Genomic DNA, 56,030 nt, shown 5'->3' with positions numbered 1-56,030 from the left:
AGGTCGGCAGCCGAGTCGTGGTCGATGCCGCGCTTGGCGAACCCTTCGAACGTCGCCTGGTAGCCGGCTGTGATCGCCACGTCCGCGCCCGCCTCGAAGTACGCGAGATGCGCCTCGATGATCGCCTCCGGCCGCTCGGCGAGCAGCCGTGCCGACCACAGTGCGTCGCCGAGGTCGTACCCGGCCGACTCGAGCTGGTTCGACATGCCGCCGTCGAGCACGACCGGGCCGGCGGTAAGAGCCTCGGCGAGGGTGGGGGAAGTGCTGCTGGTCATGCGACGACGCTAGTCGAAGAGCGACCGCACACCCCGCGGCGTCCGTCCGCCCTTCGAGTACGCCGCCCAGCTCACTCGGCGACGAAGTCGGCCATCATGGCCATGTCCTCGTGTTCGAGGTTGTGGCAGTGCAGCATGTACCGCCCGGGGTAGTCGGTGAAGCGTGTGACGATCTCCACGGACTCGGCGGGGCGCAGGTCCACGGTGTCCTTCCAGCCCGCGTCGTAGGGGCCTGGCGATTCGTTCATACGGGCCGTCACCTGGAAGTGGTTGAGGTGAAGGTGGACGGGGTGGTGGAAGTCGGTGACGAACCTCCACACCTCGGTGGTGCCGAGCCGAACTTTCGCCAGCGGCCTGCCGGGCTTGTACGCATGGCCGTTGATGGACCAGCCGTCGGATCCGGGCCGCTTCTGGAAGTGGAAGGTGCGGGTGGCCACGGCGTTCTCCGGACGCGGTGCGGGGAGCGTGGAGAGCCGGGCCGGTATGCGTGAGTCGTCGGCCGGCGGCCGGGCGGTGGAGACGTCGAACCGCATGACGGCCGCCGTGGGGCCGCTGCCCAACTGGTTGACCAGCCGCACCCGGGTTCCCGGCCGGTAGCGGGAGAAGTCGACGACCACGTCGAAACGTTCGCCCGGGGCGATGTCCAGCGCGTCGTGCGCGAGCGGCTTCTCCAGGAGGCCGCCGTCGCTGCCGATCTGTACGAGGCCGTCGCCGCCGGGCGGTTGGGGGTCGAGAGCCAGCCGGTAGCGGCGGGCGTTCGAGGCGTTGAGCAGGCGCAGACGGTAGCGCAGTCGCTCGGTCTCCAGCACCGGCCAGGGCGCCCCGTTGACCAGGATGACGTCGCCGAGGACACCGTCCATGTAACGGCTGTGTACGCCGGGTTCGTGTTGTGCGGTGTCGCGGGCCGGGTAGTTGAAGGAGCCGTCGGCGGCGAAGGACCGGTCGGCGATCATCAGCGGGATGTCGCGTTCGCCGCGGGGCAGCGGCAGCGCCTCCTCCTCGTCGTCGTGGACCAGGTGGAACCCGGCCAGGCCGTGCCAGACGTTCGCTCCGGTGAAGCCCATGCGATGGTCGTGGTACCAGAGGGTGGCGGCCCGCTGTTCCATGGGATAGGTGTACGTGCGCTGCTCGGTGGCGGTGTCCTGCGCATCCGTTCCCCCGGACATGCCCGGCATCCCCGCCATGCCACCGTCGGCGGCGGCCGTGTGCCCGTGAGGCAGGATCAGCGCGGTCGGGTAGCCGTCGCTGCCGTACGGGGTGTGGCCGCCGTGCAGGTGGACCACGGTCGGGTGCGGCAGTTCGTTGCGGTGCCGCACCACCGTCCGTCGTCCGGAGCGGGAGACGATGGTCGGCCCCGGAAAGGTACCGCCATAGGTCCAGGCGGTGGTCTCCAGGCCCGGGAGGATGCGCAGGCGTGCCGTCCGCTGGGTGATCTCGTACACGTCCGTGGTACCGCTCGTGCGTACCGGCGCGAGCACGGACGGTATGGGCAGCGGTATCTCGTACGGTCGTGGCAGCGCCACCCGGCTGTGCAGCAGCAGCCCTGGCTGACCGGCCGTCAGCGACCCGCCGAGCACCGCGAATCCACCGACGGTGAGGGCACCGCCGCCCACCGCCGCCGAGCTGAGAAGGAGCCGGCGCCTGCTGATGCCCCTGGTCATGCGGACTCCTTGCGGGCGCCCTCGGTGCGGGAGGCGCGGTTCGCGCCCGGTGCGGGCCGCCAGGCCCAGACCAGCATCAGCAGGGTGGAGGTGACGATCAGCACCCCCAGCGGGACGTGAACGGCGAGCGTCCGGGTGTACCCCAGGGTCATCTGCACCACCTCCACGACCAAGAGCGCAGTGGAGACGAGGGCCGGCCAGCCTGGTCCGCGGCCGGGCCGCCACAGCAGCACCGCGGCCACGATCTGCACCAAGGCGACGGTCGTGGTGATCCCGGCGTTGAGGTTGTGCAGGTCGAGAGCTTTGTAGTGGCCCGACAGGAAGCTCCCGGCTAAGACCGCCTGCCCGAGGGCCAGGGCGGCTTCGATGGTCACCATGATCCGGAAGAGGACCAAGGGCCATCGCCGTACCTGAGGGTGCTCGCTGTTCGCGAGTGCGGGCGGCGATTCGGCAGGGGGCGGTGAAGAGGCTATCGGGTGAGACATGCGGGAGATAGTGTCATGTGGAACCATCTCATCGGAACCCGTTCCAACTAAACCAATCTTGTTCTGCCTTATCGTGGATGCTGATGAACGTGCCCGACATCAACCCCAGTTCTTTCGGCACCAGCCGAGCCCGTATCGGCCCGCTGCTCCGCCGTGCCCAGCGGCGCGCCGCGCAGACGTTCTCCGAGGCGCTGCGCCCCCTGAACGTGGAAGGCCGTCACTACGGCGTACTGCTCAACCTCGTCAGGCACGGACCGCTCAGCCAGCGCCGCCTCATCGACCTCACCGGCAGCGACAAGTCCGCGATGGTGCGCACGGTCGACGACCTGGAGGCCCGCGGCCTGGCCGTGCGCCGCCCCTCGCCCACCGACCGACGCGCCTACGCCGTCGAAATCACCGAGGAGGGCAGGGTGCTGTTCGCCGAGGCTTCCCTGATCGCGGACGAGGTGGCCGAGCGGCTTCTCGAGCGCATCGACGAGGACGACCAGGAACTGTTGTGCACGCTTCTGGAACGCTTCGTCGCCCCGTCGGACAAGTGACGCTTGCCAGCATCAAGTTGGCGACTGACCCGGAGCGGGACGTTTCTTCGCTGTAACGGGGCGGGCGGCGTCGGGAACTTCGTGAGGGATCGACGTGATCGCCAGGAAGTTCCCGACCGGTTCGCACGACTCAAGGCATCACGGGGTCGACGCCCAGGGGCGGTTGTCCCTTCGTCCAGATGGGCCGGACCGTCATTCGGTTGAAGCGCCAGCCGTCGGGAGTGCGGCGGAGGTCGGCTTCGAAACGGCCGCCCACGATGAACAAGGGGTCGGCGCCGCTGCCGCGCTCCTGGAGTGTGGCGTCGCGATGAACATGGGTCATCAGGGCGTTCCATGAGGCGGTGGCCCGCTGCGCATCGGAGTCCGCATCGGTGAGGATCCCGGAAGCGATGTGCTGAGTGCGGTCGAAGCGCCCGAGTGCCTCCTCGGTCGCACGGCTGACCTCGGGCCCCTGGAAGGTCCCCAAGGGTGTCACCTCGAGTGCGTCGTCGGTGAAGAAGTCGCCGCCCCAGCCCGCTGCGAACTTCCGCTCGTCCATGACGTGGAAGAACCGGTCGACAAGCATGCTGATCTCTGCGTGATCCGTCTGAGTGGTCATGATCAGAGCCTCTGACCTCAAGCACGCTCGAGGTCAAGTCCCCATGGTCGCCGCCCCGTGAAACGAAAGCCCTTTTCGAACCGCGGGAGGTCGTCACCCTCGTTTTTCCTGGTGTCCGGCGCGGTGAGGATCGCATAGCTTCGGCCACATGGCTGACGAGGAGTTCAATCTTGCACGGCTCGCCGCGATCTACGACCCCCTCGACCCTGATCGCGGCGATCTCGACGCGTATCTGCGGATGACCGATGAGTTCGGGGCGCGCCAGGTGCTTGATATCGGCTGCGGAACAGGCGTGTTCGCATTGCTGCTGGCCGATCGCGGGATCGAGGTCGTCGGCGTCGACCCCGCCGGGGCGTCCATCGATGTGGCCCGGGGCAAGCCGGGCAGTGAGCGGGTGCGTTGGATCTGCGGTGATGTGACAGCGCTTCCGCCGCTGCGGGTCGACCTCGCGACCATGACGGCGAATGTCGCCCAGGCCATCGTCGATCCGCGGATGTGGCGGCAGACCCTGCGGGGAGCCTTCGAGGCGCTACGGCCCGGCGGGCACCTGGTGTTCGAGACCCGGAATCCGGCGCGACGTGCTTGGGAGGAGTGGAACCGGGAGGCTTCGCACAGCGTGACGGAGATCCCGGGGGTCGGCGCGGTCGAAAGCTGGGTCGAGGTGATCGAGGTGCGCGGACCGCTGGTCACGTTCCGCTGGACCTACGTGTTCGCCGCGGACGGGCAGGTGCTGACGTCGGATTCGACGCTGCGTTTCCGTCAACGAGACGAGGTGCACGACGAGTTGACCACACAAGGGTACGTGGTGGAAGACGTGCGTGATGCGCCCGACCGTCAGGGCCGGGAGTTCGTCTTCGTCGCGCGGCGTCCCGGGAGCAGCCAGGACTGAGGGGCGAGGGAAGGGATCAGGCGCGGAAGGCAGGCGGTAGGCGCCCGGGGAGACGCCGATGATGGCGTGCAGGTGTTGTCGCAGGGTGACGTCCGTACCGAAGCCGACCCGTTCGGCGATCCCGGTCACCGGCAGATCCGTACTCTCGAGCTCTGGTGCGCGGCGCGCTCGTGGCGCAAGATCTGATGTCGGAGGGTCGCGCGCGTTGACCGCGCGCCCCGCCGACGGGATGAGCGCCGGCGCATCCCCGCCCGTGAGCCCCTGGGGCGTCCCGACCGGAACCGGGGCGCCCCAGGCCCGGCCTCCTCCCGGCGGGAGGTGCCGCGCCGGGACGTCGGCCACACTTCGGCGAGCACCGAAACGATCCACGCCTAGCGTTCCCGCATGACCGAAACGCAGTACGGAACCGGAACCCCGCACGCCGGCACGACCGAGCAGGAAACCCTGGCGGCGGGCGTCGTCGCCATGGTGGAACACGTCCTGGCTCTCGCGGCCACCTGGACCGTGTGGGACGGCAAGCCCATCCACACCGACGACCGCGTGTACACCCCGCACAAGGCGATCCGCCGGGTCGGCGATCATATGGTGGACCATCTAGCCGAGTTGGAGGCACGGCTGGTGGGGGAGGAGCCGTTGCCCGACCACTGGAACGCGTCGGCCAGTACCACACAGGCCGATCTCGCGCCGTTCACCCAGGAGGACCTCGACGAGGCGCGCAGCCGGTTGACCCGGCTGGCGCGGATCTGGGCCGCCCGGTTCCGCTCGCTCGACGACGAGCAGCTCGACCACTCGCCGGGCGACGGCTGGAGCTTCCGCCGACTGGCCGAACACGTCCAGGGTTCGACGTACTACGCCGATGCCGTGGGAGACCTGTCTTGACCGGCCCCGACGCTCACGGAGATGTCCGATGACCCCCTTCGCCGCCCTCCACCACACCGACGTTCCCCTTCTCCTTCCCAACGCCTGGGACCACGCTTCCGCGGTCGCTCTCGCCGAGGAGGGGTTCGCGGCGATCGGCACCACGAGCCTTGGCGTCGCCGCCGCCGCCGGGCTGCCCGACGGGACGGCGGCGACCCGCGAGGTGACCCTGCGCCTCGCCCGTCTGCTCGGCGCCGAGCCCTTCCTGCTGTCCGTCGATGCCGAGGGCGGCTTCAGCGAAGACCCCGAGCAAGTGGCCGAGTTGGCGCGTGAGCTGCGCTCCGCCGGAGTCGTCGGGATCAACCTGGAGGACGGGCTCGGCCCCGCCACGCTGCACGCCGCGAAGATCGCCGCCGTGAAGTCCGCCGTACCGGACCTCTTCGTCAACGCCCGCACCGACACCCACTGGCTCGGCGACGGCGACCCCGCGGACACCCTGCAACGCCTGGACACCTACCAACAGGCGGGTGCGGACGGGGTGTTCGTGCCGGGTCTCGCCGATCCGGTACGCATCGCCGACCTCGTACAGCACCTGGACGTCCCGCTCAACATCCTGTACTCACCGACCGGCCCCACCGTCTCCCAACTCGCCGACCTCGGCGTACGCCGTGTCAGCCTCGGCTCGCTGCTCTACCGGCGGGCGCTGGGAGCGGCCCTGGAGACGATGGCCGACATCGCGGCCGGCCGCACCCCGACGGGCGCGGCACCGTCGTACGACGACGTTCAGGAGCTGAGCTGAGCGGAAGGCCCCCGCAGTGTCTCCCTGAGCCGTGCCGCGAACTCCCGCGGATGCTCGAGGGCTCCGACGTGCCCGCCCGGGAACTCGGCGAAGCGGCTCCCGGTCGACTGGGCCGTGAGGGAAGCGGTGCGGTGGAGGAGCCCGCCGCGCGATCCCACGCCCGCGGCGAGGGTGAGGGGTGACGACTTCAGGGCCGGCAGGTCGGGCATGTGGGAGCTGAACGGGCACAGGACGCGGGTGAGGAAGACAGCCATGGGCGTGGCCAACTCCTCTTCGACGGGCGGAGGGTGCCCCTCCACGGGTGCGGGATCCACCTCGGCGAGCCCGGCGGCGAGCCGGGCTCCGGCCGCCTGGGGGCCCGCCTTTCGATAGGTGTCGTACACGTCGGTGAACATCGCGCGCTGCCGGGCCGCGTCCGGCAGCACCTCCACGACCGGAGGCTCGTGCGCGACCACGTGCCGCAGTCGCTCGGGGTGACGGGCCAGCAGGTCGAGCGCGGCGATACCGCCCGAGCTGGCCCCGAAGACATACGCCGACTCGCCGTCCGGGAGCACCTCGTCGAGCACGCGTCGCGCACCCTCGCTCCATGCCTCCACCCGCTGCTTTCCGACGGGCAGACCGAGCCGTCCGTGGGCTAGGCCGAGCGGGTCGTAGGTGACGACGGTGAAGTGGTCGGTGAGATGTTCCGTCATCGCGTCGAGGCCCATGGGGTGCCCGGCGCCACCGGGGATGACGAGCAGCACGGGACCATCGCCGCGTACGTCGTAGTGGAGGCTGGTCATCGATCCTTCTTCTCCTCGCGGGGCCAGTGTTCCAGTGCCGTGTGCAGGGCGTCGACGGCCTTGTCCCAGGAGGCCTGCACCTGTCGGGACGCGTTGAAGCCTCCGGAGGCCTCGAGGGAGCAGTAGCCGTGGAAGGTGCTGCGCAGCAGGCGTACGGCGTCGGTGAGGTCGGGCTCGTCGAGGCCGTAGGCGCGCAGCATGCCGTAGGTGATCTCGGCGGTGCGGCGCATCGCCCGGGTGTCGGTCACGAGGGAGTGGTCGAGCCGGATCTGGGTGGCCGCGTACCGTCCCGGGTGCCTCAGCGCGTACGCCCGGTAGGCGCCGGCGAAGGCAGCCAGCGCGTCCTTGCCCGCGCGACCGGCGACCGCCGCCGCGATGTGGTCGATCATCTCCTCGCCTGCCAGCAGGGCGAGCCGGGTGCGCAGGTCCTGCACGCTCCTGATGTGCGAGTACAAGCTGGCGTCCTTCACGCCGAAGTGGCGGGCCAGGGCGGACACGGTGACGTTGTCGAAGCCGGCCTCGTCCGCGAGGTCGGCTGCCGCCGCGACGATCCTCTCGACGGTGAGCCCCGCACGCGCCATCGGCGCCTCCTTGCCTAGGGGTCCTAGGTAAAACTCTAGCCTGCCTAAGCAATGCGGGGAAAGGGGTCTACGCGGAACCAACGGACTCGGTCGCCAACGGTCGGCCCGGCGGCGTGCCGGCGGTAGCGGCCGCCGCACTCGTCGGCGACCGGCCGTTCGGACTGCTCGGGCCCTGCCTGTGGTGTACCGGCCGGGTGCGACGCATCCGGCCGAGGTGTCACACGTGCGGATACCCCTACCGGCGAACAGCCGTCGCACGCCACGGGTGCGTATGTGACGTCGGGTGGGATGCCCTGGATCGGTCAGTGGTGACGGCGGTCGCGCAGGGCGTCCTGGGAGTCGACGTACTTGAGCATGAGGCGGGCGAATTCGAGGCGGTCACGCCCGGTCCAGTCGGCGGTGACGGACTCGAAGGCCGAACGCTGGTGGCGGACGAAGCGGGCCATCAACTCGGCGCCCTGGGGGCTGAGATGGAGGACGGTACGACGGCCGTCGCGCTGGGAGGCGGCGCGGACCAGACAGCCGACCGCGATGCAGTCGGAGACCATGCGGCTGGCGACCGACGGGTCCACACCCAGATGCTGGGCGACCGCGCCGACGGTGACCTCGTCGGCGCCCGCACGCTCGGCGTCCTGGACGATCCTGAGCACCAGCGTGCGGGTGAGGTCCTTCTGCGAGAGGGGATTCTCGACCTCGAGAAGTGAGGAGCGCCGCAGCCTCCCGAAGGCCGGACCCACGGCGTTCAGCAGGTCTTCCTCGGTCATCGGCTCACGCTTCGTCATGCCCGCATCGTATCGACATGGATGGCCCGGCGAATATATGTGTTGACTCTCAAATGCGTGCACGCAAGCATGTACATGTTGTCGGGCAATGATCCGAGCACTGATCCACGTGTCAACCACACCGAACGGAGTCCTTCCATGACCACTCTCGTCACCGGCGCCCGAGGCAAGGTCGGCCAGGCCGTCATCGGCCGCTTACACACCGCCGGCCACACCGTCCGCGCCGCCAGTGCCAACCCCGCCGAGCTGACCGTTCCGGCGGGCGTCGAGGCCCTCGAGCTCGTCCTCGACCGGCTGGAGACCTTCGACGCCGTACTCCATGGCGTCCGCCAGGTCTTCCTCTATCCCCAGCCCGCCGGGATCCATGAGTTCGTCAAGGCCGCCGAGGCCGCGGGCGTCGAGCACGTCGTCCTGCTCTCCTCGTCCTCCGTCCTCGGGCCCGACCCCGCCAACGACCCGCTCGCAAGCCACAACCTCCAGGTGGAGCGCGCCCTCGCCGACTCGGACCTCCCCTCCACATTCCTGCGCGCGGGAGCCTTCGCCGGTAACGCGCTCGGCTGGGCCCGGGCCATCGCCGACTCACTGCCGGTCCAGCTCGCCTACCCGGACGCGAGCGTCGCGCCCATCCATCCCGAGGACATCGCCGACATCGCCGTCGAGGCCCTGACCGGCACCTCGCTCACCGGCCGGTCGATCGCCCTGACCGGTGCCGAACCGCTCACCTTCCGCGAGCAGCTCGCCGTCCTCGCCGACACGATCGGCCGGGAGATCCCGGTCGAGCGGATCACCCGGGCCGAGGCCGAGCGGCAGTTGGGCCGCCACATGCCCGCGCCGCTGGTCACCTCACTGCTCGACTTCTGGGAGGCCGCCGAGCGCGGCCCCGCCACCGTCCACGACACCACCTGGACCCTCCTCGGGCGTCCCGCCCGCACCTTCCGGCAGTGGGCCGCCGAGAACGCCACCGCCTTCGCCCGGCACTGAGGTCGTCCGACGTCTTCCCGAAGCAGACAGTTCAGGAGAACCCTCATGAAGCCCATCGGCTATTGACTCAACCGCACCGACAAGGCGTTCACCACCGCGATGAACGGCCTGCTGGCGGAATGCGGCCTCACCCGCCTCGCCTGGCAGGTTCTCAACGTAGTCCAGGGCACCCCGGAGGTCACCGACACCGAGGTGCTGACCGTCCTGGCCGCCAACGCAGATGCTGCCGACCTGGCCGCCGCCGTCGAAACCCTCCTGCGTCACGGCTGGTTGACCCGTCCGGCACCCGGCCGCCTCGCGCTGACCGACGCCGGTCGGGAGCGCCTCACCGGGGCCGTGGAACGGGTCGACGCCTTCCGAGAGTTGTCGCTGACCGGCATCACCCACGAGGAGTACCGGATCACCGTCGCGGTCCTGGAGCGGATGACCCACAATGTGCAGCGCGGGCCGGGCGACGGCCGGGCAGAACGCGGCTGATCGGGTCGTTGCACTGAAGTGCTCGCCGCGCTCCACCTCGGGTGGACGCCGGAGTTGCCCGGGAAATGGGCAGCGGCCACCCTCGGCTGACAGACTTTCCGACCATGGCGAACAGCGGACTGTGGGTCGGCATCCTCACTGCGCTGACTGCACTCGGAGCCAGCTACATCACCTCGCGGGCGACCCTCCGCGCAGCGCGAGCCCAAGCCGAAACCACCACAAGGGCAGAGGCCCTGCGCGAGGAGCGTGAGCGGCGCCGATCGGCATATCGGGAGATGATGAGCTGCGTGCACGCATTCAACGCGGTCACGTGGCAGATTGATGACGTTGATGCGGCGCGTGACCGTGAGAGCAAGGGCCGGCTCCTGAATCAGATGTACGAGCGCATCGGCCCGGCCATCGGGGACATGAACAGGGCGATGCACGAGGTCCGGCTCGATGGTCCTGCCGCTGTGTCCGACGCGGCGGATCACGTGCGGAACTTGGCCCGGCGCGTACAGCAGCGGCTCAACGCGCTGCTCGGTGACGACAGTTCTGAGCGCCGGGACGCGTACGACGCTGCCTACCGGGATTTCCGGGAAGCGTACGTCACGTTCATCGGCTTGGCGCGAGGGGCGCTGGAGGTCAAGGGCAAATAGCAGGCTGCTCCTCGTCCTCTGCGCGATCCGACGCGCGCAGGCCAACAGCCCCGTTCGTCCGCTGCTGGTACTGCCGGTCCACGAGGCGCGAGACAAGCCAAAAGGCGCAGCGCCCGAGTCGTGGGCCCGCTGTCGTACGTTGGTACGTCTTGAACGCGCGTCAGCCTCGGGTCGGGGGCACATGTCGCAGAAGTGTGACGGGGGAGTCAGCGGTGGACGAGCAGCAAGCACCAAGGCGCAACCGGGACTTCGGGATGTTCTGGGCTGCCCAGACCCTCTCGTTCCTCGGGGACACCTTCGCCCTGATCGCGCTGCCCCTGCTGGTGCTGCAGGCGACCGGGTCCGTCGCGCGGATGGGTCTGTTGACGGCGGTCGGTGGCGCGGCGTCGGTGCTGGCCGGGGTCTTCGCCGGAGTGGTGGTGGACCGCGTGGACCGCAGGAAGCTGCTCATCACCTGCGATCTGGTGCGGATGGTCCTCTACGGAATCGTCCCGCTGCTATGGCTCGCCGGGCCCCGGATCTGGCTGCTGTACGTGGTGCTTCCGCTGTGCGAGGCGGTCGGCATGGTGTTCGCCGTCGCGTACGTGACCGTCGTACGCGGTCTGGTCGACGGTGACCGGATCACCGAGGCCAACGGCCGGCTGAACGCGACCGCGGCGGCGGCTGGAGTGGTCGGCCCGCTCGGCGCGGGCGTCGTGGCGGCCTGGGCGGGCCCGGCGGCGGCCATCGCGGTGGACGCGGCGAGCTTCGGCGTGTCGGCGGTGTGTCTGAGCCTTGTACGGTTCCGGCGGGGCACGCCTCCCGAACCGGCCGCGGACCGGCAGGGGCTGTGGCGTGACCTGCGCGTCGGGGCGGCCTTCCTGCGGCGCCATCCGGTGCTGCGCGTCCTGACCTTGCTGCTTGGCCTGTTCAGCTTCCTTGAGCTGGGCCTGATGGACCTTCTCATCTACCACCTCAAGCATGATCTCGGGCAGGGCGACAGCACGGTCGGTACCGTTCTCGCGGTCGGCGCGCTCGGCACGATCACCGGAGCCCTGCTGGTGGCCCGGGTGCGTCGCGGGCTCGGCTTCGGACCCACCTGGATCGGCGCGGTGACCGTCTCCGGCTGTGCGCTGGCCGGCATCTGCCTGGCCGGTGACGTACCGTCCGTCGCCCTGCTGACCGCAGCATTCCTGGGCGTCAACAGCATCGCGGGAACGTGCTCCATGTCCCTGCGCCAGGAGGTGACCCCCGAGCATCTGCTCGGCCGGGTCACCTCTGCGTTCTGGACCATCCACAACGCGGCGGCCCCCATCGGCGCGGCCGTGATCACCTGGGCGGCTCAGCACCACGGCACGGCGGTGGTGGGCGCGGTGTCCGGCGTGGCCTGCGTCGGTATCGCGGGCCTGGCCCTGTTCACGCCGGTACGGACGCGCCGTCCGGAGGCTGCTCCCGAGGCCGCTTGAGTGACTGTATGTCGGTCAACCCGTCTTCGAGAAGACGAACGAGAACTCCGCGGGCTCGGCCCGCAGGAAGTACCGCGGCAGGGGCCCCGGCCCGCACGACTGCGAGCCGATGCCGTGCTGGCCGTGGTCGAGGTTGACCCACACCGTGTCGCCGGGCGTGAGGTCGGTGAGGTGTGTGGCGGCGTCCAGTTGCTCGTTCGTCCAGCGTCGTGCGCCGAACCAGAACTCCGGGTCCCCCTCGATCCTGAGGCCGCCGATCTCCGCCCAGCGGACGTCGGCGCGGGCGCCGTTCTCCTGGGGGCGGACGTACGGCGTCTGCAGTGCGTCGACAGTCGACTCCCAACGACCCAGGCGGGACGCCGACTTGGTGTCCGGGTAGGCCTCACCCGGGCCGCCGCCGAACCACCTCACACGGTCCGCCGAGCCGGGCAGGCCCAAGCGGATGCCGAGCCGTGGCAGCGGCACCGCCCAGTCACCCTCGGGCGTGACGGACACGGTCAGCTTCAGCCGGCTGCCGTCGGAGGTCCACCGGTACACCGTGGCCAGGCCCGCCCCCTGGGCGGCGGGCGCCACCCGGGTCCGTACGGTCAGTGCGTCGTCGCCCGCCTCGACCGCGTCCAGGCGGTGCCGCATGCGGTGCAGGCCCAGCTTGCGCCACCGCAGGCCGTAGCGGACGTCGGACTGCCACTCAGCGCCCAGGTCGTTGTCGGTCGGCGCCCGCCACACGTCCAGGCGCGGCTCGCTCACCTCGACTCCGCCGATGGTCGTGAGCGCGCCCGTACGGGCGTCGAAGGTGGCCGGGCCGAGGGTGATCCGGCCGTCGCCGGTCACGGGGGCCTGGCTCGGCGCGACCCGGACGGGAGGCCGCGCGGAGACGGGGAACTGGCCCCACGCCACCGGATGCCCCTGGGAGCCCCACGCCGTGTCGGCCGCCAGCAGCGCCCGTACCGTCCACCACGTCTCACCGGCCGGTGTGTCCGGGGGTGGCTGCGGCAGCTTCACGACGGCCGAATCTCCGGGCGCGAGCGCGGGCACCGGCAGCGGGCCCGACTCGATCGTCTCGCCGTCGACTTGGCAGGACCATTCGAAGGCGAGCGCCGACAGGTCCGCGAAGTCGTACATGTTGCGGACCCGCACGGCGCCGTCCGAACTGTGGCTTTCGATACGGACCGGCTCGATCACCTTCTTGTACTCGACCAGACCGGGAGACGGTGTCCGGTCGGGGAACAGCAGTCCGTCGCAGACGAAGTTCCCGTCGTGCAGCTCTTCGCCGAAGTCGCCTCCGTATGCGTAGCCGTGGCGTTCGTCCTCGATGCCGTGGTCGATCCACTCCCAGATGAAGCCGCCCTGGATCCGGTCGTACGTCTCGAAGAGACGCTGGTAGTCGGCGATACCCCCGGGGCCGTTGCCCATGGCGTGGCCGTACTCACAGAGAATGAAGGGGAGTTGACGGCGCTTGTGAGTGCCGCCGTCCAGGCCTCGGCCGATCCGCTCGACCTCGCCGTGGAACGCGTACATCCGTGAATACACGTCCGTGTCACGGCAGTTGATGTCCCCCTCGTAGTGCACCAGCCGCGAGGTGTCCCGGCTGTGGATCCACTCGGCCATCGCCGTCAGGCCCCGCCCGGTACCGGCCTCGTTACCGAGGGACCACAGGACGATCGAGGGGTGGTTCTTGTCCCGTTCGACCATACGGGCGGCGCGGTCCAGGAGCGCCGGGGTCCAGCGGTCGTCGTCGACCGGGTTGTCACGCCAGGCCTGTTCTTCGAAGCCGTGGGTCTCCAGGTCGCACTCGTCGATCACCCACAGGCCCAACTCGTCGCACAGGTCGAGGAAGGCCGGGTGCGGCGGGTAGTGCGAGGTGCGCACGGCGTTGATGTTGTGCTGCTTCATCAGCAGCACGTCCTCGCGCATGGTCGCCGGGTCGAGGGCGCGGCCCTTCTCGGGGTGCCACTCGTGGCGGTTGACGCCCTTGAAGAGGATCGGCGTCCCGTTGACCTTGATCAGACCGTCCTCGAGGGCGACGGTACGGAAGCCGATCCTGAGCGGCACGCGTTCACCCTCGGTGGCCAGCACGCCGTCATACAGCGTCGGGGTCTCCGCGGTCCACGGTTCGACGGGTACGGTCACGGCCTCCCCGGTGGCGACATCGACGCCGAGCGCGGGTACGCTCACCCGGCCCGCCACGTCCGAGTCGACCTTCAGCGTGCCCTCGCCCCTGACGTGGTCGTAGGAGGCGTGCACGAAGAAGTCGAGGACGCCGCTCGCGGGGCGGTGCAGCAAGGTGACGTCCCGGAAGATGCCCGGCAGCCACCACTGGTCCTGGTCCTCCAGGTAGGAGCCCGCCGACCACTGGTGGACCCGGACCGCGAGCACGTTGCCGGCCGGCTTGAGCAGCTGCCCGACCGCGAACTCGTGCGGCAGCCGCGAGCCCTTGAACTCGCCGAGGTCCGTGCCGTTCAGCCAGACACGGGCACAGGACTCGACGCCGTCGAAGCGGAGGACCGCTCCGCCGTCCGACGGCCAGTTCTCCGGCAGGTCGAAGACGCGCAGATGGTCACCCGTCGGGTTCTCGGTCGGCACCCGCGGCGGGTCGACCGGGAAGGGGTAGAGAACGTTGGTGTAGATGGGGGAGCCATGGCCCTGGAGGACCCAGTGGCCGGGGACCGAGAGCTCCGCCCAGTTCCCCGCGTCGAACCCCGGCTCGGCGAACGAGTCGTCCTCGGCGTCGGCTGTCGCGGACAGCCTGAAGCGCCACCTGCCGTTCAGCGAGAGGGATGCCGCGTCCGAGGACGCGTACCAGGCGCGCGGAGGCAGGACCCCGCTACCCGGTGCGACATCTTCGACGTAGTCGGTGGCGGTGCGGATGGACATCGGCATCGGTCTCCCGGACGAGATCGGCGTGTCGGTGGCGGGTGCCCTCGTGCTCTTGGCCAGGGACCATCCTGCACGCAGTCCGCATGGGTGCGCCCGACCTTGCGCGCACCGTTTCCCGGGCCGGTGTGCCACGGTCGGCCACGGACGGGGCTGACGGTCACCACGCCCGCCGTCACAACGACACCGCGACGATACGAAAACAGTCGAGTCGCACCTCATCCGCGACTGCTTTCGTATATTCATGGCCAGGACGGCGCGAAATCGGTAGCGTCCCCCTCATGGCGCAGACTCCGCACTCCTCCGTACTCCCGCAGACCGAACTCACCCGGCACCGTCGCCTGCGCGAGCAGGGCAGTCTTCGCCGGGCCGATCTCGACGCCATCCTCGACGCGGGATTCGTCTGCCACCTCGGAGTGATCGTCGAAGGGCGGCCCCTGGTGGTGCCCACCGTGTACGGAAGGGACGAGCGGGTGCTGTACCTGCACGGCTCGGTGGCCAGCCGGAGCATGGCCGGCGATGTCCCCGTCTGCGTCACCGTCACGCACGTCGACGGGCTCGTCCTCGCGCGCTCGGTGTTCGAGCACGGCGTGAACTACCGCAGCGCGGTCATCCACGGCACCGCCCGCAAGATCACTGAACCGGACCAGAAGCTGGAGGGGCTGCGCCGGCTCACCGAGCACGCGACACCGGGACAGTGGTCGTACGCCCGGCAGCCGAACCGGAAGGAACTCGCCGCCACCACCCTGCTCGCCCTGTCCCTCGAGGAGGCCTCGGTCAAGATCCGTACGGGCGCCCCCGACGACGGCGACGGATCCGACGCCGACCTGGGCGTCTGGGCCGGGACACTGCCGCTCAACGCCACCTGGGGCGCCCCTGAGCCCGACCCGCTGCTGCCGCCGGACATCCCCGTACCAGCACACATCGCGCGGCGCGAAGGGACCCGGCACGGCTGACGCACGAGCGGGGGCATACCGTGAGGAGCCGAACGCCTGAGCCGGGAGGAGACACGGGATGGCCAGCCGGACCGAACTGGTCGAGGATCTGATGGAGCGATTCCCCCACGTACCGCGGGAAGCCGTCTTCAAAGAGGACCTGCTGCGCGGAGGCGTGGCCTTCGACGCTTCCGCGCTCAGCGACAACGAGGACGGCGAGGTCAAGCCGAAGTCGTACTTCATCTTCTCCTTCGACCACGGGACCCTGCCCGAACTCGGCGAGGCGGCGCTGCGGCGCCCGCCCGAGGAGATCATCCTCACAGGCGGCCCGTACGACCTGCGGCGGACCGTCGTCTCGGTCCGCGTCAACCCGGCCTCGCCCTACCGGGTGGCCGCCGACGACGAGGGACTGCTCGGGCTCTACCTCGACGGCCGACGGATCGCGGACGTCGGCGTCCCGCCCATGCCCGAGTACTACCGGCACACCCTCTCCAACGGGAAGTCCGTGATGGAGGTGGCCCCGACCATCCAGTGGGGCTATCTGATCTACCTCACCGTCTTCCGCGTATGCCAGTACTTCGGCGCCAAGGAGGAGTGCCAGTACTGCGACATCAACCACAACTGGCGCCAGCACAAGGCGGCCGGGCGGCCCTACACCGGTGTGAAGGACGTCGAGGAGGTCCTCGAAGCACTGGAGATCATCGACCGGTACGACACCCAGAAGGCCTCCACCGCCTACACGCTCACCGGCGGCGCGATCACGTCCAAGGTCGCGGGCCGCGACGAGGCGGACTTCTACGGGCAGTACGCCAAGGCCATCGAGGAGCGCTTCCCCGGACGGTGGATCGGCAAGGTGGTCGCGCAGGCCCTGCCGAAGGACGACGTACAGCGGTTCAAGGACTACGGGGTGCAGATCTACCACCCCAACTTCGAGGTGTGGGACCGGCGCCTGTTCGAGCTGTACTGCCCCGGCAAGGAGCGGTACGTCGGCCGCGACGAGTGGCACCGGCGCATCCTGGACTCGACCGACGTCTTCGGCGCGCGCAACGTGATCCCCAACTTCGTGGCGGGCGTGGAGATGGCCGAACCCTTCGGCTTCACCACCGTCGACGAGGCGATCGCCTCGACCACCGAGGGCCTGCGCTTCTTCATGTCGCACGGCATCACGCCCCGCTTCACCACCTGGTGCCCGGAGCCGACGACCCCGCTCGGCAAGGCCAACCCGCAGGGCGCACCGCTGGAGTACCACATCCGCCTGCTGGAGGCCTACCGCGCCACCATGGACGAGTTCGGGCTCTCCTCGCCTCCCGGCTACGGCCCGCCCGGTCCCGGCCGTGCGGTGTTCTCCGTCAGTTCGTTCATGGACAGCCTCCCGGCGCAGGAGGAGGCCGGGGCGTCGGCGCAGGCATAGCAAGGCGGCCGAGGAAAAGAATTACGCGTGGATCACGTCGGCCGAGCCGTGGGAACGGAGGGGGCGGTCGGCCACGCCGCAGAGCCGTCCGCGAAACGCTCAGGGCCCCGTACAGCATCCGCAGTACAGGCGCATGCTGTACGGGAGCCCCGGCTGCCGCGCGGGCCGGACAACCGGAATCCGGGTTGGGCCGACACCCCCGTGGCCGGCTCACCGTTCCGCGGTCACCGTCAGAGCGGCTTGGGCGTGGTGTAGCCGACGACGTACCGGGACACCGCGGACTGCTTGGTGTTCTTGTAGTTGAGTTTCTCGCTGGAGTTGCCCTCGACGGAGAAGTACGCCTTGTACTTGGTGCTGTACGCGGTCAGGACACCGACGTGATCGATGACACCGTCGCCGTCCCAGTCGTAGCTGACGACATCGCCCTTCTTCGGTACATAGCGGCCGGCGGCCACGTCGGCGCGGGAGTGCCAGGTGCGGTTGGTGCTCCCGTAGCTGCGGAAGGACCCCGCGGAGGCGTTGATCCCCGTGACCTTCGCGCCGCCCCAGTACCAGGTGTACTTCGCGAAGTCGGAGCACCAGGCACGGGACTTCCACTTCACGGACGTCCAGGTCTTGGTGCCGTTGACATACAGGTAGCCCTTGCTCGTACCGCAGGTCGCACCATTGGTGCCGGTGCGTGGGGCGTTTGTGCCGTCGAAGCGGCGATTGCGCGGGTCGGTCCAGAAACCGGTGTAGAAGTTGCAGTTGTTCTTGGCATTGACGCCGTTGGCCGCGCCCTCGTACTTGCGCTTCATCACCTCGGCGTTGGTGCTGGTGTACTGGCTGAGGGCCTGACTGGCTATCTTGTCGCCGACCGCATTGGCCTGGATCGCCGTTGCGGGTGATGCCGAGGCCCCCAGGACAAGGGCGGTGCCGAGGGATGCCGTCGCCAGGGCATGACGCGTACGCATGCGTGCTCCTTGAAATCGGGATGATGTCCTGCTTCTCAGCAGGCGAGTCCTCGTCCGCCGGCTCGGCAGCACGGGCGGGCCCGGTTCGAGGCCGTGCCCTGACCAGCAGGTCTCCGGCCCGTCCCGGAAAACCCAGGCAAGATCGCTCGCCTCCTCCCCGTCACCGAACCTGTCCGACGAGATGGCCACCACCCTGCTCGACCGGCCGTGTCCGAACCTTGAACGAACTTTGAAATACCTGCTCAGAGCCGGTGGCATGGGCCCTAAGATCCCGCCTCGGGGGTGGTTCGCGTGGAGGTCGAATTACGTGTGCTGGGAGAGGTCGAGGTCCGGGTCGACGGCCATCGGCTGGACCTCGGACCCGCACGGCAGCAGCGCGTTCTCGCGGCGCTGCTGCTGGAAGCCGACCAAGTGGTCACGGTGGACGAACTGGTGGACCGGGTCTGGGGAGACCGGTCACCGCAGCGTGCCCGGTCGACGCTGTACAGCTATCTCTCCAGGCTGCGCCACGTGCTGGGCACCCAGGTCCAGGAGGTGCGGATCGCGCGGCGGTCGGGAGGATACGTACTGACCGTCGCCGCCACGGCCGTCGACCTGTACCGCTTCCGGGGCCTCGCCGCCACGGCCCGGACCGCCGCACACGCAGGGGACGAGGACGGGGCAGCGCGCCTCTTCGAGGACGCCCTCGCGATCTGGCAGGGCGACGTGTGTCCCGGCATGGACACCCCGTGGTTCCACTCCCAACGCGAGGCGGCCCGCGTCGAACACCTCGCGACCGTTCTGGACTGGGGCGATCTCCAATTACGTCGTGGGTGCCACGCCGAGTTGGTGGGTGTGCTGGCCGCGCTGACCGAGAGCCACTCGCTGGACGAACGGCTCGTCGGCCAGCTGATGCTGGCCCTTTACCGCGTCGGACGCCCCGCGGACGCCCTCAACCACTACGAGGACCTGCGTCGTCGCCTCGCCGAGGAACTCGGCATCGACCCGGCACCGCCGCTGCGGAAGCTGCACCAGCAGATCCTGATCTCGGATCCGCGGCTCGCGCCACCCGCACGGAGCACCACGCCCGACCCGGTGCAGGCACCGCCGACACACCCCCGGCAACTGCCGGCTCTGCCACCCCTGTTGATGGGACGGGAGGAGGAACTGGCTCACCTGGACAAACTGTTGGCCCCGCAGGGCGAGCCGTACAGCGGCACCGTACCGATTGCCGCGATCTGCGGCACCGGCGGCGTAGGCAAGACGTCGCTGGCGCTGCGCTGGGCTCACAGCCGGCAAGAGCGCTTTCCCGACGGTCAGCTGTTCGCCGCTCTGCAGGGCTTCACCCCCTCCGGTGAACCGGCGGACCCGTACGCGGTCATGCGGGGATTCCTGGAAGCCCTCGGCGCCGACACCGGGAGCCTTCCCGCCACCCCGCAGGCCCAGGCCGCGCTGTACCGAAGCCTCACGGCAGGCCGACGACTGCTCGTCGTGCTCGACAACGCCCGTGACACCGAGCAGGTGGCGCCTCTGCTACCGGGCAGCGCCGACTGTACGGTCCTGATCACGAGCCGCCACCAACTCCCCGGCCTCGCCGCCTCCCACGGCGCCGTCCAGCTCACCCTGGAAACACTCGGCCTCGCCGAGGCGCGCAACCTGCTCGTCCGCCGCCTCGGTGCTGACCGGCTTGCCGCGGAACCTGCGGCGGCGACGGAACTCCTCCACCACTGCGCCGGGCTCCCGATCGCCATCAGCGTCCTCGCCGCCCGTCTCACGACGAACCCGATACTCACCCTGACCGCCCTGGCGGCCGAACTGCGAGAAGCGACGACCCCGCTGGACGCCCTGGAGACGGGCGAGGAGAGCAGCGGCATACGGGTCGTCTTCGCCTCGTCCTACCGCGCACTCGACGCCGATTCCGCCCGCGTGTTCCGACAACTCGCCCAGGCTCCTGGGGCCGACATCAGCCTGGCCGCCGCCGCCAGCCTTACCGCTCTGCCGCTGCCCCGCCTCCGTACCCGGCTGCACCGGCTCCAGGCCCACCACCTCGTTCAGGAGCGCGTACCCGGCCGCTTCACCTGCCACGACCTGCTGCGTGCCTACGCCTTGGAGGTGACGGAAACCGACGCCCCCGCCGACGAAGCGGACGCGGCACTCACCCGTGTTCTCGACCACTACGCGCACACGGCGTACGCAGCCGACCGGCTTCTGCTGCCCTACCGCGACCCGCTCCCGTCGGCATCACCCGCGGACGGCACGCGCCTTGAGGAACTCGCCGACGCAGACCGGGCCATGACGTGGTTCGCGAACGAGCACACTGTGCTGATGGCCGCCGTCAGCCACGCGGTACGCACCGGACACGATGTTCAGGCATGGCGGACGGCATGGGCGATCACCACCTTCCTCGCCCGCCGGTCGTGGTGGGCCGATGTCACCGCCGCGCACAGCACCGCGTTCGCCGCCGCGGTTCGTCTCGGGGACCCGACGGCCCAGGCCGAGTCCCATCGCGCGCTGGCCTGGGCCTGTACGGAGACCGGCCGCTTCGCGGAAGCCCACCAGGAACTGGCCCGGGCGCTGGCCCTCTCCGAGGCGAACGGCAATGTCCCCTCCGCCGCCTACACCCACCTGGCTCTGGGCTGGTTGTACGAGCGCGAGGGCGACAGTCGGGCCGCCCTGCGGCACGATCAGCAGGCCGTGGACCTGTTCACGTCGGCCGGACACCTCCCGGGGCTGGCCGGCGCGTTGAACGCGGTGGCCTGGGACCACGCCCACCTCGGGGACTATGCCGCGTCGGTACACCGCGGCGAGGAGGCGCTGGCCATCCAGCGGGAACTGGGCGACGTACGAGGCCAGGCCAGCACCTGGGACACCCTCGGCTACGCCTACCATCAGCTCGGCGAATACGCGAAGGCCGTCGACTGCTACCAGCACGGCCTGGACCTCAATCGTGCGCTGCACCACCGCTACAACGAAGCGTTGGCGCTGGCCCACCTGGGCGAGACCTACCGTGCCTTGGGAGCCGTCGAATCGGCCAGGGGAGCCTTGCGCGAGGCCCTCGACATCCACCTCGAAATCCGCGTGGTCCATTCCGAAGTGGACCGGATCCGCACATTCCTGCGAGAACTCGGTGATCCACCGGTTCTGGACGGTCCAGACAGTGCGGCCCGGAACTCCAGCGGTGGCGATGAACCGTCACCTGGGCAGTGAGGTGCCGACGGCGACCCCTCCGCCGCAGTGGCGCGTCACGTCGCGGCGCGCCTCGATTTCGCGGTCGGTCCGTGCACGAGGGTGCGCGGCGGAGGGAGCAGGTAATTCGGTGGCATCCGAGCGCGTGCCACTCTAGAGTGAAGACTGCTTCTTGCGGCGGTCATTGGCTGCCACTGTCGGCTGAGTGAGGAACGGGAGGTGTGACTGATGGCTGTCTCTGTGATGGGCGCTGCCCGCAACCAGAAGATCATCCACTCCACCTCCGTGGCCTCCGGCTGACCTCTCTCACAGCGCAGACTTGCGCGATGCCGGGGCCGCCCCTTTGAAGGGTTCCCCCTTGAATCTCTCTTCTCTTTCGGCTTCGGCGCACCCTCTCACCCCGTACGGCTGGGACGAGGGCTGGGAGTCGGAGTTCGCCCCTTACGACGCCGAAGGACTGATCGCCGGGCGGGTCGTCCGGGTCGACCGCGGCCAGTGCGACGTGGTCACCCCCGACGGGGTGCTGCGCGCCGACACCGCCTTCGTCACACCGCACGACCCCATGCGGGTCGTGTGCACCGGCGACTGGGTCGCCGTCGAACCCGGGGGAAGCCCCCGCTACGTACGGACGTATCTGCCGCGCCGTACCGCCTTCGTGCGCTCCACCTCCTCCAAGCGGTCCGAGGGGCAGATCCTCGCGGCCAACGTCGACCACGCCGTCGTCGCCGTGTCGCTCGCCGTGGAGCTGGACCTCGGCCGCGTCGAACGGTTCCTCGCGCTGGCCTGGGAGTCCGGGGCACAGCCGGTCGTGGTGCTCACCAAGGCCGACCTGGTGCCGGACGCGACGACACTCTCGTACCTCGTCCAGGACGTGGAGACGACCGCGCCCGGAGTGCAGGTCCTGCCGGTCAGCTCCCAGCGGGGAGAGGGGCTCGATGTCCTCGCCGCGCTCCTGTCCGGCGGTACGTCCGTGCTGCTCGGGCAGTCCGGCGCGGGGAAATCGACCCTCGCGAACGTGCTCCTCGGCGAGGACGTCATGACCGTGCACGCCACGCGGGACGTGGACGGGAAGGGGCGTCACACCACGACCACGCGCAATCTGCTCGCCCTGCCCGGTGGAGGCGTCCTCATCGACACGCCCGGCCTGCGCGGGGTGGGGCTCTGGGACGCCGAGACCGGTGTCGGTCAGGTGTTCTCGGAGATCCAGGAACTGGCGGAGGACTGCCGCTTCGACGACTGCGCCCACGACACCGAGCCCGGTTGCGCGGTGCGCGCGGCGGTCGAGGACGGGGACCTGCCCGAGCGGCGCCTGGAGAGCTACCGGAAGCTGCTCAGGGAGAACCAGTGGATCGTCGCCAAGACGGACGCTCGGGTACGGGCGGAGCTGCGGCGCGAGTGGAAGCGGAAGGGAGCCCAGGGGAGGGCCGCGATGGAGGCGAAGCGCGGACGGTGGCGGTAGGCGGGAGCGGCTCTGCCTGACCCACCGGACCCTCTGGAGTGGGGAGTCGGCCCGTCCGGCTCCCCCTTCGCCGCCGTCAGGCGGTCGACCTGGCCAGGATCCTCCAGCGGGAACCGGCGATTGGGTTGCTCGCAATGAGTAATTCGCCTTATGCACTCGAAGGTGTGACGGCGTGTTGACTCGTCGGCGTGTCGTGGGAAGTCAGGGAACGCCGGCCCCGCGCCCGGGGCCGCCCGCGAAAAGAGTGTCTGCGCATGATTCAACTGCTCCGCGCGAGGGGGACCTTGCGCCGCTGCCTCGTCGTTCTCGCCTTCACCGTCGTGTCGACCACGGCCACCTTCCAAGGTGCATCAGCCCGTTCCGAGACCGTCCCGCACTGGACCGGCACCTGGGAGGCCGCCCCTTCCGGAATCGCCCCCGCCCTCCCGGACGCCTCCATCCGAAATGTCGTGCACATCAGCGTCGGCGGCACCGCCCTCCGTATCCACGTCTCCAACCGACTCGGCACCGCCCCCCTCCAACTCGACGCAGTCACCGTCGCGTTGCAGCGGCCGGGTGTGTCCGTCGGTCCCGACGCGGTTCCCGGCTCCATGCGCAGCGCCACCTTCGCCGGTGCCGCCTCCGTGACCGTCCCGGTGGGCGAGGACCGCGTCAGCGACCCCGTCGGGCTCAGCGTCCACGCGGAGACCGACCTCCTCGTCACCGTGCACACCCCCGGCGACTTCGGCCCTGCGACGTTCCACGAGACCGCCCTGCAGACCAACTTCATCGCCGAGGGGGGCAATCGGGCCACCGACATCGACGGGGCCGCTTACACCAGGACCGTCTCCCACTGGTACTACGTGACCGGGGTCGACGTCCTGGGCCCGGCCGCCGCCGGCAGTGTCGTCGCGTTCGGCGACTCCCTCACCGATGGCACCGGATCCTCCTACGGCGCCAACCACCGCTGGCCCGACCTGCTTTCGGAGCGTCTGCGCGCGCTGCCCGTAAGCCGCAGGCCCGGTGTTCTCAACGCCGGGATCGGCGGCAACCGGCTCCTCATGGACGGAACGGGCCCGAGCGCCCTCGCTCGCCTGGACGCCGATGCCCTCTCCCGCAGCGGAGTACACACACTGATCGTCCTGGAGGGGATCAACGACCTCATCCTCACCCCACCCCAGATGAATCCGAGCGCCTACGTACAGGCCTACCGCCGGATCGTGACCCGCGCGCACACCCACCGCATCCGCGTCATCGGCGCCACGCTCACGCCGTTCAGCGGTCACAGCACCTGGACACCGGAGCGGGAGGCCGTACGGCAGAAGATCAACACCCTCATGCGTGGGGAACTCTTCGACGCGGTCGCGGACTTCGACGCCGTCATCCGCGACCCCGCCCACCCCGCCCGCATCCTGCCCGCCTACGACCCGGGCGATCACCTTCACTTCAACGACGCGGGGATGAGCGCGCTCGCGGACACGATCGATCCGGCGTCCCTCGGCTGACAACGGGCGCCAGCCGTAGTGGAGCGGGCCCCTTCCGACCGGCTCGTCGGGCGCAGGGAGCGCGGGTCAGTCCCGCGCCACCCAGCCCCGTTCGTACGCGTGCCAGCCGAGCTGCAGCCGGGTCGTCACCCCGCTCAGCTCCATCAGCCGTTTCACCCGGCGCTGTACGGTACGCAGGCCCAGGTCGAGCTGTTTGGCGACACTCGCGTCGGTCAGGCCGGCGAGCAGCAGGGACAGGACTTGCAGATCGGTGCCGTCGGGGCCGTTCGGCTCCTGCTCGGTGACGTCGGACGTCCCGAGCTGCAGGGGCAGCGCCTCCCGCCACACGGACTCGAAGAGACCGGACAGCAGTTCCAGCAGCCCGCTCGCGTGCACGACGAGCGCGGCCGGCTCCGCGGTGGGGGAGGTGAGCGGCACCATCGCCAGCGAACGGTCGGCGACCACCAGTTTGGTCGGAACCTTGTCGACCACCCGCACATGTTCGTCGCGGACGAGCGCGGCGGTCAGTTCGGTGATGCCCTGGGGCTGGTCCAGCACGGTCCGCTCGACCACGACGCGGTAGTGGACACCACGGCCCGCCGCCTGCTCCTCCGCGTCGTTCTCCATACCGGTCACGGCGACCGGGGCACCGGTGACCAGTGCGCAGACCTCCTCGGTCGCGCCGAGCTGGAGCTGCAGAAACCGCTGGGTGACCGCGGCCGCGCCGATGACCACCTCGACCAGGTCGTGCACCGCGGGCTCGGCGGCCGCCGCCCGGTACTCCTCGGCGAGCATCGCGGCCGCCAGTTCCGCCTTCTCCAACTCATGCCGCTGCTGGGTGAGCAGCGCGCCCAGGGCGACCCCGGGCGGTGCGGCGACCCAGCGGCCGGGGCGCGCCGACGACTGGGCCGCGAGGCCGTGCCGCTCCAGTCGGCGCAGGGCGCGCTCGGTGGCATGCTCACCGATCGTCAGCCTCCGTGCGAGATCGGGCACATCGGCGGCGCCCACGGACACCAGTGCCCGGTAGGCCGACTCGTGAGTCTCGTCCAGACCTATCACTGCCAGCATCAGCCGTCGTTCCTCCCCAAAGACCACCCCCGTGGTGCGGTGCCATGGCGGAAACCGGCCAAGGCACAATCCCGCCTCAGCACATCATCGCCGTATCCCCTTCCCCTCTGCCAAAGTGGCATCACTGCTGAAACAACAGCCGCTCCCGATACTCGGATCGAGCCTACTTGGCTTGCCGCGATGTGGATGTGCGGCCGGTAAGGGGGGCTTGGCGAACCCCGTCGCTGCTCATCGCGTACGACGAAAGTGGACAGTCGCCCCAAATCTCGCGATGCCGGTTGCGCATGGCCTGCCAGGCCGAGGGCTACTCGGACGCAAGAACGTGACGGGACCCTGGACACGTGCCAGGTCCGGTCACCGCGGCTCCGCCGGGCGGTCCACCTGTGGGGGGTGGAACCGTTCGGCGGGCCGTCTCGCGATGGCCGGATTTCTCTCACCGTGCGTGGTCCCGTCCGGCGCACAGCGCGGGAGCCGGTGGCGTACCGGCCACACGCCCATCGTCTGGCCGATTTTCTTGTTGCCCCATTTTCATACGGCCCGTGCGGTGGACAATTGGGGGCATGAGCCAACAGGGGGAGAGGCCCGCCGAGCACGAGGACGACTGGTGGGGGCAGTTGTACGACGACTCCGGAGGGGACACGGGAGCGGCCCCCGCGGCCGACACGCTCGATGACCGCTTCGCCTCGGCGGCGGGCGCGGTGGTGGGCCAGGAATCCGTCGGTGACGGGGACAGAGACGGAGCGTCGCCGGCTCCCGAGGTGCCGTTACCCGCTGCGGGACCGTCGGCCCCTGAGGCGCCTCCGGTCGTGCCTGGGCCGGGGGACGGTGCTGTGGGCCGGGGGAGTGGGGCCACCTCCGACGAGCCCGTCGCGGACGCCTCCGCGCCGGGCGCGGAGGCCGCAGCCCGGCGCATCGGCCCCGCCCCGCTCCCGGACTCGGCCGACCGAGCGGATACCCGGGGAAGCGCCCCGTGGGAGCCCCCCTCCAGCCGGCCGCCGGGCCCCGTGACGTTCCCCCTCGGCCCTCAACCACCGGGGTTGCGCGCACGGCCACCGCGCAGCGGCCCCCGGCCCGAGGTTTCGTCCGCCCCGGCCCCCCTGACTCCGCTTCCGAGCAAGCCGCCCGCGCCACCGGGTCGCCCCGCGGCCCCGCCGACCGGGATCGCGTCATCCGCTCCCGCTCCCGCTCCCGCTCCCGCTCCCGCGCCCGTGGTCCCGGCCCCGCCCGGTGGCGCGGAACCCGCCCCTGCGGCCGCGGAACCCGCGCCGCCGCGACTCACCGTCCCCCGCACCCCACCCTCGCTCGGACACGTCGGCTCGGGACCGCCCACCTACGACGCCGAGCCCACCACCCTCCCTCCCGCCGATCCGGACGGCCTGGAGGACCTGGTCGCCGACACCGTGCTGGACGGGGCGCAGTACGGAGCCTGCACGTTGCGCGCGGCGTCCGTGCGCGGCGACTCCGCCCGCTACCGGGGCGAGCCGCGCCGGGACTCCCTGCTGACCGCCCGCTTCGGCACCGGCGACCAGGCGCTCGTCCTTGTCGCCATGGCCACCGGCGTACGGGATACGCCCGGGGCACATCGGGCCGCGATCGAGGTGTGTCATTGGATCGGGCGGGCCGTCGGGCGCAGTCATGTCCGTCTTGGCGAGGACATCAGGGCCGCCCGGCGCGGCGACCTCAAGTCGGGCCTGAACCGGCTGACCGACCGCAGCCTCGGCAAGCTCCGCGCCAGCGCCGCCGAGCAGGGCGTCGAGCCCGAGGAGTACGCCGCCACGCTCCGCTGCTTGCTGCTGCCGGCCGATCCGGCCTGTCGAACACGGGTGTTCTTCGGTGTCGGAGAGGGTGGGCTGTTCCGGCTACGGGGCGGCGAGTGGCAGGACATCGAGCCGCGGGTGGCCGAGGTGACCGGCGACGCGGTGGTCGGCTTCGGCTCGCTCCCCTCCGAGACTCCCGAGGGTGACCGGCTCACCATGGACCTGGGGATCACGACGCCCCCGAGCCCGTACGAACCGGCCCCCGAACCGCCGCGTGCCCCCTTCCGCTTCCGTGCCTCCATCGCCCACCCGGGTGACACCCTCCTGCTGTGCACCAGCGGCCTCGCCGACCCGCTGCGTGGTGAGCCGCAGCTCGCCGAGCACCTGACGACCCGCTGGTCGACGGCTGGACCGCCGGGCCTCGCCGCCTTCCTGGCGGACACCGCGGTACGGGTGAAGGGCTACGCCGACGACCGTACGGCGGCGGCCGTTTGGGAGGCGTGATCCTGGCCACTGTGGATTGATGGATACCAAGGCTCTGTCGCCGGGCTTCCGCCCACCGGCCGGACGACGGCGGTTCGACGACAGGATCTCGAAACCGAAGGGGTGCATGGATCCATGGCCAAGCAGAAGGTCGCCGATCAGTTCGTCGACATCCTCGCCCGTGCCGGAGTCAAACGCCTGTACGGAGTGGTCGGCGACAGTCTGAACCCGATCGTGGACGCCGTGCGCCGGAACTCGGCCATCGACTGGATCCATGTGCGACACGAGGAGACCGCCGCCTTCGCGGCGGGAGCCGAGGCGCAGATCACCGGGAAGCTGACCGCGTGCGCGGGCTCCTGCGGCCCCGGCAACCTCCACCTCATCAACGGCCTGTACGACGCCCACCGCTCCATGGCCCCGGTGCTTGCTCTCGCCTCGCACATCCCGTCCAGCGAGATCGGCCTGGGTTACTTCCAGGAGACCCATCCGGACCAGCTGTTCCGCGAGTGTTCCCACTACAGCGAGCTGATCTCCAACCCCAAGCAGATGCCCAGGCTGCTGCAGACGGCGATCCAGAACGCGGTCGGCCGCAGCGGGGTGAGCGTCGTCTCGCTTCCCGGTGACATCGCCGACGAGCCCGCCCCTGACCGGCCCGCCGAGACGGCGCTCGTCACCTCCCGGCCCACCGTCCGTCCCGGCGACGAGGAGATCGACAAGCTCGTCGAGATGATCGACCGGGCCGAGAAGGTCACCCTCTTCTGCGGCAGCGGCACGGCGGGCGCCCACGCCGAGGTCATGGAGTTCGCCGGGAAGATCAAGTCCCCGGTGGGGCATGCCCTGCGCGGCAAGGAGTGGATCCAGTACGACAACCCCTACGACGTCGGTATGAGCGGACTGCTCGGTTACGGCGCCGCGTACGAGGCCACCCATGAGTGCGATCTGCTGATCCTGCTGGGCACCGACTTTCCGTACAACGCCTTCCTCCCCAATGACGTGACGATCGCTCAGATCGACGTGCGACCGGAGAACCTTGGCCGCCGCTCCAAGCTGGACCTCGCGGTGTGGGGCGATGTGAAGGAGACCCTGAGCTGTCTCGTCCCGCGCGTGAAGCCCAAGGAGAACCGCCGCTTCCTCGACAAAATGCTGAAGAAACACGCGGACACGCTCGAGGGTGTGGTGAAGGCGTACACGCGCAAGGTCGAGAAGCACATCCCGATCCACCCCGAGTACGTGGCCGCGGTGCTCGACGAGATGGCGGACGAGGACGCGGTCTTCACGGTCGACACCGGGATGTGCAACGTGTGGGCCGCCCGCTACATCTCTCCCAACGGCCGTCGACGCATCATCGGTTCGTTCTCCCACGGGTCGATGGCGAACGCACTGCCGATGGCGATCGGTGCGCAGTTCACCGACCTGGGCCGGCAGGTCGTGTCGATGTCCGGAGACGGCGGGTTCTCCATGCTGATGGGCGACTTCCTGACCCTTGTGCAGTACGACCTGCCGGTGAAGGTGGTTCTGTTCAACAACTCCTCGCTGAGCATGGTGGAGCTGGAGATGATGGTCGCCGGGCTGCCCTCGTACGGCACCGCCACCAAGAACCCCGACTTCGCCGCGGTGGCCCGCGCGTGCGGGGCGTACGGCATCCGGGTCGAGAAGCCCAAGCAGCTCGCGGGCGCCCTGAAGGACGCCTTCCGGCATCCGGGACCGGCCCTGGTCGACGTGGTCACCGACCCGCACGCGCTGTCCATCCCACCCAAGATCAGTGCGGAGATGGTGACGGGCTTCGCGCTCTCCGCCTCGAAGATGGTGCTGGACGGCGGGGTCGGACGCATGGTGCAGATGGCCCGCTCCAACCTGCGCAACGTGCCCCGTCCGTGACGCTGACGTGCCCTCCACGAGAGACCTCGTCTTCCGCGCGCACACGGGCCTGCGACCGTTGCAAATCGGTCAAGTGGCGCGCAACCAGGCACGTACGGTTGGTTGTTGACGATTCCACATGACTGGGGTCCTTCGTACGGGGCATGGATCCCGTGAGGGTGTTCGAGCAGGAAGGGCATCACATTCATGTGCGGGGGGTCATGAAGAGGCGAGCACGAGGGGGTGGTCCCGTGGTTCTCGGGGCCATGTCGGTGAGGAAGGCCAAGAAGACGACCGACAGCGCGGCGGGCCGGTCGGACGGCGTGCAACTCAGGCGCAGGCTGGGGCGGGCCGATCTGAAGGCGGTGCCCGAGGCGCGCAGGGCGCTGCGGGAGCTGCTGACGCACTGGGGTAGGCCGGGAAGGTCGGAGACAGCCGAACTGCTCACCAGCGAGCTGGTCACCAACGCGCTGATCCACACCGATGACGACGCCGTCCTGACGGCCACCGTCTCCTCGCGTGGACTCCGTGTGGAGGTACGTGACTTCGTGGGGCGCAGGCCGAGCCCGCGGATGCCGACCGCCGAGGACGGTACGCACGGCAGGGGCCTGGTCCTGGTGCAGTCCCTGGCGGACGCCTGGGGCGTACGGGCGCACGGCGTCGGGAAGTCGGTGTGGTTCGAGCTCGACGCGGGGGTCGCCTGAGCAACGGGTGAGGGGCGCGGCATTCCGCCGCGCCCCTCGGCCCTGTGAGTGCGTTCTGTGCTAGCCGAACTGCTGCTCGAGGTCCTTGAGCTTGCGCTCCAGGGAGTCGAGTCGCGGCAGAGCCATGGTGTCGTCCTCGGCGGTGAGGTCGACGGTGATCGCGTCAGCGGAGGAGGGCCGGACCGGCTGGAGCGAGGGGCGAGTGTGCACGGGCAGCTCCGCCGCCGGTAGGGCAGGCTCCGAAGGGACCGGTTCGCTCGCCCGCTCCACGGTCTGCACCTCGACCTTGCGACCGCCGTTGCCGCCGGTCAGCGAGCGGTGGCCGCGGCTGAGCGCCTTGAGGTGCACCCGCTCGACCCGCCGCTGCTCGCGCTGGCGCGCCTTGTTCTGCTCCTTGTTGCGTTGGTCCTCGCGGACCTCCTCGACGGCCTCGTCCAGGCTGCGCACGTTCTCCAGGAGCATCAGCGACCAGGCCTTGTACGTCTCACGGGGGGCTCGCAGCCAGCGGACGATACGGATCTGCGGCAGTGGCCTGGGCACCAGGCCCTGCTCGCGCAGTGCGGCGCGGCGGGTCTGCTTCAGTGCGCGGTCGAAGAGCACCGCCGCCGACAGCGACATGCCCGCGAAGAAGTGCGGGGCGCCCGCGTGGTCGATGCCCCGCGGGGCGTGCACCCAGTTGAACCAGGCCGCGGCGCCGGCGAACGCCCACACGAGGATCCGGGAGCCGAGCGCGGCGTCACCGTGGCTGGCCTCGCGCACCGCGAGCACGGAGCAGAACATGGCCGCGCCGTCCAGGCCGAACGGGACCAGGTACTCCCAGCCTCCGGAGAGGCCGAGGTTCTGCTCGCCGAAGCCGACCAGGCCGTGGAAGGAGAGCGCCGCGGCGACGGCCGCACAGCAGAAGAGCAGCGCGTAGGACGCGATGCCGTAGATGGCTTCCTTGCGCCTGCGGCGCTCCTCGCTGCGCTCCCACGAGTCGTCGGCGCTCGTGCTTTCCTTGGACCGCTTGCCGCGTGCGAGCACCGCCACCGCCGCCACCACGCCCAGGAGCAGCACGGCGCCCGGAAGCAACCAGTTCAGCGATATGTCGGTCAGTGTCATCTGGGGTCCCTTGCATGGGGATAGGGTGTAACGCCCGCCATAGTGGCCCAATCCCGTCGTTCCTCAGGGGGTTTCGGGGCAAGAGGCCGCCAAGGAAGCGCAAGGGGATGCCCTGGATGGCGTTCTGCTCGAACTGGTGCTTGAGGGGCGGGAGTTGAGTTCGAACAAGATACCCGTACGGCTGCTTCCACGGGAAATTCCTGCGGCGAATGAGGAGCTCGTGAAACGCATGTGACCCGCGTGGGATCTTATCCGGAGGGGATCTTACGGTACGCGGCGCACGACCGGCCGACGAGGGGCTGAATCGGCATCAGCAGACCGTGGCACCAATAGGTTTGGTGATGTGGCGATCAGGCTGAAGTCGGGGCCGTCAGCTTGGTGACGCGGTCGGCGTCGCACAGCCGAGGGCAGGTGACGCAGGTGTCCTTGGGGCGCAGCGTGTAGAACAAGCAGCAGCTCGCACGGTCGCGCGTGGGCAGCGACTCGCCGTTCGGGCCGGTCAGTTCACGGAACGCGGCCGAGCCTGCGTACGGCCGTGTCGCGCCCGGCAACAACAGGTCCAACTCCTGCCTCGCGCGTGGCTCCTCGCCGAGCAGGTGGGCCACGTACCAGAGCCCCTCGACGACCTCGTCGGTCGCCATGCCCCACAGCGCCCGCCCGCGTCGGCGCATGCGCGGCGCGAAGCCCGTGAGGACCGGCTCCAGGTGCTCGGCCACGGCCGCCCGCACCTCGGCACGCAGCGCCTCCTCGTCCGCCACCACCCGGGCGCCGGGCAGGGAGGCGGCCGGGTCGTCCGGCAGGCAGGCGAACGCGCTCGGTCGCACCGCCATGTGTCCGAGGGAGCGCTGGAACGCGACGTGCTCGACGGGCAGGCGCGGCACCCGGCGCAGAAGGAACCAGGGGGCGGTGATCAGCAGGCAGGCCGGCGATGCGTACCGGTGCAGCCCGAAGCTCGCCACCACGTCCGGGCGGGCCCGCTGCCCGTAGTCGCGGAGCACCTGTGCCTCGTCCCAGGCCAGGAACGAGTCGAGCGCGGCCCCGCCCTGAGCGAGCCATGCCGTGCGGGCCCAGCCGTCGCCCTCGGGTAGCGCCTCACCGGGATCGAGTTGAGTGACCGTCAGGTACGGGTAGACCTCGGTCAGCCGGGCGTACGCGTCCGTGAGCGCGGACGAGAGCGAGACGGTGAGGGGCATACGGGCCGCCATTTCACGATCGTTCAAAGGCAAGCCTTACCTTACCTGATGAGATTGATGTTTGAACTGGAGCGCAAGACGCTTAAGGTGCTTTACGAGCAGTAAAACCCCATGAATGACCCCAAGTGCCGCCCGGCGTAGTCAGACCGGAGGAGGAGCCCGTGGAACAGGCCCGTTCCCGCAGTGCGGAGGGCTCCGTCGAGACGGGGGTTCCGGAGTTCCGTACGGACGCCGCCCGGATGCCGGCACTGCTTGGGCCGGGCGGTGAAGTGCGCGAGCGGGGCGCCGCCGCGGCCTCCACGCGTGGTGAGCACCCCGCCAGCGAGCCCCCGATCCCGTGGCCGCGCCCGATGGGCGAGCGCCCCGTCGTCCAGCGGGCCTCGGTGCGCCGGCAGGTACTCGACGCCCTGCGTGCCGCGCTGGTCGCGGGGGAGCTGGAGCCCGGCGAGGTCTACTCGGCGCCCGCGCTCGGCGAGCGGTTCGGGGTGTCCGCGACCCCGGTGCGCGAGGCCATGCAACAACTCGCCCAGGAGGGCGCCGTCGAGGTCGTGCCCAACCGGGGCTTCCGGGTCGTCGTGCGCGGCGCCCGCGAGCTGGCCGAACTCGCCGAGGTACGGGCGCTGGTCGAGGTCCCGGTGATGCTGCGGCTGGCCCGGACGGTGCCGGTCGAACACTGGGCGGAGCTACGCCCGCTGGCCGAGGCGACAGTCCTGGCCGCGTCCCTGGGGTGCCCGGCTACCTACGCCGAGTCCGACCGGGCCTTCCACCGCGCCGTGCTCATCCTCGCGGGCAACGAGCAGCTCGCGCGGGTCGCGGAGGACCTGCACCGCCGCGCCCAGTGGCCGCTCCTCGGCGGGCAGGTCTCGCGGGACCGAACCGACCTGCTCGCCGATGCGTCCGAGCACGTGGCACTGCTGGACGCGCTGGCCGCCCGGGACCTTGCGGTGGTGCAGTCCCTGGTGCGGGAGCACTTCGCGGTGACGGCCTGAGGGCCGGGTACCGCACCGCTCCCACCGGGCTGTCAGTCTCCCTCTCCCTCTCCGTGCGTCGTGGCCTTCTGTGAGAAGCCGTCGTGCCAGGCTGCCTTCGCTCCGGAGTCACCGATGCGGTAGACGTCGACGACCGCGCCGGCGGCCACCACGACGGACAGCACGGCCGCCGCGATCCGGACGGCCGCGCCGCCGCGCGTCCCGGCCGCCGCCGAGGAGCCGGCCTGCGGTGCGGGCGTCCGGCGGGTCGTCCACCAGACGACCGTCGCCAGCGCGAACAGGCCCGCGACCCAGGGCAGCAGCCCGTCGCCGAGTTCGGCGTGTCGGCGCACCAGCGCGTCGCTGCCGACGTGCCGCTCCAGCCACTCACCGGCCTGGGTGGTCAGAGGCACGGCCGCCAGGGTGGCGAACGCGAGCACGGGCAGGATCAGGCCCAGCCGTCGCGCGGCCTTCGGCCAGAAAGCGCCGACCACGAGCGCCAGCGCGCTCAGGGGGACCAGTACGACGACTATGTGGACGAACAGAACGTGCGCGGGCAAGCCGTTGACGAGGTTCATCAGGTGCTCCTCCAAGAGGCGACCGTGGGGACGAGCGGCACGGTTGTGGCCCGTGTCGGCCGATCGGCGCGCCAGCCTGGCACAGCAATTTCTCAGAGCCCTCTGAACTCGGAACGGGGCGAATGCGAAGAAACGCCTACGAAGCGGCCGGTTCTGGTGGCGGTTCCGCCGCTGTCAGCTGGCGTGCCAGCCAGGTCGGCACCCCGCCCAGGAGACGGAACAGCCGGCCCGCCTCGGCGCGCAGCCGGGACGCCTCGGGTTCGCTCTCCGTGTCCGCGAGCGACGCGAGCGCCGGTGCCGTACCGACGAGGTAGCCCAGTTCCTCGCGGATGCGCAGCGACTCGCCGAAACCGTGCCGTGCCTCCGCCAGCTCGCCGTCCCGCAGGGCTAGTCCGGAGAGGTGGCGCCAGGTGAAGGAAAGCAGTAACTCGTCGCCGTGCGCGGAGGCGTTCGCGTGGGCGCGCTGGTAGGCGGCGCGGGCCGCCTGCGGGGAGTGGGTCAGGTTCTCGGCGAGGAGTCCGCGCCGGAAGTCCAGCAGCGCCCGGCCCGGGGTGCCGGGCGGGATCAGCGCGGCGGCCCGGCCGAGCGCGGCCCGTGCCTCGTCCGCCCGGTCGCGTACCCCGTGCAGCGTGGCCGCGTACGCCAGTTGTCCGCGCTCACAGGCCGCCGCGCCACGCTCCTCGTCGCTGTGGGCCTGCGCTTCGGCCGTGCGTAGCGCGTCCTCGGCGTCCTCCCAGCCCCGCTCGGTGTACAGGCATCGCTCGACGAGCAACGAGGCCCGCTGGAGCGAGGCCCCGGCCGTGTGCGGCTGGAGGAGGGCAGCCGCGTCGGCCCAGCATGCGCGTGAGCGCAACCGCCATACCGCGGTCTGGAGGGGATCGTCAGCTGAGGTCGTTCCGGAACCAGACATGGCGGTATGCGCCACATTGCCCTCCCAGAGCACGCCATTGAGCTGTTGAGTGGTGGCGGCATTCCAGCACCAATCGCGGCACCGGGCCAAGAGGTCGGGTGAAAGTTTTCACAAAGTCTGGGGCTTCAGGGGCACCAGTGACAGCGGCTCCCCGGTGCCGCGACCTCAGCTCATGCGCAACGCGAGGAAGAAATCGAGCTTGTCCTCGAGGCGCGAGAGGTCACGGCTCGTCAACTGCTCGATGCGGCCGACCCGGTAGCGCAGTGTGTTGACGTGCAGGTGGAGCCGGGTCGCGCAGCGGGTCCAGGAGCCGTCGCAGTCGAGGAACGCCTCCAGGGTCGGGATCAGCTCGGCGCGGTGCCGGCGGTCGTAGTCGCGCAGCGGGTCCAGGAGGCGGGCCGTGAAGGCACGGCGCACGTCGTCCGGGACGAACGGCAGCAGCAGGACGTGCGAGGCCAGTTCCTGATGGCCGGCCGCGCAGACCCGTCCGGGGCGGGCCGCGGCGACCCGGCGGGCGTGCCGCGCCTCCTCGAGGGCGCCGCGCAGCCCGTCGGCCGAGTGCACAGCGGCGCTGACGCCCAGGGTGATCCGGCCGTCGTCGTCGAGCCCCGCGGACAGCGGGCCTTGTACGGCATCCAGCAGAGTGTCCGCGAGGATGCCCGACTCGGCGCCGGCGTGCTCCGAGGAGACCCCCGGCAGCGGGACCAGAGCGATCGCCTCGTCACCCATGTGGGCCACGGCGATGCGGTCGGGGTGCTCCGGGCCCGTCGGCTGGGGGTACTCCCTGTTCGAGGAGTTCGCGGGAGCGCCGACCAGGATCTCCTCGAGGAGCGACTGGGCGACCGGTCCACTCTCGACCGAGCCGCCGTCCCACTCGACCTGGGCCACGACGACCTGCCAGTGCGGGGCCACGCCGAGACCGGGCAGCAGCACGGGCGTGGCCACCCGCAGCCGGGCGGCGATCTCCGTGGGCGCGGCCCCCGTCTGTGTCAGCTCCAGTACTTCCTGAGCGAGCCGGCGCCGCACGGTGCGCGCCGCGTCCCGCCGGTCCCGCTCCACCGCTATCAGCTGGGTGACGCCCTGGAGCAGGTCGAGCCGCTCCGCGGGCCAGTCCCCGGCGTCCGCCTCCACCGCGAGCAGCCAGCCGGACAGCACGGTCTCGCGCACGTCCGGCGCGGCTTCGCCCGTGTGGCTGCCGCTGGGGATGGGGAAGAGCGAGTACGTCGTCGTGCCGATCGTCACCCGGTGCGGTCCGCGGCGGCCCGTGCGCACCGCGGCCAGGTGCTCGGCGGCCAGCGCGGAGCACACGTCCGCCGCAAGGCCCGGCGTCGGGCCGGCGATCGGACGGCCGACGGGGGAGAGCACCCAGGCGCGCAGATCCAGGTCCGAGCCGAGCAGGTCCAGGACCACCTCCGGGCCGCCGCCCGCCGGACCCGAGGTCATCATCCGGCGGTGCCGGTCCACCACGGCCGCCAGGTCCCCGGCCCGCTCGCCGGAGACCTGCCGTACGACGTGCTCGGTCACCGTGGCGAACGCCACCGACTGGTCCACGGCGAACAGCGGCAGACGGTGCCGGGCGCAGGCCGCGATCAGGTCGTCCGGGACGCCGCCCAGCTCGGCCGTGCCCGAGGCGAGAGCGGCGACGCCCGCGGCGATGAGGATGCGGACGAACGGCTCGGAGTCGGCGGCGTCGTGCCGCCACGCGAGGCCGGTGAGGACCAGTTCACCGCCCGAGAGGTAACGGCTCGGGTCCTTCAGGTCCGTGGTCATCACACCGCGCACGGTGCGGTCCAGCTCGTCCTCGCCGCCGAGCAGGCGCAGCCCCAGCGCGTCGGTGTTCAGCAGTGCGCGCAGCCGCATGTCTCGTCGCCGCCGTTCTTGTCGCCGCATGTGTCCTTCCGGAAGCCGGGTCCGCGATTCCCCTGGCCGGGTGTCGTGTTGCCAGGGGGAAGCCGGGAGGTTACTGGTGACTTCCGTTCATACGAATCTACAAGATGGGCGGCGTGGCCAGCCAACTCCTTCATGTTTTCCGTGACTGACCCCGCTGGAGGACACAGCGGTGTACTGGCATCACTCCCCGTGAACAGCACATGAAAGAGCCGGGCCTGCCGCACCCACCTGGCTCCGACCCAACGATCATGAGACGAAGAAGAGAGCCGGTCATGGACTTCCTTCGCCCCGCCAGCTGGGAGGAGGCGCTCGCCGCGAAGGCGGAGCACCCCACCGCTGTTCCGATTGCGGGTGGCACCGACGTGATGGTCGAGATCAACTTCGACCACCGGCGGCCCGAGTACCTGATGGACCTGACCCGTATCGCGGACCTCTACGAGTGGGAGGTCGGCGAGGACAGCGTGCGGCTCGGGGCCTCGGTCCCGTACACCCGGATCATGGAGAACCTGCGGAGCGAGCTGCCGGGACTGGCCCTCGCCTCGCACACGGTCGCCTCGCCCCAGATCCGCAACCGCGGAGGTGTCGGCGGCAACCTGGGCACCGCCTCCCCGGCCGGCGATGCCCACCCCGCGCTCCTCGCGGCCGGCGCCGAGGTGGAGGCCGAGTCGGTGCGCGGCACCCGGCTCATCCCGATCGACGCGTTCTACACCGGGGTGAAGCGCAACGCACTCGCCCCCGACGAACTGATCCGGGCGGTGCACATCAAGAAGGCCGACGGCCCGCAGCAGTTCTCGAAGGTCGGCACCCGCAACGCCATGGTGATCGCCGTGTGCGCCTTCGGTCTCGCGCTGCACCCCGGGACCCGCACGGTCCGTACGGGCATCGGCTCGGCGGCGCCCACCCCGATCCGGGCCGCGGCGGCCGAGGAGTTCCTGAACGCGGCGCTCGACGAGGGCGGTTTCTGGGACAACGGGAAGACCGTCACCCCGTCCATCGCCCAGCAGTTCGCGGACCTGTGCTCCGCCGCCTGCAACCCGATCGACGACGTCCGGGGCACGGCGAGCTACCGACGTCGCGCGGTCGGCGTCCTGGCCCGCCGCACCCTGACCTGGACCTGGGAGTCGTACCGCGGAGCCGCCCGCGCCTCGGAGGGAGTTGCGTAATGCGTATCCACTTCACCGTCAACGGGCGTCCGCAGGAGGCCGACGACGTGTGGGAGGGCGAGTCCCTGCTCTACGTCCTCAGGGAGCGGCTTGGCCTTCCGGGGTCGAAGAACGCCTGCGAGCAGGGCGAGTGCGGCTCCTGCACGGTCCGCCTCGACGGTGTCCCGGTGTGTTCCTGTCTGGTCGCCGCCGGGCAGGCGGAGGGCCGCGAGGTCCTCACCGTCGAGGGCCTCGCGGACTACGCCGAGCAGCGGTCCCATGGGGCGGGCGCGTGCGGAACCCCGCTGGACGAGGCCAGGCCGGGGGTCCCCCCGAGGGGGGCCGGCGGCACTGACTCCCAGACCGGTGGGGGCGGGGAGCTCGCCCCGATCCAGCAGGCGTTCATCGACGCCGGCGCCGTCCAGTGCGGCTTCTGCACGCCCGGCCTGCTGGTCGCCGCCGACGAGATGCTGGAACGCAACCCGAACCCCAGCGACGCGGACATCCGTGAGGCGCTGTCGGGCAACCTGTGCCGCTGCACCGGGTACGAGAAGATCATGGACGCGGTCCGCCTGGCGGCCGCCCGGCAGTCCGAGGGGGTCTGAGCATGCCGAACGGTGCTCCCACCAAGATCACACAGGGCTCGGGGACCAAGGGCGGCATCGGCGAGTCCACGCTCCGCCCGGACGGCACCCTCAAGGTCACCGGCGAGTTCGCGTACGGGTCCGACATGTGGCACGAGGACATGCTCTGGGGCCACATCCTGCGCTCCACGGTCGCGCACGCCGAGATCGTGTCGATCGACACCGGCGAGGCCCTCGCCACGCCCGGCGTGTACGCCGTCATGACGTACGACGACCTGCCGACCGAGACGAAGAACTACGGCCTGGAGGTCCAGGACACCCCCGTCCTCGCCCACGGCAAGGTGCGCCACCACGGTGAGCCGGTCGCGATGGTCGCCGCCGACCACCCGGAGACCGCGCGCCGCGCCGCCGCCAAGATCAAAGTGGAGTACCGCGAGCTTCCGGTGATCACGGACGAGGCGTCCGCGCTGGCCCCGGACGCGATCCTCGTCCACGAGAACCGCACGGATCTCCCCCAAGGGCCTCCGACAAGCTCCGGTCCAGGGGGGACCCCCATCTCGGCCCACGTCCCGCACCCCAACATCCTCCACCGCCAGCCGATCGTCCGCGGTGACGTGGCCGAGGCCCGCCGCCGGGCCGATGTGATCGTCGAGGGCGAGTACGTCTTCGGCATGCAGGACCAGGCCTTCCTCGGCCCCGAGTCAGGTCTCGCGGTGCCGGCCGAGGACGGCGGCGTCGACCTGTACATCGCCACCCAGTGGCTGCACGCCGACCTCCGTCAGATCGCGCCCGTGCTCGGCCTGCCCGAGGAGAAGGTGCGGATGACCCTGGCAGGCGTCGGCGGGGCCTTCGGTGGCCGTGAGGACCTGTCGATGCAGATCCACGCCTGCCTGCTCGCTCTGCGCACCGGAAAGCCCGTCAAGATCGTCTACAACCGGTTCGAGTCCTTCTTCGGACACGTCCATCGCCACCCGGCGAAGCTGTACTACGAGCACGGCGCCACGAAGGACGGCAAGCTCACCCACGTCAAGGGGCGGATCGTCCTCGACGGCGGCGCGTACGCCTCCTCCTCCCCGGCAGTGGTCGGTAACGCGGCCTCGCTCGGGGTGGGTCCGTACGATGTCGACGACGTCGAGATCGAGGCCCTCGCCCTCTACACGAACAACCCGCCCTGCGGCGCCATGCGCGGCTTCGGCGCGGTCCAGGCGTGCTTCGCCTACGAGGCCCAGATGGACAAGGTCGCCAGGGAACTCGGCATGGACCCGGTCGAGTTCCGCCGGCGCAACGCGATGTCGCAGGGTTCGGTCATGCCGACCGGTCAGGTCGTCGACTCCCCGGCCCCGGTCGCCGAACTCCTGCGCCGCGTCAAGGCGTTGCCGATGCCGCCGGAGCGCCAGTGGGAGAGCTCCGAGGGCACGGACGTACGGCAGTTGCCCGGCGGCCTGTCCAACACCACGCACGGCGAAGGCGTCGTACGCGGAGTGGGCTACGCGGTCGGCATCAAGAACGTCGGCTTCTCCGAGGGCTTCGACGACTACTCGACCGCCAGGGTCCGTATGGAGGTCGTCGCGGGTGAGCCCGTCGCCACCGTGCACACGGCCATGGCGGAGGTCGGCCAGGGCGGTGTCACCGTCCACGCGCAGATCGCCCGTACCGAACTGGGCGTCACACAGGTGACGATCCACCCGGCCGACACCCAGGTGGGGTCGGCGGGATCGACGTCCGCGTCCCGCCAGACGTACGTCACCGGTGGCGCCGTGAAGAACGCCTGCGAGCTGGTGCGAGAGAGAGTTTTGGAGATGGGGCGCCGCAGGTTCGGCCCGTCCCATCCCGCCTGGGCCACGGCTGAGTTGCTGCTGGAGGGCGGAAAGGTCGTCACCGACGCCGGTGAGGTGCTCGCCGATCTTGCGGACGTCCTCGGGGAGGAGGCCGTGGAGGTCGAGCGCGAGTGGCGGCACCGGCCGACCGAGCCGTTCGACCTGAGCACGGGCCAGGGCAACGGCCATGTGCAGTACAGCTTCGCCGCGCACCGCGCCGTCGTCGAGGTCGACACCGAGCTGGGCCTGGTCAAGGTTGTCGAGCTGGCCTGCGCCCAGGACGTCGGCAAGGCGCTCAACCCGCTGTCCGTCGTCGGCCAGATCCAGGGTGGCACGACCCAGGGACTGGGCATCGCAGTCATGGAGGAGATCGTCGTCGACCCGAAGACGGCGAAGGTGAAGAACCCCTCTTTCACGGACTATCTGATCCCCACCATCCTCGACACCCCGACCATCCCCGTCGATGTGCTCGAACTCGCCGACGAGCACGCCCCGTACGGGCTGCGCGGAGTCGGCGAGGCACCCACGCTGTCGTCGACTCCGGCCGTGCTCGCGGCGATTCGCGACGCGACGGGACTGGACCTGAACAGGACGCCGGTACGCCCGGAACACCTGACCGGCGCATAACCGTTCGGTGACGGTGGGGAGTTCCCGCCTGGGGCATCGTCCCAGGCACCCCCTTCGCTCGCCTCGGGCCGTCCCTCGGGTCGTCCGTGCATGGGTTGCTGAGGAGGAGACCGAGAGATGCTGGACATCGCCGAGGAGCTGAGCCGGTGGGCCGAGCAAGGGCGGGACTTCGCCGTCGCCACGGTGGTGGCGGTCGGCGGCAGCGCCCCCCGCGGGCCGGGCGCCGCCCTCGCGGTGGACGCCGACGGCACGGCGATCGGCTCCGTCTCCGGAGGCTGTGTGGAGGGCGCGGTCTACGACCTGTGCCGGCGGGCGCTTGACGACGGCGAAACAGTGGTGGAGCGCTTCGGCTACAGCGACGAGGACGCCTTCGCCGTCGGCCTGACGTGCGGCGGCGTCATCGACATCCTCGTCATGCCGGTCCGGGCGGCCGATGCCGCCCGGCCGGTGGTGGTGTCCGCGCTGGCCGAGGCCGCCGCCGGTTCGGCCGCGGCGGTGGCACGGATCGTGACCGGCCCGGCCCGGATGCTGGGCCGGGCACTGCTCGTCCGCCCCGACGGCACATACGAGGGCGGCTTCGGCGCCCACCTCGAACTGGACCGCTCGGTGGCGGCCGAGGCGGGTGCGTACCTGGAAGCGGGCCGCACCGGAACGCTGGAAATCGGAGAGCAGGGCTCTCGCTGTGGAGCGCCGCTCACGGTCCTGGTCGAGTCCTCCGTCCCGCCACCCCGGATGATCGTCTTCGGCGCGATCGACTTCGCCTCCGCGCTGGTTCGTGTCGGCAAGTTCCTGAAGTACCACGTGACGGTGTGCGATGCCCGCCCGGTGTTCGCCACCCGCACCCGGTTCCCGGAGGCGGACGAGATCGTCGTCCAGTGGCCGCACCGGTACCTGGAGCGCACACAGGTCGACGCCCGCACGGTCCTGTGCGTGCTCACCCACGACGCGAAGTTCGACGTACCCCTGCTGAAGCTGGCGCTGAGACTCCCGGTCGCCTATGTAGGCGCGCTGGGCTCCCGCCGCACCCACCTGGACCGTAACGAGCGGCTGCGTGAAGTCGGCGTCTCGGAAAGGGAATTGGCGCGCCTGAGGTCACCGATCGGCCTGGACCTCGGCGCCCGTACGCCCGAGGAGACGGCCTTGTCGATCGCGTCGGAGATCGTCGCCGAGCGGCGCGGCGGCAGTGGGGTTCCACTGGCCGGCGCGCACACGCCGATCCATCATGACGGGGCGTCGCTCCCGGCGGGATAGACGGAGTTGATGGCCTGGAAGTCACCGGAACCCTTGGACATGGTTGAGCAGACGCCCCTCCGCACAAGCGAGATGTTCAGTGGACGCAGAACTCGTTGCCTTCCGGGTCCTGCATCACGACGGCGATGGAATTGGAGTCCTCCGAGTCCTGGATGCGCAGCCTGGACGCGCCCGCGCTCTCCAGACGCGTCACCTTGGCGAGCACTCGCTCCTTGCGAACGGCAAACGGGACGCTCCGCCCTCCGCTCACGCCCAGATCGAGGTGCAGCCGGTTCTTGACGCCCTTCGGCTCAGGCACCTGCTGGAACCAGATCCGTGGGCCGGTGCCTCGCGGATCGATGACGGAGTCGCTGCAGTCGCCTGTACCCAACTCCTCCTCAGAAAGGCCCTGGTCCAGCCAGTACGCGCGCCAGGTGGCGAACGGCGCGGGCGGCGGCTCGACTTCGTACCCCAGTGCAGCGGCCCAGAATGCCGCGAGCCGCTCCGGGTCAGCACAGTCGATGGTCAACTGGAGCTTGAGATCGGTAATCATCGGCCAACTGTAGTGGCCGGACCGGACACGGGAGTTGGGAACGACTCCGCCGGTCCTGAAGACGGACGAGTCGACCGGGCCGCGCGCTGAAGACGGAAGTACGGTCGTGCCGCACGCGCGGGACGCAATGCCGCAAGCGGCTTGCAGGATGGGCAAGATCGGCTCCGACGCCCGGCTCGTGGAAGTCCTCACGTTTGTGGCGCCCAAGGAGCGAGCCGGGGGTCAGCCCTACCTGAAGCTGGGCGGGTAGCACGATCGTCTCGCGCGATCGTGTCCGGAGATGGTGGAGCCGTACGTCGCTGGTTTCCCCAGAATCCGTAGGAGTTGACTCGTGCATGAGCAGGCATGGCAGAGTTTTCGTTCGTCCGCGCGGCGGAGTGGCCGGCGTAGAACCCTGTCGGCCGTGGCCGCAGTGGCCGCCGGCATCATGACGATGGGCGCTCTGGCTCCGCCCGCGGCGTCTGCCGCCGCCAGGCCGGACGCCGTCCAAGAGGGCCTGGACGCGCTGGTGCACACCGAGGGCGTGCCCGCCGCGCTGGCGAGCGTCAAAAACCCTGACGACCGCACCCGCACCTACACCGCGGGGGTCGGCGACCTTGCCACCGGTTCGAAGGTGCCCCGGGACGGCCAGGTACGCATCGGCAGCAACACCAAGACGTTCACCGCGGTGGTCGTGCTGCAATTGGTCGGTGAAGGCAAGATCGGCCTTGACGCCACGGTCGACACCTATCTGCCCGGTCTCGTCCGCGGAAACAGGATCGACGGACGCCACATCACCGTCCACCAACTGCTCCAGCACACCAGCGGACTTCCCAACTACAGCAACTACCTCAGCGAGGACATCCGCTACTACGAGCCCCGCGAACTCCTCGACCTCGCTCTCCGGCACAAGGCCGACTTCGCCCCCGGCAGGAAATGGGCCTACAGCAACACGAACTACCTCGTGGCCGGCCTGATCGTTCAGAAGGTCACCGGCCACCCCCTCGCCGACGAGATCGACCGGCGCGTCATCAAACGCATCGGACTGCGCGACACCTACTTCCCCGCCCCCGGCGAGGTTGCGATTCGCAAGCGCCATCCCAAGGGTTACTATCAGGATTCGGCGGATGCTCCTCTGGTCGACGCCACGGAATGGGACCCTTCCTGGGCCTGGGCTGCGGGCCAGATGGTGTCCACCGACTCCGACCTGAACCGTTTCTTCACCGCACTGTTGGCCGGCCGGCTTCTCCCGAAGGCTCAGCTCGACCAGATGCGCACCACCGTCCCCGCCAGTTACCCCTTTCCCGCTGGTGCCCGATACGGGCTGGGACTCGTGAGCACGCCACTGTCGTGCGGCGGTGTGTACTGGGGCCACGGCGGCAGCATGACGGGATACGAGACCCGAGGTGGCGCCACCGAGGACGGTCGCGCCGCCCATGTCGCCGTGACCACGCAGCCGGGCCAGGTGACCAAGGAGCGCATGGACGGTGTCGTGGACACAGCCCTGTGTCGCTGAACCGCGCCTGATGAGGGGTGTCCGGCCGGTCACTGTCTTTCGTTGAGCGACATGGAGGATGGTTTTGCCATGAGGGCGTCGACTCAGCCCGGTGCCCGGAGGACTGTTCTGCCAGAACAGGCGGTCATGCCGATGAGCGTTGAGCGGGGGATCGCGCGCCGGGATCGTCTTCGGCTTGCGGTGGTTCCAGCCTCCGGGCGATCTGTTCGAGGGCGGCGAGGTCTGCCGGGGTGAGCCGGTCGATGAAGTGGTGTCGCACCGACTCGACGTGGGCCGGTGCGGCGTTCTCGAGTGCGTCCAGACCTTCGGCGGTGAGCACCAGGAGGCAGCCCCTGCCGTCGGTCGGGTCCGGTGCGCGCCGCAGCAGTCCGCGTGCTTCCATGCGGGTTGCGTGACGCGAAAGACGGCTACGTGACCAGCCCATCTTCTCGGCTTGTTCTTGGGTGCCACGGTCGCGATCCGCATCGGTGATTCCGTGCGGAAGGGGCGGTTACGGCCGGACACTGCCCGCGACGCGGCGGGTGTCGCCCTCTTGGAGGAGCTGGTCCGGGTCGCGCACGCCCTGCGGCCGATGCGCGAGCGCGCGCGAGCCGGGGCCTCGTCCGGCCCCTTGCCCGGGTCCTACGTGAGGCGGCTGACCCCGGACGATGCTTCGCAGGTCGCTGTGCTGCAGCGGTGCTGCTGGGTGGAGGAGGCCGTCGTCAACGACACTCTTGCCGTACCGGCGCTGCACGAGTCGCTGGAGGAGGTGCGTGAGTGGCTGGCGAGTTGGCACACCGCGGGCATCTGGCTCGACGGCCGACTGCTGGGCATGGTGCGAGCCCGTCCCGTCGAAACCGACTGGCACGTGGGTCGGCTCGCCGTCGTGCCCGACCTGCGCAGCCGAGGGCTGGGTCGGTGGCTGCTGCGTACCGCAGAAGCCGCCGCCGGACCGGACTTCCGCTGGGTTCTGCTGTTCACCGGCGCCAAGAGCAAGCGGAACATCGGCCTTTATCAGGGCCAGGGCTACCAGCCCATGTCACTGGCCGACGGAGCTGACGGGGTCGTCTGCCTCGCCAAGGACATATCCGGTACACCATTGACAGGTGAGTGCACTTGATGGCGTGTGCTCCTACATGAGATCCGGTTCCGGCGGCACCGCCGACCCGGCCCGATACCGATCGAAACGGGATTTGACATGACCGAACTGTGGAACGCCGATACTCCCAAGGTGATTCAGCTCCCCTCGGGGCGAATGATCCGCGGGCGCGGCCTCAGATATGACCTGCCCGAGGGACAGACCCCCACGTTCGCAGTACACATGACGGGTTATCAACCACTTGACCAGCCGTGGGAATCCGTGTGGGTCCCTTGGCGGGACTTCTGGCTTCCTGCCGACCCCATGGATGCGATACGCAAACTCCGCCTGGCCTACGAGCGCGCCGCGACCGAACGCGTGGAGGTCTGCTGCGGGGGCGGCGTCGGCCGGACCGGTACGGCACTGTCCGCGATCTGCGTCTTCGAGGGAATGAATCCCAAGGAAGCGGTCAAGTGGGTGCGGCAGAACTATCACTCCCGTGCGGTCGAGGTGCCATGGCAGCGACGTTTCATCCGCCAGGTCTTCGCCGCCGACTCGACTACCGGGTCCGCTACGAGGCGACCGTCCTCGTAGCAGCCGTCAACGAGCGGGTGTGGCCAGCACGCCAGAAGCAGTGAGAAGGGCATCCACTGGGGCGGACGCCCGCTCACCGCGGCATCCCGGCTTACGGAACCGGCAGTCGTTCCCGCTGGACCCACTACATGGGGAAAGGTGATGTGACGGCGGGTCCGGCGAGCCGGTCAGTCTTCAGTCGGAGCTCAGGCTCTGAAGTCGGCGGGGTCGTCCGTCATGGTGGTGGACAGTTGCCCGGCCCAGGACGAATGGGAAGCCGAGGCCAACACCAGTCGCTCACGAGGCGGCTTCGGGCCGACAGGACGCCATAGGAGATCGGGATCGCCGATCGAAGCGCCGCGCGTGCGCAGCGCGACCAGGTCGTCGCTGCCGACGAGGCGATGACGGAACAGCGTATGGCTGCCGTGATCCTCGGGAAGCGTCCTGGGCGTCCACCCGTGGTCCCGCAGGCACGCGAGGACGGCGGCCGCATAGCCGGGGGCACGCTCAGAGGGAAACCACAGCAAACGCTGACCGGACAGCTCGGGCCAGGTCAGTTCCGGCCGGTCGGCCAGTGGGTGCCGTCTGTGCAGTACGACGCCGAGTGGTTCGTCGTTGACCGTGCACAGCTTCAGGCCCGAGTCGTCCACGGGTGTGCGCAGGATGCCGAACGCCAGGGTGCCCGCGCGCAGCAGACGCCCCTGAGACCGGGAGTCGACTTGTTGATAGTCGATCCGTAGCTGCCGGCCGCGCGTCATGATCTGTTCCGCTCGCGTCAGGACGGACTGTGGCACGCCTCGGCACAGACCGGCGGTGGCTTTCAGCGGAACTGTGCGTGCGGCCGCGATGGATGAACGCAGCTCGCCCAGTGCCCGGTTGACTCCGCCCAGAAGCAGCCGCCCCTGCTCGGTCAGTTCCATTCCCTTCGGAAGGCGTTGGAACAGCGGTGTGCCGATGGACTGCTCCAGTCGCCTGATCTGCTGGCTGAGGCTGGGCTGGGCGATGTGCAGGCGTCGGGCCGCCTCGGTGACGGTGCCGGCCTCGGCAACGGTGGCGAAGTACCGCAGCTGGCGCAACTCCACGCCCGGAAGTTCATCCACGCCCGGTACGCCCCCTGTGATCAGCTGCCATAGGCGTCAGCCTATAGGTGCGTCACCAACTGGTCTTGGCGTCGCGGGGACCACCTGGCGTTTGCTGAGGTCATGTTCGTCATTGTGCTGAAGTACCGTGCGCCGCTGGAGACGATCGATGAGCTCAGGGACGCCCACTACGCCAACCCCGACGGAGTGTTCGCCAGGGGAATGGCGCGCCTGGCAGGCCCACTGGAGCCACGTACGGGCGGGGTGATCGTCGCTGACGGCGATCGATCCGCGATCGAGGCGGCCGTCGCCTCCGACCCCTTCGTCATCAGCGGCGCCGCCACAGCCCAAATCCTCGAGTTCCGGCCCGTCTGGACGGCTGATCCGGCTGTCGTGCCGCGGGCGACCGAGGTCGTGGCGTAGCAGTGCATGCTGCTCATGCACACCGACGCCACCGGCCACCCTGATGCCCTTCAGCCGGTCATGACGGTTGGACGGGCTTGCGGGCGAGGACGTAGGCCTGTGGGGTTTTCTCCGGCTCCTCGGCCGCGCGCACGAGCCGGGCGACCTCATCGAAACCGGCCCGCCCCAGCAGGTCGGCGACCAGCTCAGGAGGGAAGCGGTAGACGTCGAGGGACAGGTCGTGACCGTAGGCGTGCTCCAGGTGCACGCTCCCGTCGCCCACCTTGAACGCGAGCAGCAGGTGACCGCCCGGTGCCAGCACGCGGTTGAACTCGCGGAAGAGCAAGGGAAGTTCGTGTGGCGGGGTGTGCACGGTGGAGTACCAGGCGAGGGCTCCGGCGAGCGTGCCGTCGGGAAGGTCGAGGTCGGTCATCGTCCCCACCTCGAACCGCAGCCCGGAGTGGGTCCGTCGGGCCACGGTGATCATCTCCGGTGACAGGTCGATCCCGAAGGCCTCCAGACCCAGCTTGTCCAGATGGGTGGTCACCCGCCCCGGCCCACATCCGAGATCGCCGACCGGCCCGCCCCCGCCGCCGAGCACCCGTTCGGCGAACGCGCCCAGCATGGCCCGGTCGAAGGTGTTCGTGTCGAGGTCGTCCCGGAGCAGCCGCTCGTAGTCGACGGCCACGGTGTCGTACGACGCCCTGGTGATCTGCACATGCGAGGTGTCGGTCATGGGGCCGGACTCTAGGCGTCGCCACCGACACCGGGGTCCGGATTCCGCCGCAGCAGCCCGTCGACCGCCCGCCCGAACATCCGCCGGGCCAGCCATCCGAGCGGCGGGTCGAAGAACCCCGGCAGGGGGCATACGGCCAGGTCCTCCCGCCACACCACGCGCGTGTTCCCCATGGCGTGCGGACGCACCTCGATCTCCGCCCAACCGGTGACGAAGCCGCCCCGCTTGGCCAGGCGGCACAGGTGCGGCGGCTGCCAGGCGACCACCTCCATCGGGTCGTCGAAGGCGAGCGGTCCGATGCCGGTGCGGGCCACGAACACCGTGCCCACGTCCGTCGGTGGCGGAGTGAGTACCGTGACCCGGGTCAACGGCACCACGTCCGCGTGGCGCGGCCAGTCCGTGAGCCGGAGCCAGGCCTGGTCGGCGGCGAGCGGAACGAGACGTTCGAGGGTGAAGAGGACCACCAGGGGGATCGTACGCGGCGGACGTCCCCGTGCGGCACAACGTGACTGACGGCGCGTCAGGGGCGGTACACCGTACCGGGTTCGGCCTTTCCGGGCGCCAGCAACTGGGGCACGGTGACGAAGACGTATCCCCGTTCCTTCAGATCGTCGATGATCCCGGGCACCGCGGGCACGGTGCCCTTGTAGATGTCGTGGAGCAGGATGATCCCGTCCCGGGACACCTGCTGCAGCACCCGCTTGCGGATCAGCTCGGAGTCGTCGGTCGTGTAGTCCTTGGCGGTGACGCTCCACAGCACTTCGGCGAGCCCCTGCTCGCGGGAGATCCGGTGCACGGTGTCGTTCGTACGGCCCTGGGGCGGGCGCATCAGCGTGGGCTTGTGCCCGGTGAGCTTCTCTATCGCGTCGTCGGGCTTCTTCAGCTCCTCGCGTATCTGCTGCTCCGATATATCGGTGAGTATCTTGTGGTTCCAGGTGTGGCTGGCCACTTCGTGTCCCTCGGCGGCCATCCGTCGCACAAGCTCCGGGTACTTCTCGATGTGCCGCTTGCCGAGCAGGAAGAACGTGGCGGGGACCTTCTTGTCCTTGAGGATGTCGAGCAGATGTGCCGAGTTCTCGCTGGGCCCGGCGTCGAAGGTCAGCGCGATGCACTTGGCCTGGCGGCAGTCCACGGTCCCGAACTTGGCCGGCGTGCCCGCCGCGGGGTTCGCGCGGACGGTGGCGGGTGCGGTGGTGTGAACCGTGGTGCACCCCGAGAGCATGAAGGCCGTCGTGAACAAAATGGCGGCGGCGGGCAACCCGGCCGCACGCTTGATCGTCTTCCCCGTCGAAAGCATGTGCGTGACTTTACATGCCGTGTACACGCAGCCTGCAGGGTCCACATTGCTGGCTGAATGTCCAGCTCAGAGGCGTTCGGCGTGGTCTGGGACGTAGGTCTGCCGATCGCGTGGCGGGCGCTCGTAACCGGTCGACGGCGGGCGCGGAGGCAGCTCCAACACCGGCGGCTGCACCTCGTGGTAGGGCACGGACTCCAGCAGGTGGGCGATCATGTTCAGTCGCGCCCGGCGCTTGTCGTCGCTCTCCACGATGTACCACGGCGCCTCGGAGATGTCGGTGTGTACCAGCATTTCGTCCTTGGCCCGGGAGTAGGCCTCCCAACGAATGATCGACTCCAGGTCCATCGGCGACAGCTTCCAGCGTCGCACCGGGTCGGTCAGACGCCGCTGGAAGCGTTTCTGCTGCACGGCGTCGCTCACCGAGAACCAGTACTTGCGCAGCAGGATCCCGTCCTCCACCAGCATCCGCTCGAAGATCGGGCACTGGCGCAGGAAGCGCTGGTACTCCTCGTTCGTACAGAAGCCCATCACATGCTCGACGCCGGCCCGGTTGTACCAGCTACGGTCGAACAGCACGATCTCCCCGGCGGCCGGCAGATGCTCGATGTACCGCTGGAAGTACCACTGAGTGCGTTCGCGCTCGGTCGGGTTCGGCAGCGCCGCGACCCGGGCCACGCGGGGATTGAGGTGTTCGGTGACCCGCTTGATCGTGCTGCCCTTGCCGGCCGCGTCCCGCCCCTCGAAGATGATGACCAGCCGGGTGCCCGACACCCGCACCCATTCCTGCAGCTTCACCAACTCCTGCTGCAGACGGAGCAGCTCGGGCTCGTACACCTTGCGCGGCAGTTTCGCCGACGCCTTCTTGCCGGCCATGTCTCCTCCCCGCGTCGATGACCAACGTAAGTCGCATCCCCCATCGTGTACCCAAGGGCGGCGTCGAGGGCGCTCGGGGCGTCGGGCATCCTGAATGGGTTCAGGTCGGAGAAAAGTGAAGGAGCCTGGTGAGCGAGCGCGGGCAGGGTCGGCACGAAGGGACCCCCGGGGCGTCTCCGCAGCTGCGGCTGGACGAACTGCTGGACGGCCTGCAGGAGCAGGTTCAGCAGGTGCGAGCGGCCCAGGATAGGATGCGCCCCCTGCTGGACGCGGTACTGGCCGTCGGCTCCGACCTGGACCTGGGGGTGGTTCTCCACCGCATCGTGGAGTCCGCCGCCACCCTGGTCGACGCCCGGTACGGGGCGCTCGGCGTGCTCGGCGACGACGGCACGATCAAGCAGTTCGTCACGGTCGGCATGGACGAGGGCACCATCGCCCGGATCGGGCACTATCCGCGCGGCGAGGGCATCCTGGGCCTGCTCATCCGCCATCCGGAGCCGCTGCGGCTGGCGAACCTGGCCGACCATCCGGCGTCCGCGGGCTTCCCGCCGGGGCATCCGCCGATGACCAGCTTCCTCGGCGCCCCGGTCCGAGTGCGCGACCAGATGTTCGGCAACCTGTATCTGACCAACAAGGAGGGTGCCGCGCAGTTCGACGCCGATGACGAGGCGGTGCTGCGCACGCTCGCCGCGGCGGCCGGCGTGGCGATCGACAACGCCCGGCTGTACGACGACGCCCGCCGCAAGCAGCGGTGGCTGGCGGCGAGCGACGAGCTGACCCGGGGCCTGCTGTCGGGCGGGAATCCCGCCGAAGTCCTGGAGTCCGTCGCCGCCACCGTACGGGAGCTGGCCGGTGCCGACCTGGTCACCCTGGCGGTACCGGTCGGCGACAGCGGCGAACTGGTCGTCGAGGTCGCGTCCGGGAAGCGGGCCGAAGCACTGCGCGGCATGGTGCTGCCGGGCACCAACCTGGCCGCGAAGGTCTTCGCGTCCGGAGAGACGATCATCAGCGAGGCCGTCAGCGCGGACCCGCGCGCCGAGGGCGGCAGCGCCTCGGTGGTGGAGCTGGGACCGGCCTTCTTCGTGCCGCTGGGCACGCGCGACCACGTGCGCGGCGTGCTGCTGGTGGCGAACGTGCCCGGCGGCCCGGCGTTCCCGGATGAGGTCGTCGACATGATCACCGGGTTCGGTAACCAGGCGGCACTGACCCTGGACGTGGCCGAGCACCGGCGGGACGCGGAACGCATGCTGGTCCTCAGGGACCGCGACAGGATCGCCCGCGATCTGCACGACCTGGTCATCCAGCGGCTGTTCGCCGGAGCGCTGTCGCTGCAGTCCACACTCGGGCGGGTCGCCGACCGGCCCCAGGTGGGCGAGCGGATCCAGCGGGTCGTGGAGGACCTGGACGACACGATCAGGGTGATCCGCTCCACGATCTACGCCCTGCGGGAGAGCGACCGGGCCCGGGGCAGCGGGCTGCGCACCCGGCTCGTGACGGCCACCGACCGGGCCGCCGAGGTCCTCGGCTTCACCCCGGCGCTGCGCATGACCGGTCTGCTGGACACCGGAGTGCCCGCCGAGCACGCGAGCCATCTGCTGGCCGTGCTCGGTGAGGCGCTGTCCAACACGGCCCGGCACGCCCACGCCACCGCGGTCGACGTGAGCGTCGAAGCGTCCCGTACGTCCCTTCGGCTGTGGGTGGCCGACGACGGCCGGGGGATCGATCCCGCCGTCACCCGCCGCAGCGGTCTGGCCAATCTGAGGCTGCGCGCCGAGGAACTGGGCGGCACCTTCACCCTGGACTCGAACACGCCGAGCGGCACCGTGGTCGAATGGGTCGTCCCCCTGCCCGCACCGGCGTGACGCCGTCGCTCACGGTCGCCCGGCGCATTCCGGCACCGGGGCGGCGGCCCGCGGGTCGTGGTGCGGGTCGGCCGTGAGGTGCGCGGAGGCACGCGGTGTGCGACCCCCCTCGGGGCCGTAGCCGAAACGGATCAGCAGTTGGGGGAAGCACCGTGACCTCGGTCCGCCGACGGCGGCCCGCAGGTCCGGCCACTCCATGGCCTGATGCAGCATCGAGGTGCGCACGCCGTGCGTGGTGGCCACCAGCAGTACGCGCTCCAGGGCCTGGCCCGCCCGCAGCCAGTCCTCCGGGTGGTCGCGCACGGTCCACAACATGGCCACCTGCGCATGACGTTCGAACCGCAGCGCCGGCAGGCGCACCCCGGGCAGCGAACCGGTGAAGTCCCGCATCGGTATCCGCCCGGCCGCCTCCCGCGGACCCAGAGCGCTGACCGGGATTCCGTAGGGGTCCGCGTCGTCGGGGGCGTTGACCCACGTACAGGCCTCGGCGGTACGGGCCGGGTGAGCGGCGTTGCGCGCCTCGGCCGCGGCGGCGAGACGCAGCAGACGCCGGGTCCGGACGATGTCGGGGACGTCCAGGCGCGCGTGCTCGACCCGTGCGGCCGCGATCATCTCCGTCACGATGCGTTCCGGCACCGGGCGGCCCGTGAAGGGCATACGGCTGGTGTGGCGCCGCTCGACGGCCTCGTACAGAGCGCGATACGACGGCTGCCCGCCCGGTTGGGGGCCGGTCAGGCGCACGGTGGCCAGCAGATCGGGATCACCGGGATCGGGGAGCAGCCGTACGACGGGACCCCAGCCCAGATGGGCCGCGGCCACGCGGAGATTGAAGACGGCGGCGCCCACGGACACGTGCAGGGCGCGCCGCTTCGGATCGGCCAGCGGCAGCGGGCGCCTGCGGTCGGCGCGCACCTCGATCGCCCGGGTCACCGGGTCCATGCCGAACCGCCAGGGCTGCGTGTTGTGGATCGACGGCGCCGCGACCGCTGCCGACAACAGGGTCTCCAGGGCAGTCGCATCGACTTCCGGCGTCTGCAAGGCGGCTCCTTCATCGGGCACACAGCGGGGCCGTGCGTCCGGCCGCCCAGGAGTCAGGGCAGACGTGGCGGGCGGCCGGACGGTGATCTGACCGGACGGCATCGGCCGCACCGCCACGCGCCTGCCCCGGCCGGGACGGGGGACAGGACCGGTTCGGCGCTGGGTGCGGTCGTCCACGCGAGTACCTCCGGTTCGATCACCGTCAGCATGCCGTCCCGGACCCGTCGGTGGCGTCGGCCAACCGGTCCCCGGACAGGGGCCATTGGGCCCTGTCTCGGCGCACCTGATGCAGGTCAGGCGCACCGAGACCGATTCCCTGCCGGACCGAACCGGCCGGGAGCGCCCGCCGGGGCCGTCCGCTGCGGACGGCCCCGGCGGGCGATGGCTGCCGGCGGCCTGGGAACGTTCGCCGTCGTGCGGCCGGAAGGGGGCAGCCGGTCATCTTGTTCTCCGCTCGATCACGCCTTCCGTGCCCGGCGGCGGGGCCGGAGCGACGGGCCGCGGTGACGGTGGAGCTCGATGGCCACCGGGGCGGCGGTGAAGACGGAGGAGTAGGTGCCGACCGCGAGGCCGATGAGCAGGGCCAGGGCGAAGTCGGTGAGCGAGTCCCCGCCGAGCAGGGCCAGAGCGGTCAGGATGAACGCCGCGCCCATACCGGTGTTGACGGTGCGGGGCAGCGTCTGCAGGACCGCCTGGTTGGTGACGCGGGCCAGAGGCGTCTTCTGCTCGCGTCGCCACAGTTCCCGGATGCGGTCGAAGACGACGACGGAGTCGTTGACCGAGTAGCCGATGACCGTGAGGACGGCGGCGAGGAACAGTCCGTCGATGGGCTTGCCGAGCCAGGCGAAGACCCCGGTGAGGATGAGCACGTCGTGGGCCAGGGCGGCGACCGCGGCCGTGCCGAACACCCAGCGGAACCGTGCGGCGAGATAGAGGAGTTGGGCGCCGAGGGCCACGGCGAAGGCGATGAGGGCGCCACGGCGCAGCTCCTTGCCGAGGCTGGGCCCGATGAGTTCGTCGCGGACCTTCTCCGTGGTGCCGCCGAGGCCGCGCACGGTGTCGGCGACGGTGGCCTCCTCGGCATCGGTCAGCCGGTCGGTGCGCACGGCCAGGCCGGTGTCGCCGGAGGACTGGACGACCGCGCGTGGGAATCCGGCGTCGGTGAGCGCGGTGCGGGCCCGCTCGGGATCGACGGGGGTCGTGGTGGAGTACTCGATGAGACGGCCTCCGGTGAACTCGACACCGAAGTCCAGGCCACGGACCGCGATACCCGAGGCCGCCAGGACGAGGACGGCGGCGGAGGCGGCCAGCCAGCGGCGCGGACGCCGCATCAGGTCCGGGGCGCGGCGCATGAGGCGGTCGCGGACCGCGCCGGTGTGCGCGATGCCGGTGACGCGGGGGCGGCGGCGGACCCTGGGGCGGGCCGCGGCGTACTCGGCGAGCACCCGGGTGATCACCAGCGCGCTGACCATGGAGGCGAGGACACCGATGCCGAGGGTGACCCCGAAGCCGCGCACCGGCCCGGAGGCCAGGAAGAACAGCAGTGCGGCCGCGATCAGCGTGGTGACGTTGGAGTCGGCGATCGCGCTGAAGGCGTTGCGGAAGCCGGCCGCCAGGGCCGAGCGCGGAGTGGGGCGGTGGCGGGTGGCGTACTCCTCGCGGGCGCGTTCGAAGACGAGCACGTTGGCGTCCACGGCCATGCCGATCGCCAGGACGAAGCCGGCCAGGCCCGGCAGGGTCAGGGTGGCGCCGAGGGCAGCCAGGGCGGCGTAGGAGATGAGCCCGTAGCAGGCCAGGGCCACGGTGGCCAGGACGCCCATGAGCCGGTAGACGGCGATGATGAACAGCGAGGTCAGTGCGGTGCCGATGGCGGCGGCCCAGGCGCTTGCCGTGATGGCCTGCGCGCCCAGGGTGGGGCCGACGACGCGCTGTTCGACGGTCTCGACCGGTACGGGCAGCGCTCCGCCGTTGATGAGCAGGGCCAGTTCGCGGGCCTCGTTGTCGCTGAAGGCGCCGGTGATCTGGGTGGAGCCGCCGGCGATGCCGGACCGGCAGGTGACGGACGGGTCGACCTGGGGCGAGGAGATCACGGTGTCGTCCAGCACGATGGCGACCCGGCGGGCGGGGTTCCCCGCCGGGTGACAGGCGGCCTCCCCGGTCAGCCGGGCCCACCCGTCACGGCCGGCGCCCTTGAAGTCGAGGGCGACATGCCATCCGGCACCGCCCTGCTGGTCGAACCGGGCGTCGGCGCCCTTGACGTCCTTACCGGTCAGCGCCGCCTCCCGGAGGCGCAGCAGTTGGCCGGACTCGTCGGCGAGCACACGTTCCCGGGGCTGTTCCGGCGTCGCCCGGTCGGTGCCGTCGGCCTTGTCGGCCGTGCCCAGCACCGGGTGGAACGTGAGCTGAGCGGTACGGCCGAGGACGTCGGCCGCCTTCTTCGGATCCTGCACGCCCGGCAGCTCGACGATGATCCGGTTGCCGCCGGAGCGGACGATGGTGGGTTCGGCGACGCCGAGCGCGTCGACACGGCCGCGCAGCACCTCCACGGTGCGGTCGGTGGCCTCGGCGCCGGCGGTGACCGTGGGGGTGGAGCGGGTTTCCAGCACGATCTGGGTGCCGCCCCGCAGATCGAGTCCGAGGCGGACCGGCACGGTGACGGCGACGTACAGCGACAGGGCGATCACGGCGAGGGCGATGAGCGCTCTCACCCGTTGGGAACGGTTCAACAGGGGCCTCCAGCAGGCACACCACAGCCGCGGCCGGCGCGGCCGAAGAAAGGGAAAGGGGTGTCAGGTGCTGGAAGGCATGGGCGGTGCCCGCCCGCGGTCATGGGTGGTGTGCTCCGCGGTGGGCGGCGGGTGCGCGGACGACGGCGGTGCCCGCAGGAGACGTGCCGGGGCGGCGGTCGTGCCCTGGGGGATGGTGATGAGGCGAGCGGGAGGTGCCGTGCGCTCACCCAGGGGGTCGCGGTGGGCTCTGGCCCGGGTTTTACAGGAGATGCCGCACGCGTCGTCGGCGTAGGGGCCGGTGTCGGGGTCGTGGGCGCCCAAGCCCAGCTCGATCAGCGTCCGTGCGCCGGTGGCGGCGGCTATCTCCCCGGCACGGG

At 70.3% G+C, this 56,030-nt stretch carries 49 protein-coding genes and 2 pseudogenes (1 of these 51 running past the window's edge); 26 read left to right on the top strand and 25 right to left on the bottom strand.

The genetic code is table 11. The features are described 5' to 3' along the window. From mmuM to ACWDEX_RS11995, 3 genes are all read right to left on the bottom strand, one after another. A protein-coding gene (gene mmuM, locus ACWDEX_RS12005; RefSeq protein WP_450463137.1) for a homocysteine S-methyltransferase crosses the window boundary here: on the bottom strand, positions 1–275 show its 5' end (the start). Its footprint begins 652 nt before the window's first position; the window shows 275 of its 927 coding nt (coding positions 1–275); its start codon is at positions 273–275; its stop codon lies beyond the left edge, outside the window. A gap of 71 nt (positions 276–346) precedes the next feature. Beyond that, positions 347–1,936 carry a multicopper oxidase family protein gene (locus tag ACWDEX_RS12000; RefSeq protein WP_450463136.1) on the bottom strand — a complete coding sequence of 530 codons (1,590 nt, stop codon included), beginning with the start codon at positions 1,934–1,936 and terminating at the stop codon, positions 347–349. Further along, positions 1,933–2,421, bottom strand: coding sequence for a hypothetical protein (locus ACWDEX_RS11995; RefSeq protein ID WP_450463135.1), 489 nt, complete (start codon positions 2,419–2,421; stop codon positions 1,933–1,935). The genes ACWDEX_RS12000 and ACWDEX_RS11995 overlap by 4 nt, the downstream gene beginning before the upstream one ends. Before the next feature lie 83 nt (positions 2,422–2,504). On the opposite strand from ACWDEX_RS11995, the gene ACWDEX_RS11990 reads away from it, so the two are divergent. Next, positions 2,505–2,960 carry a MarR family winged helix-turn-helix transcriptional regulator gene (locus tag ACWDEX_RS11990; RefSeq protein WP_450463134.1) on the top strand — a complete coding sequence of 152 codons (456 nt, stop codon included), beginning with the start codon at positions 2,505–2,507 and terminating at the stop codon, positions 2,958–2,960. Between the two features lie 130 nt (positions 2,961–3,090). On the opposite strand, the gene ACWDEX_RS11985 is transcribed toward ACWDEX_RS11990, so the two are convergent. Then, the gene (locus ACWDEX_RS11985; protein WP_450463133.1) at positions 3,091–3,558 is read right to left on the bottom strand and encodes a nuclear transport factor 2 family protein; all 468 of its coding nucleotides are present in this window, start codon (positions 3,556–3,558) and stop codon (positions 3,091–3,093) included. A 148-nt stretch (positions 3,559–3,706) separates the two neighbouring features. Between ACWDEX_RS11985 and ACWDEX_RS11980 the strand changes: the two genes are divergently transcribed. From ACWDEX_RS11980 to ACWDEX_RS11970, 3 genes are all read left to right on the top strand, one after another. Then, positions 3,707–4,447, top strand: coding sequence for a class I SAM-dependent methyltransferase (locus tag ACWDEX_RS11980; RefSeq protein ID WP_450463132.1), 741 nt, complete (start codon positions 3,707–3,709; stop codon positions 4,445–4,447). A gap of 384 nt (positions 4,448–4,831) precedes the next feature. Continuing rightward, the gene (locus ACWDEX_RS11975) at positions 4,832–5,326 is read left to right on the top strand and encodes a hypothetical protein (protein WP_450463131.1); all 495 of its coding nucleotides are present in this window, start codon (positions 4,832–4,834) and stop codon (positions 5,324–5,326) included. Between the two features lie 28 nt (positions 5,327–5,354). Further along, positions 5,355–6,104 carry an isocitrate lyase/PEP mutase family protein gene (locus tag ACWDEX_RS11970; RefSeq protein WP_450463130.1) on the top strand — a complete coding sequence of 250 codons (750 nt, stop codon included), beginning with the start codon at positions 5,355–5,357 and terminating at the stop codon, positions 6,102–6,104. Here the strand turns inward: ACWDEX_RS11970 and ACWDEX_RS11965 are convergent. From ACWDEX_RS11965 to ACWDEX_RS11955, 3 genes are all read right to left on the bottom strand, one after another. Next, complete coding sequence (locus ACWDEX_RS11965; RefSeq protein ID WP_450463129.1) at positions 6,089–6,886, bottom strand: alpha/beta fold hydrolase; 798 nt, start codon at positions 6,884–6,886, stop codon at positions 6,089–6,091. The genes ACWDEX_RS11970 and ACWDEX_RS11965 overlap by 16 nt on opposite strands. After that, positions 6,883–7,467 (bottom strand): TetR/AcrR family transcriptional regulator, encoded by a 585-nt coding sequence (locus tag ACWDEX_RS11960; protein WP_450463128.1) that lies wholly within the window; start codon positions 7,465–7,467, stop codon positions 6,883–6,885. The genes ACWDEX_RS11965 and ACWDEX_RS11960 overlap by 4 nt, the downstream gene beginning before the upstream one ends. 302 nt (positions 7,468–7,769) lie before the next feature. After that, positions 7,770–8,249: a MarR family winged helix-turn-helix transcriptional regulator gene (locus ACWDEX_RS11955; protein ID WP_450463127.1), complete on the bottom strand. Its 480-nt coding sequence runs from the start codon at positions 8,247–8,249 to the stop codon at positions 7,770–7,772. Between the two features lie 138 nt (positions 8,250–8,387). Between ACWDEX_RS11955 and ACWDEX_RS11950 the strand changes: the two genes are divergently transcribed. The 4 genes from ACWDEX_RS11950 (at position 8,388) to ACWDEX_RS11935 (ending at position 11,790) form a co-directional block, all read left to right on the top strand. Then, entirely contained in the window at positions 8,388–9,230 is an 843-nt protein-coding gene (locus ACWDEX_RS11950) for an NAD(P)H-binding protein (RefSeq protein ID WP_450463126.1), read from the top strand. Positions 9,231–9,329: 99 nt separating this feature from the next. Next, the gene (locus tag ACWDEX_RS11945; protein WP_450463125.1) at positions 9,330–9,707 is read left to right on the top strand and encodes a MarR family winged helix-turn-helix transcriptional regulator; all 378 of its coding nucleotides are present in this window, start codon (positions 9,330–9,332) and stop codon (positions 9,705–9,707) included. 104 nt (positions 9,708–9,811) lie between these two features. Continuing rightward, on the top strand, positions 9,812–10,345 hold the full coding sequence (locus ACWDEX_RS11940; protein WP_450463124.1) for a hypothetical protein: 534 nt from the start codon (positions 9,812–9,814) through the stop codon (positions 10,343–10,345). A 212-nt stretch (positions 10,346–10,557) separates the two neighbouring features. Continuing rightward, positions 10,558–11,790, top strand: coding sequence for an MFS transporter (locus ACWDEX_RS11935; RefSeq protein ID WP_450463123.1), 1,233 nt, complete (start codon positions 10,558–10,560; stop codon positions 11,788–11,790). 15 nt (positions 11,791–11,805) lie between these two features. Here the strand turns inward: ACWDEX_RS11935 and ACWDEX_RS11930 are convergent, their stop codons facing one another. Beyond that, positions 11,806–14,664, bottom strand: coding sequence for a glycoside hydrolase family 2 TIM barrel-domain containing protein (locus ACWDEX_RS11930; protein ID WP_450463122.1), 2,859 nt, complete (start codon positions 14,662–14,664; stop codon positions 11,806–11,808). Between the two features lie 281 nt (positions 14,665–14,945). Here ACWDEX_RS11930 and ACWDEX_RS11925 point away from each other — a divergent pair, with 281 nt between their 5' ends. After that, on the top strand, positions 14,946–15,620 hold the full coding sequence (locus ACWDEX_RS11925; RefSeq protein WP_450463121.1) for a pyridoxamine 5'-phosphate oxidase family protein: 675 nt from the start codon (positions 14,946–14,948) through the stop codon (positions 15,618–15,620). Between the two features lie 58 nt (positions 15,621–15,678). After that, positions 15,679–17,010, top strand: a complete 1,332-nt coding sequence (locus ACWDEX_RS11920) for a radical SAM protein (protein ID WP_450463120.1) — start codon at positions 15,679–15,681, stop codon at positions 17,008–17,010. Between the two features lie 230 nt (positions 17,011–17,240). Here the strand turns inward: ACWDEX_RS11920 and ACWDEX_RS11915 are convergent, their stop codons facing one another. Continuing rightward, positions 17,241–17,963 carry a hypothetical protein gene (locus ACWDEX_RS11915; RefSeq protein WP_450463119.1) on the bottom strand — a complete coding sequence of 241 codons (723 nt, stop codon included), beginning with the start codon at positions 17,961–17,963 and terminating at the stop codon, positions 17,241–17,243. A gap of 291 nt (positions 17,964–18,254) precedes the next feature. Between ACWDEX_RS11915 and ACWDEX_RS11910 the strand changes: the two genes are divergently transcribed. The 3 genes from ACWDEX_RS11910 (at position 18,255) to ACWDEX_RS11900 (ending at position 24,071) form a co-directional block, all read left to right on the top strand. Continuing rightward, on the top strand, positions 18,255–21,149 hold the full coding sequence (locus ACWDEX_RS11910; protein ID WP_450463118.1) for an AfsR/SARP family transcriptional regulator: 2,895 nt from the start codon (positions 18,255–18,257) through the stop codon (positions 21,147–21,149). A 337-nt stretch (positions 21,150–21,486) separates the two neighbouring features. Beyond that, positions 21,487–22,587 (top strand): ribosome small subunit-dependent GTPase A, encoded by a 1,101-nt coding sequence (gene rsgA / locus ACWDEX_RS11905; RefSeq protein WP_450463117.1) that lies wholly within the window; start codon positions 21,487–21,489, stop codon positions 22,585–22,587. Between the two features lie 254 nt (positions 22,588–22,841). Continuing rightward, a complete protein-coding gene (locus ACWDEX_RS11900; RefSeq protein WP_450463116.1) occupies positions 22,842–24,071 on the top strand; it encodes an SGNH/GDSL hydrolase family protein in 1,230 nt (409 codons plus the stop codon). A 66-nt stretch (positions 24,072–24,137) separates the two neighbouring features. Here ACWDEX_RS11900 and ACWDEX_RS11895 read toward each other — a convergent pair whose 3' ends face one another. Further along, the gene (locus ACWDEX_RS11895) at positions 24,138–25,118 is read right to left on the bottom strand and encodes a helix-turn-helix domain-containing protein (protein WP_450463115.1); all 981 of its coding nucleotides are present in this window, start codon (positions 25,116–25,118) and stop codon (positions 24,138–24,140) included. 560 nt (positions 25,119–25,678) lie between these two features. On the opposite strand from ACWDEX_RS11895, the gene ACWDEX_RS11890 reads away from it, so the two are divergent. The 3 genes from ACWDEX_RS11890 (at position 25,679) to ACWDEX_RS11880 (ending at position 29,919) form a co-directional block, all read left to right on the top strand. Next, positions 25,679–27,379: a protein phosphatase 2C domain-containing protein gene (locus ACWDEX_RS11890; protein ID WP_450463114.1), complete on the top strand. Its 1,701-nt coding sequence runs from the start codon at positions 25,679–25,681 to the stop codon at positions 27,377–27,379. A 114-nt stretch (positions 27,380–27,493) separates the two neighbouring features. Beyond that, complete coding sequence (locus ACWDEX_RS11885; protein WP_450463113.1) at positions 27,494–29,236, top strand: pyruvate dehydrogenase; 1,743 nt, start codon at positions 27,494–27,496, stop codon at positions 29,234–29,236. A gap of 245 nt (positions 29,237–29,481) precedes the next feature. Further along, positions 29,482–29,919, top strand: a complete 438-nt coding sequence (locus tag ACWDEX_RS11880; RefSeq protein WP_450463277.1) for an ATP-binding protein — start codon at positions 29,482–29,484, stop codon at positions 29,917–29,919. Positions 29,920–29,979: 60 nt separating this feature from the next. Here the strand turns inward: ACWDEX_RS11880 and ACWDEX_RS11875 are convergent, their stop codons facing one another. Both ACWDEX_RS11875 and ACWDEX_RS11870 read right to left on the bottom strand, forming a co-directional pair. Continuing rightward, positions 29,980–31,020 carry a DUF2637 domain-containing protein gene (locus ACWDEX_RS11875; RefSeq protein ID WP_450463112.1) on the bottom strand — a complete coding sequence of 347 codons (1,041 nt, stop codon included), beginning with the start codon at positions 31,018–31,020 and terminating at the stop codon, positions 29,980–29,982. A 350-nt stretch (positions 31,021–31,370) separates the two neighbouring features. Further along, a complete protein-coding gene (locus ACWDEX_RS11870; RefSeq protein WP_450463276.1) occupies positions 31,371–32,213 on the bottom strand; it encodes a (2Fe-2S)-binding protein in 843 nt (280 codons plus the stop codon). Between the two features lie 161 nt (positions 32,214–32,374). On the opposite strand from ACWDEX_RS11870, the gene ACWDEX_RS11865 reads away from it, so the two are divergent. Then, positions 32,375–33,202 (top strand): GntR family transcriptional regulator, encoded by an 828-nt coding sequence (locus ACWDEX_RS11865; protein ID WP_450463111.1) that lies wholly within the window; start codon positions 32,375–32,377, stop codon positions 33,200–33,202. Positions 33,203–33,234: 32 nt separating this feature from the next. On the opposite strand, the gene ACWDEX_RS11860 is transcribed toward ACWDEX_RS11865, so the two are convergent. The 3 genes from ACWDEX_RS11860 to ACWDEX_RS11850 form a co-directional block, all read right to left on the bottom strand. Beyond that, entirely contained in the window at positions 33,235–33,759 is a 525-nt protein-coding gene (locus tag ACWDEX_RS11860) for a DUF2231 domain-containing protein (protein ID WP_450463110.1), read from the bottom strand. Between the two features lie 136 nt (positions 33,760–33,895). Beyond that, complete coding sequence (locus ACWDEX_RS11855; RefSeq protein WP_450463109.1) at positions 33,896–34,684, bottom strand: hypothetical protein; 789 nt, start codon at positions 34,682–34,684, stop codon at positions 33,896–33,898. 150 nt (positions 34,685–34,834) lie between these two features. After that, positions 34,835–36,529, bottom strand: coding sequence for a PucR family transcriptional regulator (locus ACWDEX_RS11850; protein WP_450463275.1), 1,695 nt, complete (start codon positions 36,527–36,529; stop codon positions 34,835–34,837). 302 nt (positions 36,530–36,831) lie between these two features. Here ACWDEX_RS11850 and ACWDEX_RS11845 point away from each other — a divergent pair, with 302 nt between their 5' ends. The 4 genes from ACWDEX_RS11845 (at position 36,832) to ACWDEX_RS11830 (ending at position 41,980) form a co-directional block, all read left to right on the top strand. Further along, positions 36,832–37,722 (top strand): FAD binding domain-containing protein, encoded by an 891-nt coding sequence (locus ACWDEX_RS11845; RefSeq protein WP_450463274.1) that lies wholly within the window; start codon positions 36,832–36,834, stop codon positions 37,720–37,722. Continuing rightward, positions 37,722–38,306, top strand: a complete 585-nt coding sequence (locus tag ACWDEX_RS11840) for a (2Fe-2S)-binding protein (RefSeq protein ID WP_450463108.1) — start codon at positions 37,722–37,724, stop codon at positions 38,304–38,306. The genes ACWDEX_RS11845 and ACWDEX_RS11840 overlap by 1 nt, the downstream gene beginning before the upstream one ends. 2 nt (positions 38,307–38,308) lie before the next feature. After that, a complete protein-coding gene (locus tag ACWDEX_RS11835) occupies positions 38,309–40,729 on the top strand; it encodes a xanthine dehydrogenase family protein molybdopterin-binding subunit (RefSeq protein ID WP_450463107.1) in 2,421 nt (806 codons plus the stop codon). A gap of 117 nt (positions 40,730–40,846) precedes the next feature. Next, positions 40,847–41,980 carry an XdhC family protein gene (locus ACWDEX_RS11830; RefSeq protein ID WP_450463106.1) on the top strand — a complete coding sequence of 378 codons (1,134 nt, stop codon included), beginning with the start codon at positions 40,847–40,849 and terminating at the stop codon, positions 41,978–41,980. Positions 41,981–42,056: 76 nt separating this feature from the next. Here the strand turns inward: ACWDEX_RS11830 and ACWDEX_RS11825 are convergent, their stop codons facing one another. Beyond that, positions 42,057–42,512, bottom strand: coding sequence for a VOC family protein (locus ACWDEX_RS11825; RefSeq protein WP_450463105.1), 456 nt, complete (start codon positions 42,510–42,512; stop codon positions 42,057–42,059). Positions 42,513–42,906: 394 nt separating this feature from the next. On the opposite strand from ACWDEX_RS11825, the gene ACWDEX_RS11820 reads away from it, so the two are divergent. Next, positions 42,907–44,007: a serine hydrolase domain-containing protein gene (locus ACWDEX_RS11820; protein ID WP_450463273.1), complete on the top strand. Its 1,101-nt coding sequence runs from the start codon at positions 42,907–42,909 to the stop codon at positions 44,005–44,007. A 124-nt stretch (positions 44,008–44,131) separates the two neighbouring features. Here the strand turns inward: ACWDEX_RS11820 and ACWDEX_RS11815 are convergent. Then, positions 44,132–44,452, bottom strand: a pseudogene (locus tag ACWDEX_RS11815) (MarR family winged helix-turn-helix transcriptional regulator); the annotation flags it as partial. 126 nt (positions 44,453–44,578) lie between these two features. On the opposite strand from ACWDEX_RS11815, the gene ACWDEX_RS11810 reads away from it, so the two are divergent. Together ACWDEX_RS11810 and ACWDEX_RS11805 are read left to right on the top strand one after the other, a co-directional pair. Further along, positions 44,579–45,106 (top strand): GNAT family N-acetyltransferase, encoded by a 528-nt coding sequence (locus ACWDEX_RS11810; protein ID WP_450463272.1) that lies wholly within the window; start codon positions 44,579–44,581, stop codon positions 45,104–45,106. Between the two features lie 78 nt (positions 45,107–45,184). Further along, positions 45,185–45,658 carry a protein-tyrosine phosphatase family protein gene (locus tag ACWDEX_RS11805; protein ID WP_450463104.1) on the top strand — a complete coding sequence of 158 codons (474 nt, stop codon included), beginning with the start codon at positions 45,185–45,187 and terminating at the stop codon, positions 45,656–45,658. 185 nt (positions 45,659–45,843) lie between these two features. Here ACWDEX_RS11805 and ACWDEX_RS11800 read toward each other — a convergent pair whose 3' ends face one another. Continuing rightward, complete coding sequence (locus ACWDEX_RS11800) at positions 45,844–46,737, bottom strand: LysR family transcriptional regulator (protein WP_450463103.1); 894 nt, start codon at positions 46,735–46,737, stop codon at positions 45,844–45,846. Between the two features lie 102 nt (positions 46,738–46,839). On the opposite strand from ACWDEX_RS11800, the gene ACWDEX_RS11795 reads away from it, so the two are divergent. Further along, entirely contained in the window at positions 46,840–47,139 is a 300-nt protein-coding gene (locus tag ACWDEX_RS11795; protein ID WP_450463102.1) for a YciI family protein, read from the top strand. Between the two features lie 58 nt (positions 47,140–47,197). Here the strand turns inward: ACWDEX_RS11795 and ACWDEX_RS11790 are convergent, their stop codons facing one another. The 4 genes from ACWDEX_RS11790 to ppk2 form a co-directional block, all read right to left on the bottom strand. After that, positions 47,198–47,854, bottom strand: coding sequence for a class I SAM-dependent DNA methyltransferase (locus ACWDEX_RS11790; protein ID WP_450463101.1), 657 nt, complete (start codon positions 47,852–47,854; stop codon positions 47,198–47,200). 11 nt (positions 47,855–47,865) lie between these two features. After that, positions 47,866–48,318: an SRPBCC family protein gene (locus tag ACWDEX_RS11785; RefSeq protein ID WP_450463100.1), complete on the bottom strand. Its 453-nt coding sequence runs from the start codon at positions 48,316–48,318 to the stop codon at positions 47,866–47,868. 56 nt (positions 48,319–48,374) lie between these two features. Continuing rightward, positions 48,375–49,151, bottom strand: a complete 777-nt coding sequence (locus tag ACWDEX_RS11780) for a polysaccharide deacetylase family protein (protein ID WP_450463099.1) — start codon at positions 49,149–49,151, stop codon at positions 48,375–48,377. Positions 49,152–49,217: 66 nt separating this feature from the next. Continuing rightward, positions 49,218–50,024 (bottom strand): polyphosphate kinase 2, encoded by an 807-nt coding sequence (ppk2, locus tag ACWDEX_RS11775; RefSeq protein ID WP_450463098.1) that lies wholly within the window; start codon positions 50,022–50,024, stop codon positions 49,218–49,220. 128 nt (positions 50,025–50,152) lie between these two features. On the opposite strand from ppk2, the gene ACWDEX_RS11770 reads away from it, so the two are divergent. Then, positions 50,153–51,886, top strand: a complete 1,734-nt coding sequence (locus tag ACWDEX_RS11770) for a sensor histidine kinase (RefSeq protein WP_450463097.1) — start codon at positions 50,153–50,155, stop codon at positions 51,884–51,886. A 9-nt stretch (positions 51,887–51,895) separates the two neighbouring features. On the opposite strand, the gene ACWDEX_RS11765 is transcribed toward ACWDEX_RS11770, so the two are convergent. From ACWDEX_RS11765 to ACWDEX_RS11755, 3 genes and pseudogenes are all read right to left on the bottom strand, one after another. After that, a complete protein-coding gene (locus ACWDEX_RS11765; RefSeq protein WP_450463096.1) occupies positions 51,896–52,924 on the bottom strand; it encodes an Acg family FMN-binding oxidoreductase in 1,029 nt (342 codons plus the stop codon). Positions 52,925–53,382: 458 nt separating this feature from the next. Continuing rightward, positions 53,383–55,650 carry a protein translocase subunit SecD gene (secD, locus tag ACWDEX_RS11760; protein WP_450463095.1) on the bottom strand — a complete coding sequence of 756 codons (2,268 nt, stop codon included), beginning with the start codon at positions 55,648–55,650 and terminating at the stop codon, positions 53,383–53,385. 63 nt (positions 55,651–55,713) lie between these two features. Then, positions 55,714–56,030 (bottom strand): annotated as a pseudogene (locus tag ACWDEX_RS11755) (hypothetical protein); the annotation flags it as partial.

The organism is Streptomyces sp. NPDC001020 (assembly GCF_053599115.1).
The sequence above is the reverse complement of the archived record's forward strand: the minus strand, read 5'-3'. Positions and strand labels throughout refer to the sequence as shown.

What these genes read in the sequence shown, in the direction of transcription:
- ACWDEX_RS12000 (WP_450463136.1), bottom strand. Translation starts at nt 1,936, where the DNA reads ATGACCAGGGGCATCAGCAGGCGCCGGCTCCTTCTCAGCTCGGCGGCG.
- ACWDEX_RS11995 (WP_450463135.1), bottom strand. Translation starts at nt 2,421, where the DNA reads ATGTCTCACCCGATAGCCTCTTCACCGCCCCCTGCCGAATCGCCGCCC.
- ACWDEX_RS11990 (WP_450463134.1), top strand. Translation starts at nt 2,505, where the DNA reads ATGAACGTGCCCGACATCAACCCCAGTTCTTTCGGCACCAGCCGAGCC.
- ACWDEX_RS11985 (WP_450463133.1), bottom strand. Translation starts at nt 3,558, where the DNA reads ATGACCACTCAGACGGATCACGCAGAGATCAGCATGCTTGTCGACCGG.
- ACWDEX_RS11980 (WP_450463132.1), top strand. Translation starts at nt 3,707, where the DNA reads ATGGCTGACGAGGAGTTCAATCTTGCACGGCTCGCCGCGATCTACGAC.
- ACWDEX_RS11975 (WP_450463131.1), top strand. Translation starts at nt 4,832, where the DNA reads ATGACCGAAACGCAGTACGGAACCGGAACCCCGCACGCCGGCACGACC.
- ACWDEX_RS11970 (WP_450463130.1), top strand. Translation starts at nt 5,355, where the DNA reads ATGACCCCCTTCGCCGCCCTCCACCACACCGACGTTCCCCTTCTCCTT.
- ACWDEX_RS11965 (WP_450463129.1), bottom strand. Translation starts at nt 6,886, where the DNA reads ATGACCAGCCTCCACTACGACGTACGCGGCGATGGTCCCGTGCTGCTC.
- ACWDEX_RS11960 (WP_450463128.1), bottom strand. Translation starts at nt 7,467, where the DNA reads ATGGCGCGTGCGGGGCTCACCGTCGAGAGGATCGTCGCGGCGGCAGCC.
- ACWDEX_RS11955 (WP_450463127.1), bottom strand. Translation starts at nt 8,249, where the DNA reads ATGACGAAGCGTGAGCCGATGACCGAGGAAGACCTGCTGAACGCCGTG.
- ACWDEX_RS11950 (WP_450463126.1), top strand. Translation starts at nt 8,388, where the DNA reads ATGACCACTCTCGTCACCGGCGCCCGAGGCAAGGTCGGCCAGGCCGTC.
- ACWDEX_RS11945 (WP_450463125.1), top strand. Translation starts at nt 9,330, where the DNA reads ATGAACGGCCTGCTGGCGGAATGCGGCCTCACCCGCCTCGCCTGGCAG.
- ACWDEX_RS11940 (WP_450463124.1), top strand. Translation starts at nt 9,812, where the DNA reads ATGGCGAACAGCGGACTGTGGGTCGGCATCCTCACTGCGCTGACTGCA.
- ACWDEX_RS11930 (WP_450463122.1), bottom strand. Translation starts at nt 14,664, where the DNA reads ATGTCCATCCGCACCGCCACCGACTACGTCGAAGATGTCGCACCGGGT.
- ACWDEX_RS11925 (WP_450463121.1), top strand. Translation starts at nt 14,946, where the DNA reads ATGGCGCAGACTCCGCACTCCTCCGTACTCCCGCAGACCGAACTCACC.
- ACWDEX_RS11920 (WP_450463120.1), top strand. Translation starts at nt 15,679, where the DNA reads ATGGCCAGCCGGACCGAACTGGTCGAGGATCTGATGGAGCGATTCCCC.
- ACWDEX_RS11915 (WP_450463119.1), bottom strand. Translation starts at nt 17,963, where the DNA reads ATGCGTACGCGTCATGCCCTGGCGACGGCATCCCTCGGCACCGCCCTT.
- ACWDEX_RS11900 (WP_450463116.1), top strand. Translation starts at nt 22,842, where the DNA reads ATGATTCAACTGCTCCGCGCGAGGGGGACCTTGCGCCGCTGCCTCGTC.
- ACWDEX_RS11895 (WP_450463115.1), bottom strand. Translation starts at nt 25,118, where the DNA reads ATGCTGGCAGTGATAGGTCTGGACGAGACTCACGAGTCGGCCTACCGG.
- ACWDEX_RS11890 (WP_450463114.1), top strand. Translation starts at nt 25,679, where the DNA reads ATGAGCCAACAGGGGGAGAGGCCCGCCGAGCACGAGGACGACTGGTGG.
- ACWDEX_RS11885 (WP_450463113.1), top strand. Translation starts at nt 27,494, where the DNA reads ATGGCCAAGCAGAAGGTCGCCGATCAGTTCGTCGACATCCTCGCCCGT.
- ACWDEX_RS11880 (WP_450463277.1), top strand. Translation starts at nt 29,482, where the DNA reads ATGTCGGTGAGGAAGGCCAAGAAGACGACCGACAGCGCGGCGGGCCGG.
- ACWDEX_RS11875 (WP_450463112.1), bottom strand. Translation starts at nt 31,020, where the DNA reads ATGACACTGACCGACATATCGCTGAACTGGTTGCTTCCGGGCGCCGTG.
- ACWDEX_RS11870 (WP_450463276.1), bottom strand. Translation starts at nt 32,213, where the DNA reads ATGCCCCTCACCGTCTCGCTCTCGTCCGCGCTCACGGACGCGTACGCC.
- ACWDEX_RS11860 (WP_450463110.1), bottom strand. Translation starts at nt 33,759, where the DNA reads ATGAACCTCGTCAACGGCTTGCCCGCGCACGTTCTGTTCGTCCACATA.
- ACWDEX_RS11850 (WP_450463275.1), bottom strand. Translation starts at nt 36,529, where the DNA reads ATGCGGCTGCGCGCACTGCTGAACACCGACGCGCTGGGGCTGCGCCTG.
- ACWDEX_RS11845 (WP_450463274.1), top strand. Translation starts at nt 36,832, where the DNA reads ATGGACTTCCTTCGCCCCGCCAGCTGGGAGGAGGCGCTCGCCGCGAAG.
- ACWDEX_RS11840 (WP_450463108.1), top strand. Translation starts at nt 37,722, where the DNA reads ATGCGTATCCACTTCACCGTCAACGGGCGTCCGCAGGAGGCCGACGAC.
- ACWDEX_RS11835 (WP_450463107.1), top strand. Translation starts at nt 38,309, where the DNA reads ATGCCGAACGGTGCTCCCACCAAGATCACACAGGGCTCGGGGACCAAG.
- ACWDEX_RS11830 (WP_450463106.1), top strand. Translation starts at nt 40,847, where the DNA reads ATGCTGGACATCGCCGAGGAGCTGAGCCGGTGGGCCGAGCAAGGGCGG.
- ACWDEX_RS11825 (WP_450463105.1), bottom strand. Translation starts at nt 42,512, where the DNA reads ATGATTACCGATCTCAAGCTCCAGTTGACCATCGACTGTGCTGACCCG.
- ACWDEX_RS11810 (WP_450463272.1), top strand. Translation starts at nt 44,579, where the DNA reads ATGCGCGAGCGCGCGCGAGCCGGGGCCTCGTCCGGCCCCTTGCCCGGG.
- ACWDEX_RS11805 (WP_450463104.1), top strand. Translation starts at nt 45,185, where the DNA reads ATGACCGAACTGTGGAACGCCGATACTCCCAAGGTGATTCAGCTCCCC.
- ACWDEX_RS11795 (WP_450463102.1), top strand. Translation starts at nt 46,840, where the DNA reads ATGTTCGTCATTGTGCTGAAGTACCGTGCGCCGCTGGAGACGATCGAT.
- ACWDEX_RS11790 (WP_450463101.1), bottom strand. Translation starts at nt 47,854, where the DNA reads ATGACCGACACCTCGCATGTGCAGATCACCAGGGCGTCGTACGACACC.
- ACWDEX_RS11780 (WP_450463099.1), bottom strand. Translation starts at nt 49,151, where the DNA reads ATGCTTTCGACGGGGAAGACGATCAAGCGTGCGGCCGGGTTGCCCGCC.
- ppk2 (WP_450463098.1), bottom strand. Translation starts at nt 50,024, where the DNA reads ATGGCCGGCAAGAAGGCGTCGGCGAAACTGCCGCGCAAGGTGTACGAG.